Source organism: Streptomyces sp. DT190 (genome assembly GCF_049846985.1).
Lineage (GTDB): Bacteria > Actinomycetota > Actinomycetes > Streptomycetales > Streptomycetaceae > Streptomyces.
In genome coordinates this window covers 1-55,196 of record NZ_JBNCNM010000010.1, presented here as the reverse complement: position 1 = coordinate 55,196, position 55,196 = coordinate 1, and the positions used below count along the sequence as shown (strand labels likewise).

Here is a 55,196-nt window from a genome sequence, read left to right as displayed (position 1 = left end):
CTCGACTGGAAGTCCTTCCAGCCGGAGCGCTCCCTGGACGACGTCCACGCGGCCCTGTCGCGGCTGCTCCAGGGGCGGGTGAGCGGCTGCCGCTGACAGCGCGGCCGGCGACCACGTGAAGGCGCCGGTCCGCTGTGGCCGCGTCCCCCGCGGGCCACCTCGAACCGGCGCCTTCCGTGCTCCCCCGTTTCCCTGCTCCCCCGTGCGTTTCCCCCCGCAGGACCCCCCGTTGCGGTCGTCCCCCGGTTCTCCCCCTGTTCTCCCCCGTGCCTCGCTCCCGCCGACGTCGTCGGCGGAAGGAGCGGATCGCGGGCCGGCCCCGTTCCGGCGCCCCGTGTCGCCGGTGCCGGAGCCGAGCCCCTCTCCGTGTCTCCACTCTCCCCTGCGCGCAGGTCGTCCCCCATCCGCGCGCCTACTCAACTCCGCCACTAGGTACGGGTACTCAGTCCTGCGCGCGCGGGCCCAGAGCCCGGTGCCGCCGCGTGGTCACGACCACGCCCGCGCCCGTACTCGGAGGCGGCCGGGCGGGACTGTCGGCGGGGGCCGATAAAGTCCCTGGCATGGCACGGATTGCGGTGATCGGCGCCGGGATGGGCGCGCTGGCGGCCGCCGCCCGGCTGGCCGTCGCGGGCCACCGGGTGGCGGTGTACGAGCGGACGGACACGTACGGCGGAGCGCTGCGCCGCTTCGAGCGCGACGGCTTCGCCTTCGACACCGGCCCCGGACTGCTGCCGCTGCCCGCCGTCTACCGCGACCTGTTCGTCAAGACCGGCCGGGAGCCCCTGGAGGAGTGCGTCGAGCTGGTGCAGGTCGACCCCTCGTCCCGGCACGTGTTCGCGGACGGCACACAGGTGTCGCTGCCGAACGCCTCACGCGCGGGGGTGGTCGCCGCGCTGGACGAGGCACTCGGCGCGGGCGCCGGGAAGCGCTGGGGCGATTTCCTGGTCCGGGCCCGGGAGGCCTGGGACCGCACCCGCCGCCCGCTCCTCGAGGAGCCCCTGTGGCCGAACTGGCAGGTGCTGGCCGAGCGCGAGCCCTACCCCGCGGTGCCCCACAAGCGCCTGCTGCGCACCCGCCGGGCGGGCACGCTCGCCGAGGTCGCGGCCTGGGAGCTGCGCGACCCCCGGCTCACGGCCCTGCTGGAGGGGTACGCCCTCGCCCAGGGCCTGGACCCGCGGACCACCCCGGCGAGCGCGGCCGTCCTGCCGTACATGGAGCACGCCTTCGGCACCTGGTACGTGCGCGGCGGGCTGCGCGAGCTGGCCCGGGCGGTGTACGAGCGGTGCACGGCCCGGCGGGTCGAGTTCCGCTTCGGCGCCGACGTCACCGCCGTGCGGGAGAAGGACGGCCGGGTCTGCGGCGTCGAGCTCGCCGACGGGACGGTCGCCGAGGCCGATTTCGTGGTGGCCGGTGTCGCGCCCGCCGTCCTGGACCGGCTGACGGCGGGTCATGGTGCGCGCGGGGACGGCGAGGTGCCGCCGCAGCCGGCGACGGCCAGCCGGCTGACCGTCCTGCTCGCCCTGCGCGGAGCCCGCCCCGAGGGCACGGCGCATCGCACGGTGGTGCACGCCCCGGACCGCCAGGCCGAGTTGGAGGCCCTGTTCGGTACGGCGGCGCAGGACGCGCGGCCGACCGTGACGGTCCTGCGCCCCGACGACCCGGCATCGGCCCCTCAGGGGCACGAGGCGGTCTCGCTCACGACGGTGGTGCCCGCGCGGCCCGACGGCTCCCACGGCGCTCTCGCCGAGCGGATGATCGACGTTGCCGCGCGGGCCCTGCCCGAGCTGCGTGACCGTCTGCTGTGGCAGGAGGTGATCACCCCGGCCGGCATCGCCGAGACCACGGGCGCGGAGGGCGGGGCGGTGCCCGTGCCCGCGCTGGCGGCGGCCGGGGGGCGGCTGCTGCACCCGTCCAACGGCACGCGCGTGCCCGGCCTGTTCACCGTGGGCGGCTGGGCGCACCCGGGCGGCGGACTGCCGCACGCGGGCATGTCGGGCGCGCTGGTCGCGGGACTGATCGTGGAGGGGCCGGGGTTCCGGGGCTCTCAGTGAGCCGCCGGGCCCCCGGGTCCGGGAGCTTCAGAAACGGTACTGCTCGTCGAAGCCGTTGCCCTGCGGCTGCTGCCCGCCGCCCTGGTAGGGGTAGGCCTGCTCGGGGGGCAGCTCCTGCCCGTACTCGTCGGTGTTGCGCTGCTGCGGCACCCACACGCCGCCGGGCGGGGTCTCGCCGCCGTGGGTCCCGGCGTAGGGGTCCTGGCCGTAGCCCTGCTGCTGGCCGTGGTACTGCTGGTCGCCGTAGCCGCCGTCGTACGGGGCCCCGTAGTTCGACGAGCCGATGTACGGGTCCGAGTAGGCGGCGTACTGCTGCTGGCCGCTCGCGTCGTAGCCCTGCTGCTGGGCGTAGCCCGAGTAGTCGTAGGCGTAGGACTGGTCGGTGTTCTGGGCGGCGTACTGGTCGTGCTGCGCACCGGCGGGCTGGGGGTAGCCGTAGACACCGTAGGAGCCGGTGTCCTCGGGCATGGGCTGCGGCTCGTAGACGGCCGTGGACTCGGCGTCGTGCTCCCGGCCGGGGCGGGCCGGGGTGAAGACGTCGTCGCGGTCGTAGTCGTCGTCGTGGCCGTAGGCGGCGGTGTCGCGGCGGCCGCCGGTCCCGTCGCCGTAGCCGGCGTCGGCCGCCTCCAGGCCGGAGACCTCCAGGGTCGGCTCCTGGCGGCCGCGCTCACCGCGCCGGCGCTTGCTGCCGCCGAGCATCGGGGCGTTCACCGCCCAGCCGGACGAGAAGCCGCTGCGGAAGGAGAGGGTGACGTAGGTCTGCCCGACCGCGAAGGCCGCCGCGCCCAGGCCGATCACGACGACGGACGGGATGAGCACCCCGACCACGACGCCGAGGAAGCCGGCGAAGGCCAGCAGCCGCCAGCGCAGCCGCGCCTTGTACTGCAGCAGCACCTCGCCCAGCAGCCACAGCGCGACGATGCCGAACGCGATGTAGAGGACCGCCCAGCCCATGTACGCCCCTCTCCCAGTGGCCGCTACGCAGTGTGTCGTATACCGGTGCGAACGGTCTAGGCCTGCGGTGGGTGGTGCAGGCCCAGGTTCTCGTAGATTTCCAGTGTCGCGGTGGAGTTGTTGAGCGTGATGAAGTGCAAGCCGGGCACGCCCTCGGCGAGCAGCCGCGCACAGAACTCCGTGGCGAATTCGATACCAATGGAGCGTACAGCGGCCGGATCGTCTTTCGCTGTGAGGATCCGCTCTTTCAGGGCGGCCGGGAACGCGGCGTTGGTGAGCGAGCCGATCCGCTCCAGCGAGCGGACGCTGGCGATCGGCATGACCTCGGGGATGATCGGGGTGTCGCAGCCGGCCGCCGCGACGCGGTCGCGCAGCCGCAGGTAGTCCTCCGGGTGGAAGAACATCTGCGTGATGGCGTAGTCGGCGCCCGCGCGGCACTTGTCGACGAAGTGGCGGACGTCGGTGTCCCAGTCGGTGGAGCGCGGGTGCATCGCCGGGAAGGCGGCGACTCCGACGCAGAAGTCGCCGGACGCCTTGATCAGTTCGACGAGTTCGGCGGCGTAGGCGAGGCCGCGGGGGTGCGGCACCCACTCGCCCATCGGGTCGCCGGGCGGGTCGCCGCGCAGGGCCAGCATGTTGCGGATCCCGGCGTCGGCGTACTGGCCGATGATGTTGCGCAGGTCGGCCACCGAGTGGTCGACCGCGGTGAGGTGGGCGATCGGGGTGAGGGTGGTGTCGGAGGCGATCGCCTCGGTCGCCTTGACGGTGCCCGCGCGCGTGGAGCCGCCGGCGCCGTAGGTCACCGAGACGAAGTCGGGCGCCACGGCCTCGACCCGCCGCAGCGCGTTCCACAGCATCCGCTCGCCCTTCGGGGTCTTCGGGGCGTAGAACTCGAACGAGTACGTCGTCTTGCCGGTCGCGAGCATGTCGCGGACGGTGCGCGCGTGGTCCGACCTGATGGATGCGGTGCCGAGGGCCATACGGGCAGGTTAGCCAGGGCCGGTCGGTCCCCCAACCGGACGCTGCGATTTGCCCTGTTTGTCCACTTGCTGTCCACCCCTTGGACAATCCGTCCCGAGCCGGGTGCTCCCGGGACCGCCGGCCGGGCTACCGCGCGCGCAGCCGCTCGGCGAACTCGGCCGCCGCCGCACCGGGGTCGTCGGCCTCGGTGATCGCCCGTACGACGACCACGCGCCGGGCGCCCGCCTCCAGGACCTGGTCGAGCGTGCCCAGGTCGATGCCGCCGATGGCGAACCAGGGGCGGTCGGTGCCGAGGCCGGCGGTGTACCGCACCAGGTCCAGGCCGGGGGCGTGGCGGCCGGGCTTGGTGGGGGTGGGCCAGCACGGGCCGGTGCAGAAGTAGTCCACGCCGTCCTGGACGGCGGCCGCGGCGGCCTCGGACTCGGCGTGCGTGGAGCGGCCGATCAGGACGTCGTCGCCGAGGATCGCGCGGGCCGCGGGGACCGGGAGGTCGCCCTGGCCGAGGTGCAGCACGTCCGAGCCGGCGGCGTGGGCGACGTCCGCGCGGTCGTTCACCGCGAGCAGTTTGCCGTGCCGGGCGCAGGCGTCGGCGAAGACGGCCAGGTGCTCCAGCTCCTCGGCGGCCTCCATGCCCTTGTCGCGCAGCTGCACGATGTCGACGCCGCCCGCCAGCACGGCGTCCAGGAACTCCGCGAGATCGCCCTGCCGCCTGCGCGCGTCGGTGCACAGGTAGACCCGGGCGTCGGCGAGCCGGGCGCGTGCGGTGGTGGCGGCGGTGCCGGGCATGGATGTCCCCCTGGAGGTCGGTGCCGCGGATGCGCCCGCGGTACGTCGGTGCCGTACGGGTGCGTGTGCGGTGCGGGAAGGCCCCCGGTCCGCCACGACGCCCCGGGCACCCTACGCCTGTCCTCCGGCCGGGACGTCCCGTGGCCCATCACGGGCGCGGGCGTCCCCCGGGCCGTGACCCCGCGGGGCCACGGCCCTCCACGGGCGGTTGTTCGGGCCCGGCTCCGCTCACGCGGTGCCGGACGTATGTTCGGTCGAGGTCGGGTCAGACCGCGAGCGCCTGGGCGCGGCGCTTCACCTCCGTACCGCGGTTCTCACGGAGCGCCTGCGCCGGGGTGCCGGGCAGGGACGGGTCGGGGGTGAACAGCCACTCCAGCATCTCTTCGACCGTGAAGCCGTCGTCCCGCAGGAGCGTCAGGGTCCCGGACAGGCCCTTGACGACCTTGTCCCCGTCGACGAAGTCCGCGGGGACGTGCAGCGCGCGGTTCTCACCGCGGCGTACGGCGATGAGCTGGCCCTCCTTGACCAGCTGCCGCACCCGCGTCACCTCGACGCCGAACTGTTCGGCGATGTCGGGCAGGGTGAGCCAGGCAGGGACGAGAGCATCGATCTTTGCGTCAATCTCGGTCACGGAAACCAGCCTGCCATCCGCCACCGACAGTCGGAAGTCGGCCCGGTCCACCCGGGCGGACGCGCCGGGCCCCGCACCCGCCGGCGGGCCCTACGCGGCGGCCGCCTTCAGGGGCCTGGCCGGGTCCGTCAGCAGCACCGGGTTCAGCGGCGTACCCGACTCGATCAGGCGGCGGCCCTGCGCCAGGTCCCGGGGGCGGCCGACCGCCAGCAGGGCGACCAGCCGCTCGCCGCGCAGCCAGCACACCGTCCAGGCCGGACCGGACGGGTCGCCGCGCCACAGGGTCGTGTCGGCGTCCGCGTGGTGCCCGGCGTACTGCACGAACCTGCCGAACTGCTCGGACCAGAAGTACGGGACCGGGTCGTAGACCGCGGGTGTCTCGCCCGTGGCCCGGCCGACGATGTTCGCGGCGACCGTGCGCGGGCCCTGCAGGGCGTTGTCCCAGTGGTGCACCAGCAGGCGCTCGCCGTAGCGCCCCGAGGGGAAGGAGGCGCAGTCGCCGACCGCGTACACGTCCGGCACCGAGGTGCGCAGGTGCTCGTCGGCCCGGATCTCGCCGTGGCCGCCCAGCTCGATCCCGGAGCCGGCCAGCCAGGCCGTCGCCGGGCGGGCGCCGATGCCGACCACGACCGCGCCCGCGGGCAGCCGCGAGCCGTCGTCGAGGACGACCGCGCCGGGCTCGACGCGCTCCACGCGCGCGTGCGTGCGCAGCACCGCTCCCGCGTCGGCGTACCAGCCGGCCATCGGGGCGGCGACCTCGGCGGGCAGCGCCCCGGCGAGCGGCCGTTCGGCCGCCTCCACGACGGTCACCGCGCAGCCCGCCTCGCGCGCGGCGGTGGCGAACTCCGCGCCGATCCAGCCCGCGCCGACGACCACGATGTCGTGCTGGCGGGCGAGCACCGGCCGCAGCCGCTCGGCGTCGTCCAGGGTGCGCAGCAGATGCACACCGGGCACGCCCTCCGCGCCGGGCAGCCGGACCGGTTCGGCTCCCGTGGCCACGACCAGGACGTCGTAGGGCACGGGCCCGTCCTCGGTGTCCAGTTCGTGGTCACCGGGGCGCACGCCCAGCACCTCGCAGCCGAGCCGCAGCTCGATGCCGAGGGCCTCGAAGTCGACGTCGAAGGCGGAACCCTCGGACTTGCCGAGCAGGACGGCCTTGGACAACGGCGGCCGGTCGTAGGGCTGGTGGGGTTCGGCGCCGATCAGCAGCACCGGGCCGGCGAAGCCCCGCTCCCGCAGTGCGACAGCGGTCTGCACCCCGGCCATGCCCGCGCCCGCCACGACCACGCGCCCGGGCCCGGACGCCCCTGGTTCCTGCGTCTGCTCGCTCACCTGATCACCATAGTCAGCTGACGTCGCGTCAGTCAGTGCCCCTGCGCCGTGACCTGCTCCACAGCGCCCGTCCCGCCACCCGGGCCCGCCTTTCCGGGTACCCCCGAACCGCCGGCGTACGACGCCGGGGTGGCCGGTTCCGTGCGGAGGCTGCCTACTGCGCGCCGCGGCGTCCGGTTAGGCTGGCCCCCGCAGAGACTCGCGGGAGCCCGGACGCACCGGGCTGAGAGGGAGGCTGGCGGCCTCCGACCGTACGAACCTGATCCGGGTCATGCCGGCGAAGGGAGGGGCTGGACGCCCATGTCGCGTACGCGAACCTCAGACGTCCTCGTCATCGGGGGCGGGATCATCGGGCTGGTCACGGCCTGGCGGGCCGCGCAGCGCGGACTCGCCACGGCGGTGGTGGACCCCGAGCCGGGCGGCGGAGCCGCGCAGGTGGCGGCCGGGATGCTGGCCGCCGTCACGGAACTGCACTACGGCGAGCAGACCCTGCTCGGCCTGAACCTCGCCTCCGCCCGGCGCTACCCGGACTTCACGGCCGAACTCACCGAGCTGACCGGCCACGACCTGGGCTACCGCCGCTGCGGCACGCTCGCCGTGGCCCTGGACGCCGACGACCGCGCCCACCTGCGCGAGCTGCACGCCCTGCAGCAGCAGTCGGGGCTGGACTCCCAGTGGCTGTCGGGGCGGGAGTGCCGGCGCCTGGAGCCGATGCTCGCGCCGGGCGTGCGCGGGGGCCTGCGGGTGGACGGCGATCACCAGATCGACCCGCGGCGGCTGGCCGGAGCGCTGGTCGCCGCGTGCGAGCGGGCCGGTGTGGTCTTCCACCGGGAGTGGGCCGAGCGGCTCACCGTCTCCCGGGACCGGGCCGCCGGTGCCGTCACGGCCGACGGGACCGGGCTGGCCGCCGGGCAGGTCGTGCTGGCCGGGGGCAGCCTGAGCGGGCGTCTCGCGGGGGTGCCCGAGGAGGTGCTGCCGCCGGTGCGGCCCGTGAAGGGCCAGGTCGTGCGGCTGACCATGCCGGGGCGGCACGGGCCGTTCCTGAGCCGGACCGTGCGCGCGGTCGTCCGCGGCAGCCACGTCTACCTGGTGCCGCGCGAGAGCGGGGAGCTGGTCGTCGGGGCGACCAGCGAGGAACTCGGCTGGGACACCGTCGTCACCGCGGGCGGCGTGTACGAGCTGCTGCGCGACGCGCACGAGCTGGTCCCGGGCATCACCGAGCTGCCGCTCGTCGAGACCCGCGCCGGGCTGCGCCCCGGTTCCCCCGACAACGCGCCCCTGCTCGGCCCGACCGCGCTGGAGGGCCTGCTGCTGGCCACCGGGCACTACCGCAACGGCGTCCTGCTCACGCCGGTGACCGGCGACGCCCTCGCGCACGCCCTGACGACGGGCGAACTCCCCGAGGAGGCCCGCCCCTTCACCCCCCGGCGCTTCAGCACCACCACCGCACTCACGGAGCAGCCCGCATGAACATCTCCGTCAACGGCGAGCCCCGGGACGTCCGGCCCGGCACGGCCCTCGACACCGTCGTGCAGTCGCTCACCGCGTCCCCCTCGGGAGTGGCCGCCGCCCTCAACGAAACCGTCGTCCCGCGCACCCAGTGGCCGTCCACGCCCCTCTCCGAGGGAGACCGCGTGGAGGTCCTCACCGCCGTCCAAGGAGGCTGACCATGGCCGACGATCCGTTCGTCCTCGGGGGAACGACCTTCACCTCCCGCCTGATCATGGGCACCGGCGGGGCGCCCAGTCTCGACGTGCTGGAGCGGTCGCTGGTGGCGTCCGGGACGGAGCTGACGACGGTCGCGATGCGCCGCGTGAACCCCTCGGTGCACGGCTCGGTGCTGTCCGTCCTCGACCGGCTCGGCATCCGGGTGCTGCCCAACACGGCGGGCTGTTTCACCGCCGGGGAGGCCGTCCTGACCGCCCGTCTCGCGCGCGAGGCCCTCGGCACCGACCTGATCAAGCTGGAGGTCATCGCCGACGAGCGCACACTGCTGCCGGACCCGGTCGGGCTGCTGGAGGCGGCCGAGACGCTCGTCGACGACGGCTTCACGGTGCTGCCGTACACCAACGACGACCCCGTGCTGGCGCGCAGGCTGGAGGAGGTGGGCTGCGCGGCGGTCATGCCGCTGGGCTCGCCCATCGGCTCCGGGCTCGGCATCCGCAACCCGCACAACTTCCAGCTGATCGTCGAGCAGGCGCGCGTGCCGGTGATCCTGGACGCGGGCGCCGGGACGGCGTCGGACGCGGCACTGGCGATGGAACTGGGATGCGCGGGTGTGATGCTCGCCTCGGCGGTGACGCGGGCGCAGGAGCCGGTGCTGATGGCCGACGCCATGCGGCACGCCGTGGAGGCGGGGCGGCTGGCCCGGCGGGCGGGACGGATCCCCCGGCGGCATTTCGCCCAGGCGTCGTCGCCCTCCGAGGGCCTGGCCGCCCTGGATCCGGAGCGTCCCGCCTTCCAGTAGGGACGGCGCCGGGGCATCCGGAGGGAGGCCTCGGGACGGACGTCACAGGACGGCTGCAGTACCGCCCCGAATCCACCGGGGGGAAGGGGGCTGTCGGTCATGACTCGTACACTCGCCTGCGTGGACACGACCCTTCAGGACCCCTTGGTCGGGCAGGTGCTCGACGGCCGGTACCGCGTCGACGCGCGGATCGCGGTCGGCGGGATGGCCACGGTCTACCGGGCCGTGGACACCCGCCTCGACCGCGTCCTCGCGCTCAAGGTGATGCACCCCTCCCTGGCGGTCGACGTCTCGTTCGTCGAGCGGTTCATCCGCGAGGCGAAGTCGGTCGCCCGGCTGGCCCACCCGAACGTGGTGCAGGTCTTCGACCAGGGCACCGACGGCTCGTACGTCTACCTGGCCATGGAGTACGTCGCGGGCTGCACACTGCGGGACGTGCTGCGCGAGCGCGGGGCGCTGCAGCCGCGGGCCGCCCTGGACATCCTGGAGCCGGTCCTGGCCGCCCTGGGCGCCGCGCACCGCGCCGGGTTCGTGCACCGCGACATGAAGCCCGAGAACGTCCTGATCGGGGACGACGGCCGGGTCAAGGTCGCCGACTTCGGACTCGTCCGGGCGGTGGACACGGTGACCAACACCACCGGCACCGTCCTCGGCACGGTCTCGTACCTCGCCCCGGAGCAGATAGAGAACGGCACGGCGGACCCCCGGGTCGACGTCTACGCGTGCGGCGTGATGCTCTTCGAGATGCTGACCGGCGACAAGCCGCACGACGGCGACTCCCCCGCCGTGATCCTCTACAAGCACCTGCACGAGGACGTCCCGCCGCCCTCGGCCCGCGTCCCCGGTCTCGCCTACGAGCTGGACGAGATGGTGGCCTCGGCGACCGCCCGCACCCCGGAGATCCGCCCCTACGACGCCGTGGCCCTGCTCGCGCAGGTCCGGGACGGGCGCGGCCGGCTGAGCGAGGACCAGCTGGACGCGATGCCGCCCCAGGCGCTCGCGGCCGGCCACGACAACGCCGACGACCGCACGAGCGTGATCCCGCGCGCGCTGACCACACCGCGCCCGCTGCCGGTGAACGAGGACGAGGCGCCCGAGGCGGAGCTCCACCGCACGAGCCGCTTCGCCTCCCCGCCGCCCCCGCCCCGGCGCCGCACGGGCACCCGGCGCGGCCCGATGGCCGTGGTCGTGGCCGTCCTGCTGGTGCTCGGCGTCGGCACCGGCATCTGGTACATCAACTCGGGCCAGTTCACCGAGGTGCCCCCGCTGCTGGCGAAGACCCAGGCGCAGGCCGAGGACCGGCTGACGGACGCCGGCCTGGAGCTCGGCAAGGTCGAGCACGCCTACAGCGACACCGTCGAGCGCGGCCACGTCATCAGCAGTGATCCCGAGGCCGGGACGCGCATCCGCGGCAACGACGCGGTGGGCATCACGGTCTCGGACGGCCCCGAGACCGTGCGCGTGCCCGCCCTGGCGGGCCGGAAGCTGGACCAGGCGCGGTCCCTGCTGAAGCAGGACGGGCTGGAGCCGGGCATGGTCACGCGCGAGTTCAGCGAGGACGTGCCGCGCGGCTCGGTCGTCTCGGCGCGGCCGGCGGACGGCACGAAGGTGCGCGCGGGCACGGCCGTCGCGCTCGTCGTCAGCAAGGGCAGCCCCGTCGACGTCCCCGACGTCACCGGCGACGACGAGGCCGACGCCCGGGCCGAGCTGGAGGACGCCGGTCTCGAGGTGCGGATCGCCACCGAGCGGGTCAACTCCTCGGAGTTCGACAAGGGGCAGGTCGTGCGGCAGAGCCCCGGCCCCGGAGGCCGCGCGGCCGAGGGCGACACGGTCACGCTGACCCTGTCCAAGGGCCCCGAGATGGTCGAGGTGCCGGACGTGGTCGGCGACGGCGTCGAGGAGGCCCGGCAGACGCTGGAGAGCGCCGGGTTCCGGGTCGACGAGGACCGCGGGCTGCTCGGCCTGTTCGGCGACACCGTCAAGGGCCAGTCGGTCGAGGGCGGCGAGACGGCGCCCAAGGGCTCGACGATCACGATCAAGATCAGGTGACGGCGGCCCGCGGACGGGGCACGGCCGGGCGCATGACACCCTGAACGGGTGAACGATCAGATGTCCGGCCCCGTGCGCAACCCCGTGGGCGGCCACGTCCCCGTGGCCGGTGGGCTCCACCGCGTCGGCCTGTCCTACGCCCGTGACCTGCGGGCGGAGACCGTGCAGGTCTTCGTCGCCAACCCGCGCGGCTGGGCGACACCGGCCGGGAACCCGAAAGAGGACGAGGCGTTCCGCGCGGCGTGCGAGGCCGGGTCGCTTCCCGCGTACGTGCACGCCCCCTACCTGATCAACTTCGGCTCGCACACCGAGGCGACCGTGGAGCGGTCGGTGGAGTCGCTGCGGCACTCGCTGCGGCGGGGGCGGCAGATCGGGGCGCGGGGCGTCGTGGTGCACACGGGCAGCGCGACCGGCGGCCGGGAGCGCTCGGTGGCGCTGAAGCAGGTCCGGGAGCACCTGCTGCCGCTGCTCGACGAGCTGACCCACGACGACGACCCGTACCTGCTGCTGGAGTCGACCGCAGGCCAGGGCGCCTCCCTGTGCTCACGGACGTGGGACTTCGGCCCGTACTTCGAGGCGCTCGACGCCCATCCGATGCTCGGCGTGTGCCTGGACACCTGCCACATCTTCGCCGCCGGGCACGACCTGACCGGCCCGAGCGGCATGCACCGGACGCTGGATTCGCTGGTGGACACGGTCGGCGAGGGACGGCTGAAGCTGATCCACGCCAACGACTCCAAGGACGTGGCGGGCGCCCACAAGGACCGGCACGAGAACGTCGGCGCCGGCCACATCGGCGAGGACCCGTTCCGGGCGCTGATGACGCACCCCGCGACCGCGGGCGTGCCGCTGATCATCGAGACGCCGGGCGGCAAGGAGGGACACGCCGCGGACGTGGAGCGGCTGAAGAAGCTGCGCGACTGCTGACGGCCTCCGGGCGCGCCCGGGGCGTCAGATCCCGGGGCCGTCCCCGGGCCCCTCCTGGTACGAGTAGCGCTGCTCCCGCCAGGGGTCGCCGATGTTGTGGTAGCCGCGCTCCTCCCAGAAGCCGCGCCGGTCGGCGGTCATGTACTCCACGCCGCGCACCCACTTGGGGCCCTTCCAGGCGTACAGGTGGGGCACGATCAGGCGGAGCGGGAAGCCGTGCTCGGCGGTGAGGAGTTCGCCGTCCTTGTGCGTGGCGAACAGCACCCGCTCGTCGGCGAAGTCGGACAGCCGCAGGTTGGAGCTGAATCCGTACTCGGCCCACACCATCACATGGGTGACGTCGTCGGCCGGCGGGGCGAGGTCGAGGATGGTGCGGGCGGGGACGCCGCCCCACTCGGCGCCCAGCATGCTGAACTTCGTGACGCAGTGCAGATCGGCCACGACGCTGGTGTGGGGCAGGGCCGTGAACTCCTCGTGGGTCCAGCAGTGCTTGCCGCCGCCCGCGGTGGCGCCGAACACGCGGAACTCCCAGCGCTCGGGCCGGAACTTGGGGACGGGCCCGTAGTGCGTGACCGGCCAGCCGCGCTGCACGCGCTGCCCCGGAGGGAGCCCGGACTGTGTCTCTCCTGCCGCATCGCGCCCTTCTCCCGATGCGTGTCCCAGCGGCTGACCCATGACTCCATCCTGACAGACCTCGGGTGATGCCCCCGACCGGGGTCACCCCAAAGCGGGCAAAAAGAACTAAGCATGCCCTTACTTACTAAGTGAAGACTTACTGGACGATCTTCCCCGCCGGTGGAATCATGCGGCGCAACCTGCCAGTTCCCCCCGCGTTGGAAGGAGCCTCTGCGATGCAGGGCGACCCCGAGGTCCTCGAATTCCTGAACGAGCAGTTGACCGGCGAGCTGACGGCGATCAACCAGTACTGGCTGCATTACCGGATCCAGGACAACAAGGGCTGGACCAAGCTCGCCAAGTACACGCGTGAAGAATCCATCGACGAGATGAAGCACGCGGACAAGATCACCGAGCGCATCCTGATGCTGGACGGGCTGCCCAACTACCAGCGGCTCTTCCACGTCCGGGTCGGTCAGACGGTCACCGAGATGTTCCAGGCCGACCGGCAAGTCGAGGTCGAGGCCATCGACCGCCTCAAGCGCGGGATCGAGGTGATGCGCAGCAAGGGCGACATCACGTCCGCGAACATCTTCGAGGAGATCCTCGCCGACGAGGAGCACCACATCGACTACCTGGACACGCAGCTGGAGCTGATCGAGAAGCTGGGTGAGGCGCTGTACATCGCGCAGCAGATCGAGCAGCCGAGCTAGGGCCCGCCGTCAGGCGGCGTCCTCCAGCTCGGCGAGCACCGGCTCGCCCCGGTCGGCCAGATCACGGCGAGGGCAGGCACCCCTGCCGAGGATCGCCTGGATCCGGCGTACGCACGACCCGCAGTCCGTACCCGCCTTGCAGGCGGAGGCTATCTGGCGGGGGGTGCAGGCGCCGCTGTCCGCGTGCTGCTTGACCTGCTGCTCGGTGATCCCGAAGCAACTGCACACGTACACGCGGTCCACCTCCCGACGGGGTTCGTTCTCTGGTGCCGTCCCCGTTGATCGGTTAGGCAAACCTAACCTTACCCGCCGGGTGGGAAGCGCAAAAGTCGACAGGGGCGCGGATCGGATGTGATCCGCGCCCCAGTCCATGCCCGGTGCCGGGCGTGACCGCTACTGGTCCCGGTACATCTCCGCCACGAGGAACGCCAGGTCCAGCGACTGGCTGCGGTTGAGCCGCGGGTCGCAGGCCGTCTCGTAGCGCTGGTGCAGGTCGTCGACGAAGATCTCGTCGCCGCCGCCCACGCACTCGGTGACGTCGTCGCCGGTGAGCTCCACGTGGATGCCGCCCGGGTGCGTGCCGAGCGCCTTGTGGACCTCGAAGAAGCCCTTGACCTCGTCGAGCACGTCGTCGAAGCGGCGGGTCTTGTGCCCGGAGGCCGCCTCGAAGGTGTTGCCGTGCATCGGGTCGGTCACCCAGGCCACGGTCGCGCCGGAGGCGGTGACCTTCTCGACCAGCTCGGGGAGCTTGTCGCGGACCTTGTCGGCGCCCATGCGGACGATGAACGTCAGCCGGCCCGGCTCGCGCTCGGGGTCGAGGCGCTCGATGTACTGCATCGCGTCCTCGGCCGTGGTCGTCGGACCCAGCTTGATGCCGATGGGGTTGCGGATCTTCGAGGCGAACTCGATGTGCGCGTGGTCCAGCTGCCGGGTGCGCTCGCCGATCCACACCATGTGCGCGGAGACGTCGTAGAGCTGACCCGTGCGCGAGTCGACCCGGGTGAGGGCGGACTCGTAGTCGAGCAGCAGCGCCTCGTGCGAGGAGAAGAACTCGACGGTCTTGAACTCCTCCGGGTCGGCCCCGCAGGCGTGCATGAAGTTCAGCGCGTTGTCGATCTCACGGGCGAGCTGCTCGTAGCGCTGCCCCGACGGGGACGACTTCACGAAGTCCTGGTTCCAGGCGTGGACCTGGCGCAGGTCGGCGTAGCCGCCGGTGGTGAAGGCGCGCACCAGGTTCAGCGTGGAGGCGGAGGCGTGGTACATCCGCTTCAGCCGCTCGGGGTCCGGGACGCGGGCCTCTTCGGTGAAGTCGAAGCCGTTGACGGAGTCGCCGCGGTACGTCGGCAGCGTCACGCCGTCGCGGGTCTCGGTCGGCTTGGAGCGCGGCTTGGAGTACTGGCCGGCGATCCGGCCGACCTTCACGACCGGCACGGACGCGGCGTACGTGAGCACGGCGCCCATCTGGAGCAGGGTCTTGAGCTTGTTGCGGATCTGGTCCGCGGACACCGCGTCGAAGGCCTCGGCGCAGTCGCCGCCCTGGAGGAGGAACGCCTCTCCCTTGGCGACGGACGCCATCCGGGCGCGCAGCTGGTCGCACTCGCCCGCGAAGACGAGCGGCGGATACGACTCGAGGTCCGCGATCACTGCGCGCAGAGCCTCGGTGTCGGGGTACTCGGGCTGCTGCGCCGCGGGCAGGTCTCGCCAGGTGTTGCCAGCACTCGTGCTGGTCTTAGCGTTCACGGTCACGGCCTCAACACTACGGGGTCGCATCGGGCGCCCAGGACCCGTGCCCAGGAAGTGAGACACCGGGTACACCCCTCGGACATGGGGTAGGGTGCCTCGCATGTTCGCGCACTCGACCCAGACCTGGTGGTGGACCGCTCATCCGGCGGCCCGCTGACTGCGCGTACTGAAGACTTCGCGAAGGCCGCCCGAGGGGCGGCCTTCGGCGTTCTCCGGGGTCCGTTCCTCCCTCCCTGACAAGGAGCACGGACCATGAACCTGCTCGGCTTGCCGGACGACCCCCGTCCGTTCGCCCTGCTCCGCCGCCGTACCCCGGGCCACGACCACGAGCTGGTCGAGGTGCTGATCGGCCCGGTCGCCGCCCACGAGCGGCTCGCCGACCTCCCCGACGAGAGCCTCGCACTCGTGCCCTTCCGGCAGATCCGCGAGCGCGGTTTCGACGTCCGCGACGACGGCACGCCCCTGCTGGCCCTCACGCCCGAGGAGTCCTACACCGTCCCGCTGGCCGAGGCGCTGGAGCAGCTCCCGGCGCACGACGTGCGCGTCGACGGCGGGGGCTTCGACGTCCCCGACGAGGAGTACGCGCGGATCGTCGGCCGCGTGCTGGAGGAGGAGATCGGCCGGGGCGAGGGCGCCAACTTCGTGATCCGGCGGACGTACGAGGGCAAGATCCCCGGCTTCGGGCGGTCCGACGCCCTCGCGCTGTTCCGGCGCCTGCTGGAGGGCGAGCGGGGCGCCTACTGGACGTTCGTCGTGCACACGGGAGAGCGGACCCTGGTCGGGGCCAGCCCGGAGGTGCACGTGCGGATGTCCGGCGGCACGGTCGTCATGAACCCGATCAGCGGCACCTACCGCTACCCGGCCGAGGGGCCGACGCCCGAGCACCTGCTGGACTTCCTCGCCGACGGCAAGGAGGTCGAGGAGCTGTCGATGGTGGTCGACGAGGAGCTCAAGATGATGTGCACCGTCGGCGACATGGGCGGGGTCGTCGTCGGGCCGCGGCTGAAGGAGATGGCCCACCTCGCGCACACCGAGTACGAGCTGCGCGGCCGGTCCTCGCTGGACGTGCGGGAGGTGCTGAAGGAGACCATGTTCGCCGCGACCGTCACCGGCTCGCCGGTGCAGAACGCCTGCCGGGTGATCGAGCGGCACGAGAGCGGGGGGCGCGGGTACTACGCGGGGGCGCTGGCCCTGATCGGCCGGGACGCGGGCGGGGCGCAGACCCTCGACTCCCCCATCCTGATCCGCACCGCCGACATCGACGCGGACGGAGGGCTGCGGGTGCCGGTCGGCGCGACGCTGGTGCGCGGCTCGGACCCGGCGAGCGAGGTCGCGGAGACCCACGCCAAGGCGGCCGGTGTGCTGGCGGCCCTGGGCGTGCGGCCGCCGCGGCCGCGTGCGGAGCACACGCGCGTGCGGCTCGCCGACGATCCACGCGTGCGTGCGGCGCTGGACGGGCGCCGGGCCTTCCTCGCGCCGTTCTGGCTGCGGATGCAGGAGCGGTCCGGGCAGCTCGCGGGGCACGCCCTGGTCGTCGACGGGGAGGACACCTTCACGGCGATGCTCGCGCACGTGCTGCGCGCCGCGGGCCTGCGGGTGAGTGTGCGGCGGTACGACGAGCCGGGGCTGCGGGAGGCGGTGCTCGGGCACGAGGGCCCGGTGGTGCTGGGGCCCGGGCCGGGCGATCCCTCCGACCCGGCCGATCCGAAGATGCGGTTCCTGCGCTCGCTGACCGCCGAGGTCCTGCGGGCGGAGCGGCAGGGGGTGCTGGGCGTCTGCCTGGGGCACGAGCTGATCGCGGCAGAGCTGGGGCTGGACATCGTGCGCAAGGAGGTGCCGTACCAGGGGGCGCAGACGGAGATCGAGCTGTTCGGCCGGCGGGAGACCGTCGGGTTCTACAACAGTTACGTGGCCCGCTGCGACGACGAGGCGGCGGCCGGGCTGGCGGCCCGTGGCGTCGAGGTCTCGCGCGCCGCGAACGGCGAGGTGCACGCGCTGCGCGGGCCCGGGTTCGCCGGCGTGCAGTTCCATCCCGAGTCGGTGCTGACGCTGGACGGGGCGCGGGTGGTGCGGGAGCTGGTGGGGCAACTGCGGGGCACCGGGGCGCCCTCAATCTGACGCGGACCGGCCGGGGCCGTGCGGTCCCGGCCGGCACCGCGGCCCCGTGGTCAGCCGAAGAAGACTCCGACCTCGTCGTACAGCGCGGGGTCCACCGTCTTCAGGCGGGCCGTGGCGTCCGCGAGGGGCACGCGGACGATGTCCGTGCCGCGCAGGGCGACCATCGTGCCGAAGGCACCGTCGCGGACGCAGTCGATGGCGTGCAGCCCGAAGCGGGTGGCGAGCCAGCGGTCGAAGGCGCTGGGGGTGCCGCCCCGCTGGACGTGGCCCAGGACGGTCGTTCGGGCCTCCTTGCCGGTGCGCTTCTCGATCTCCTTGGCGAGCCACTCCCCCACCCCGGACAGCCGGACGTGCCCGTAGGAGTCGAGGGACTGGTCCTTGAGGACCATGTCGCCGTCCTTCGGCATCGCGCCCTCGGCGACGACGACGATCGGCGCGTACGAGGCCCGGAACCGCGACGTCACCCAGTCGCACACCTGCTCGACGTCGAAGCGCTGCTCGGGGATGAGGATGACGTTGGCACCGCCGGCCAGGCCCGAGTGCAGGGCGATCCAGCCGGCGTGCCGGCCCATCACCTCCACGACCAGGACCCGCATGTGGGACTCGGCGGTGGTGTGCAGCCGGTCGATGGCCTCGGTCGCGATGCCGACCGCGGTGTCGAAGCCGAAGGTGTAGTCCGTGGCGGACAGGTCGTTGTCGATGGTCTTCGGCACGCCCACACAGGGCACGCCGTGCTCGTCGGAGAGGCGGGCGGCCACGCCGAGGGTGTCCTCGCCGCCGATCGTGATGAGCGCCTCGACCTCCAGCAGGGCGAGGTTCTCCTTGATCCGGCGGATGCCGTCCTCCTCCTGGAGCGGATTGGTCCGTGAGGAGCCGAGGATCGTGCCGCCGCGGGGCAGGATGCCGCGCACCGCGGGGATGTCGAGCCGGACGGTGGCGTTCTCCAGAGGGCCTCGCCAGCCGTCCCGGAAGCCGGTGAAGTCGTAGCCGTACTCCTGGACGCCCTTGCGGACGACGGCCCGGAGGACGGCGTTGAGGCCGGGGCAGTCGCCGCCTCCGGTCAGTACTCCGACGCGCATGGAAAAGTCCCTTCGCCGCAGGTGCCTGACGAAGGGTCAGTGTGACGTGCCTCTCACTCGTCGTCGAGGCCGCGCTCGATGGCGTACCGGACCAGTTCCACGCGGTTGTGCAACTGGAGCTTGCCGAGGGTGTTCTGGACGTGGTTCTGCACCGTGCGGTGGGAGATGACCAGGCGTTCGGCGATCTGCTTGTAGCTCAGGCCCTTGGCGACCAGGCGCAGTACCTCGGTCTCGCGGTCGGTGAGCTGGGGCGCCTTCGGTTCGTCGGTGTCGGGGGCCGGGGCGGGCTCGGAGGCCAGGCGGCGGTACTCGCCGAGGACCAGTCCGGCGAGGCCGGGCGTGAAGACGGGGTCGCCGACGGCCGTGCGGCGGACCGCGTCCTGGAGCTCCTCGGTGGAGGCCGACTTCAGCAGGTAGCCCGTCGCGCCGGACTTCACCGCCTCCAGGACGTCGGCGTGCTCGCCGCTCGCGGACAGCACCAGGACGCGCAGCGCCGGGTCGGCGGCCACGACCTCCTTGCAGACCTGCACGCCGGGCTTGCCGGGCAGGTTCAGGTCGAGCACCAGGACGTCCGGGGCGGCGGCCTTGGCGCGGCGCACGGCCTGGTCGCCGTCGCCGGCGGTCGCGACCACCTCGAAGCCCGTCTCGGCCAGGTCGCGGGCGACCGCGTCGCGCCACATGGGGTGGTCGTCGACCACCATGACCTTGATCGGTTCCTGTCCGTCCCCGCCGCTCCGCGTCATCGCAGCTCCGCCTTCCCCCGTGCGTCCGTCACGTCCTTCGGTACCTTCAGTTCGACCTCCGTGCCCTGGCCCGGCACCGAGATCAGTTCTGCGCTGCCGCCGAGGTCGCGCAACCGGCCGCGGATCGACAGGGCGACACCGAGCCGGCCCTCGCCCTCGGCCTGGGCGAGCCGTCCCTCCGGGATGCCGGGGCCGTCGTCCCGGACGGTGACGATGACCTCGTCCGGCTCGTCCTCGACCAGGATCCAGGCGCGCGCCCGATCCCCGGCGTGCCTGCAGACGTTGTCCAGGGCGGCCCCGACCGCGGCGGCCACCTCCCGGGCGGCGGCCGGCGACAGCCGCACGGGCGCGCCCGGCTCGGCCAGGCTGACCTTCGCCCCGGCGTACGGCGCGAGCAGGGCGCGCAGGTCGACCGGGCCGGCGTCTGCCGGGTCCGCCTCGTCCGGTCCGTCCTCCACGGCCCGCACGAGCGCGCCCTCGGCGGCGTCCTCCGAGACCCGGGAGACGGGTACCAGCCCGCCGGAGACCAGGGTGCGCAGCGCGACCTCCTGCTCTCCGGCCATCCGCCCGAGCTCCGCCGCCTCGCCGCCGATGACCGCGCCGCGCCGCTGCACCATCGCCAGCACCTGCAGGACGCTGTCGTGGATGTCCCGGGCCAGCCGCTCCCGCTCCCGTGTCGCGGCCTCGATCTCCAGGGCGCGGGCGAGGGTGCGCTCGGAGGCCCGGGCGACCTCGACGACGTAGCCGATGGCGATGGAGGCGATGCAGACCAGGATGACGTTGTGGACGGTGTCGCGGGCCGGGCTGCCGCGCTCGATCAGGTTGGCCACGGCCACGAGGCCGGAGGCGAGGGCCGCCCAGCGCCAGCCGCCCTTGATGGCGAAGGCCAGGACGGCCCCGGCCGTCCATATCGAGGGCAGGGTCGGGCCGCCCGCCTGGACCCGCTCGTGCGCGTCGGCGACGGGCGTGAGCAGGATGCCCGTGAGGGCGACGGCCAGGTCGGCGGCGAGGAACCCCCTGGTGCAGCGGGCGGCGTTCGCGACCCGGGGCAGGGTGGCCAGGGTCCACGCCGCCAGGACGGCGAAGTAGCCGACGGCGACCCAGGGGCGGGTGAACTCCTCGTAGGCGGTGGCGAACAGCCCGACCGCGTACAGCATCGTGAGCACCCGGTAGCCCGTCAGCGCACGCCACAGCGGCTGCTCGACCGACATCCTCATCACACGCTCGCGCCTGGCCATGTCCCCCACCCCCCGGCCCGCCCCGTCCGGGCTAGGTCCGCCGTTCTCCGGTCCGCCCGTCCCGCTCGGCCTGTTCCCGCTCGGCCTTCTCCTTCTCGGCCTGTTCCCTCTCCGCCCGCGCGAGCGCGGCCCTGGCCGCCTTGTCGGCTTCCTTCTCCGCCTTCGCCGCCTCCGCGAGCTGGCGCTTCATGGCCGTCGCGTACATGTCGACGTACTCCTGGCCGGAGAGCTTCATGATCTCGTACATGACCTCGTCGGTCACCGCGCGCAGCACGAAGCGGTCGTGCTCCATGCCCTGGTAGCGGCTGAAGTCCAGGGGCTTGCCGATCCGGATGCCGGGGCGCATCAGCTTGGGCACGACCTTGCCGGGCGGCTGGATCTTCTCCGTGTCGATCATGGCGACCGGGACCACGGGCGCGCCGGTGGCCAGCGCCACGCGCGCGAGGCCGCCCGGCTTGCCCCGGTAGAGCCGGCCGTCGGGCGAGCGCGTGCCCTCCGGGTAGATCCCGAACAACTCGCCGCGCTCCAGCACCTCGATGCCGCTCCTGATGGCGGCCTCGCCCGCGCCGCGCGCACCGGAGCGGTCCACGGGCAGCTGCCCGACGCCCTTGAAGAAGGCGGCCGTCAGCCGGCCCTTCACGCCGGGCGTGGTGAAGTACTCGGCCTTGGCGATGAACGTGACCTTGCGGTCCAGGACCGCGGGCAGGAAGAACGAGTCCGAGAAGGACAGGTGGTTGCTCGCCAGGATCGCGGGGCCGTCGGCGGGCACGTTCTCCAGGCCCTCCACCCAGGGCCTGAAGGCGACCTTGAGCGGCCCCCCAACAGCGACCTTCATCGCGCCGTACAACAACCGAGTGCCTCCTGTATGTGTAGATCAGACCTTAACCCGGAGTGCCGTCAAAGGCGCCGACGGCCCTGGTCGGTGTCAGTGCGGTCGCGTACGGTGAAGGTCCCGCGAACGACGTGCGACCCCTTCCATGACGTTCCGTGACGATCCGTGATCGTGTCCGTCCCTTCTCACGACCTGGAGGCCGAAGGTGCCGGTCCTTGCCGGAGCCGAGCCGTTTCGCCACGAGGGCGGGGAGGTCGCCGTCCTCCTCTGCCACGGTTTCACCGGTTCACCGCAGTCGCTGCGCCCCTGGGCGGAGTACCTCGCCGAGCACGGCCTGACCGTCTCCCTGCCCCTGCTGCCCGGGCACGGCACCCGCTGGGAGGACCTGCGGATCACGGGCTGGCAGGACTGGTACGCGGAGGTGGACCGGGAGCTGCGCGCGCTGCGCGAGCGCCGCGCGAAGGTCTTCGTGGCCGGGCTGTCCATGGGCGGCGCCCTCGCCCTGCGCCTGGCCGCCAGGCACGGCGACGCCGTCAGCGGCGTGGTGGTCGTCAACCCGGCGAACAAGGTGCACGGCCTGGCCGCGCACGCTCTCCCGGTGGTCCGCCACCTCGTCCCGGCGACGAAGGGCATCGCCAGCGACATCGCCAAGCCCGACAGCAGGGAGCTGGGCTACGACCGGGTGCCGCTGCACGCGGCGCACTCGCTGCGGCAGTTCTTCCGGATCGTCGACGGCGAGCTGCCCCAGGTCACCCAGCCGGTGCTGCTGCTGCGCAGCCCGCAGGACCATGTGGTGCCGCCCGCCGACTCGGCCCGGGTCCTCAGCCGCATCTCGTCCACGGATGTGAAAGAGGTCATCCTGGAACAGAGCTACCACGTGGCCACGTTGGACCATGACGCGGACCGGATCCACGAGGAGAGCCTCGCGTTCATCGACCGGCTCGCGCCCGGCCTCGTCAAGGAGCCCGGTCTCGGCAAGGAAGGGACGACCGCAGGTGGCTGAGCACGACTCCGACCGCGAGGGCCGCGAGCCGGACGAGAAGGGCGTCCCGTTCGACGAGGAGGCCGCTTGGGCGGCGATCGTCGCCGGCTACGGCGAGGAGCCGCCGGACCCGCCGGGCGCCAAGCCGTTCAAGTCGGTCGAGGACCTCGCGCTGCTGGAGTCCCCGACCAACGACGACCGGTTGGACCCGGTCGCCCCGGCTGCGGCGGAAGCCGGGCCTGCCCCGGTGGAGGCCGGCAAGCCCGGGGAGCCGGACGGGCCGGAGCCGAAGACCGCCGACGACAAGCCGGACAAGCCCGCCGAAGCCCTGGGCGGCTCGGTCTCCTTCGCGCCGGGCGTCGGCCCGCGCGACTACACCGCGCCCGAGCCCACCGAGGACGACTTCGACACGGACGACGAGGGCCACTTCGTGCCGCCGGAGCCGCCTCCGCTGCCGGCCGCCGACCCGACGGCGAAGTTCGCCTGGCTCGGGGTGCTCGGCGGGCCGGTGCTGCTGCTGCTGGCCGTGCTGCTCGGCTGGGAGATGACCTGGTGGCTGACCACGCTGGGGATCGGCGGCTTCCTCGGCGGGTTCGCGACGCTGGTGATGCGGATGCGCACGGACGACGAGGAGGACGACGACCCCGGGCGGGGTGCGGTCGTCTAGGGCCCTGTCGTGACAGGGCCACAGGACGCGGGCACGCGGAGGGCGGCCAGGACCGGGAGGTGGTCCGTGGCCGCCCTCAGGTCTGTCTCCGTCACCCCGGGCAGGCCGAGCGGGACGCCGCAGCCCAGCACCTCGACGCCCTCGGTGGCGAAGATCGCGTCGATGCGCTGGTAGGGGTCGGCGGGCGTCCAGGTGTGCTCGCCTCCCCAGGGGGAGGCGGCCCGGCAGTCGGTCAGCGCCTCGGCCAGCCGGCGGAAGGCGGGCCCGTCGGGGCGTTCGTTCAGGTCGCCGCCGGCGACGGCGTGCTCCACGCCCAGGGCCGCGAGCCGGTCCAGCAGCATGCCGGACTGCTCGTGGCGCTCGTCCTTCTGCAGGGACAGGTGGCAGCTCAGCACGCCGAGTCGGGTGCCGGCGATGCGGACGACCGCCGTCGCGAAACCGCGGCGGTGCAGGCCGGGTGTGTGGGGCAGGAGGACGTCCTCGGTGCGTTCGACGCCCACCCGCAGCGAGCTGAGGATCGCCGGGCCCGTGGTGGTGGCGCCGCCGGTGACGACGACCAGGTCGCAGGCGAGGGCGAGGCGGGCGAGCTTCTTGCGCCAGCGGAAGAAGCGGGGGGCTTCCTGGACGAGCACCAGGTCGGGTTCGCAGGCGCGGATGACACGGGCCAGGGCGGCGGTGTCGTCCCGCATCGAGCGGATGTTGTAGCTGAGGACCCTGACGACCGCGGAACCGTCGGGTTCGGTACGGGAGTTGGGGAGCAGCGGCATGTGATCAATCTACGCCCGAAGGGACGGGGCGCGGGGATGGTGCGCGGGTGCCGGGTCGCATGTGGCTGGTCGCGCAGTTCCCCGCGCCCCTTCGGGCGCTCGCCCTGACGCCGTTTACATGATCGGGTCGGGTTCCCTCGCCAGGTCGGCCGCGCCCACCAGGCCGGCCTTGTTGCCCAGTTCCGCGGCGCGGACCTCGGCCACCGGGCGCCAGTTGCCGCCCACCAGCCAGCGCTTGTAGGACTTGCGGATCGGGCCCAGGACCAGCTCGCCCTCGTCCGAGAGGCCGCCGCCGACGATGAACGCCGAGGGGTCGAAGAGGGACGCGAGGTCGGCGAGGCCGGCGCCGACCCAGCGGGCCAGCTCGCGGTAGGAGTCGACGGCCACGCGGTCTCCCTGGCGCGCGGCCATGGAGATGTGCTTGCCCTCGATGCCGTCCGGCGTGCCGTTGCCGAGGCCGAGCAGGATCTCGGCGTTCTCGGGGGTGGCGTTGGCGCGCTGCTTGGCGTACCTCACCAGCGCGCGGCCCGAGGCGTACTGCTCCCAGCAGCCCTGCGAGCCGCAGCCGCACAGCAGGCCGTCCGGCACCATGCGGATGTGGCCGAACTCGGCGGCCACGCCGAAGTGCCCGCGGCGCAGCTTGTTGCCGATGATGATGCCGCCGCCGAGGCCCGTGCCCAGCGTGATGCAGATGACGTTGCGGTGGCCCTTGCCCGCGCCGAACTTGTACTCGCCCCACGCCGCGGCGTTCGCGTCGTTCTCGACGACCACCGGGAGGCCCACACGGGCCTCGACCTTCTCCTTGAGCGGCTCGTTGCGCCAGTGGATGTTGGGCGCGAAGTAGACCTCGGAACGCTGCCGGTTGACGTAACCGGCGGCGCCGATGCCCACGCCGACGATGTCGTGACCGACGCGTGCGCCGTCCACCGCCGAGGCGATGGCGTCCACGATGCCCTCGGGCGTGCCCGGGGTCGGCACCTTGTGGGTCGAGAGGATGTTGCCTTCCTCATCGACCACGCCGGCCGCGATCTTCGTGCCGCCGATGTCGACGCCGATGGTGAGTCCCATGAATCCCTCAGTTTCGGTCGAGCCCCGCTACGGCCAACGGTACCCGAGGCCCTGCCCTCGGTTTCCTGTCGTCCGGTCGGTGGGCACGCCCGGCGGCGGCGCGCCGGGCGCCGCTCGGCCGGGGAACGCGGGCTCAGTCGAGGTCGATGCGCTCGCCCGGGCCCGCGTCGTCGCCCGGGTCCTGGCGTTCGTCCAGGTCACGCGGGTCGGTCCGGTCCTCGCGGCCGGTCCAGCGGCGCTCCTGGGCCTGGACGGCGGAGCGGTAGGCGGCTATCAGCTCGTTCCCGGCGGCCGCCAGGTGGTCGAAGACGTCCGGATTGCGCTCGATGACCGGTTCCACGGCCGCCCTGGCCTGGTCGACGACCTGCCGTACGACCTGCTGGGCGGCGGGCCCGGCGACCGCGCCGAACAGCGGGGACTGCAGGCCGGAGAGCCGGTCCGCGACGGCGTCGACCAGCTTCTTCAGCTCCTCGGCCGCGGAACCGGGGGGTGGGCCGTACTCCGTGCGGCGGCGGGCCTTCTCCGCTTCGAGGTCCTCGGCGCACGCGGTGGACCAGGCGTCGGGGTCGGTCGCCCGCATCTCGTCCACGGCCTCTTCGGGGGCGTCGCCGGGCGGGGGGAGCTCTTCGCTCATGACGGACTCCTGCCTACGGTTCGTCTCTACGACGTTACCCGAACGGGTCTGCCGGACCCCAGTCACCGGGATCGCGGCCACAGGCCGGGGTCGGGGGCGAAGCGGACGCGCAGCTCGCCCTCGCGCAGGGCGGCCCCGTCGACGGTGCAGCGGCGCAGCGCGGAGGGCAGCGGGACGACCCGGCGGAACCGGCCCACCGTGACGACGAGTTCGTCGCCGCGCCGCACGAGGTCGAGTTCGTCGCGCAGGGCGCCGGGCAGCGGGATGTGCCAGACGAGGACGCCGTCCTCGGCGAGCCGGTCGGTCACGGGCCAGGTGACGGCGGGGCCGTCGGCACCGGGGCCGGGCACGGCCAGGGCGGTGAGGTCGTCGGCGCCGCGCGGGTCGCGGCCCAGGTGGGCGACGGTGCGGACGTCGTGGGACTCGCGCCACTCGTCCAGGGTCTTGCGCTGCTGGGCGACCGGGCCGGCCAGCCAGGTGTCCGCCGAGGCCTCGGGCAGGACGCGGTTGGCGACGACGAGGTCGGTGCGCAGGCCGCGCAGAGCGAGGCCGAGGCCGGTGGCGCGCAGGGCGTCCGCGCCGGCCGGACCGGGTTCGGCGACCAGCCGTACGGCGGTGCCGCGGTCGGCGACGACGGCCTCCACGGCGGCCAGCTCCCGGTCCCACCGGGCCGCCGTCTCGTACAGCCACTCCGCGGGCATCGGGACGCCGGCGAGGCGGCCGAGGACGGGGCGCAGCGCGCGGGCCGCCTGCCGCTGGGGCGGGAGCAGGCGGCGCAGGTAGCGGCGGAGCTCCTCGGGCAGGGCGAGCAGGGCGAGGGCCTGCGGGGCCGGGGGCAGGTCGACGACGAGCAGGCCGTACCGCTCCGACAGGGCGGCGTCGCGCAGGGCGCGCAGCCAGGCGAGTTCCTCCGCGCCGGGCAGGGGGGTGAGTTCCTCGGGGTCGAGGCGGGCGGCGCCCAGCAGGTCGAGGGCGGAGGCGGCGCGGTCCTGGAGGGCGGTGAGGTCCCGGCGGAAGTCCCGCGCGGGGTCGGGGCGCCAGGCGGTGAGGTGCGGGGCGGCTTCGACGGGGGCCGGGCCGGTCGGGACGCCGAGGGCGGCACCGAGCGTGTCCGTGCGGTCGGTGCCGAGGACCAGGGTGTCGGTGCCCCGCGCCGCCGCGGCCAGGGCGGTCGCGGCCGCGAGGGTGGTACGGCCGCTGCCGCCGGGGCCGGTGATCAGGAGGGTGCGCATGGGGGTGAACGGTACTGGCGTTGACCAGATGCCTGGTGTGATGCCGCTGGACGGGGCCGTCGCGCAACCCGGCGGCGATACGGTGGCCGCTGCGCCCACCCTCCCCCATCGCCCCCAGGGCGCGACTGCCCGCAGCTCAGCCCACCCAGGGGCGCGGGGAACCGCGCGACCGGCCACGACGCAGCCGCACCCGGCGAAGCACAGGCACCGCGCGGGCGCGGCCCCTACTTGCCCGCCTCGACCCGCTTCTTCAGGCCCGCCAGCGCCCGGTCGATGATGACCTTCTCCGCCTTGCGCTTGATCATGCCGAGCATGGGGATCTTGACGTCGACGGTCAGCGCGTAGGTGACCTCCGTGCCCGACGCCCCGGCCGGCTTCAGGAGGTACGTGCCGTCCAGGGAGCGCAGCATCTGGGACTTCACCAGCGTCCAGGAGACCTCGTCGGGACCGGTCCAGGTGTACGCGAGCACCTGGTCGTCCTTGATCGCGCCGGCGTCCATGACGAGGCGGACCTGCTCGGCCCGGCCCTGGGCGTCGGTCTTGAGGACCTCCGCCTCCTTCACCTCGCCGGTCCAGTCCGGGTAGCGCGCGAAGTCGGCGATGACCGCCATGACATCGGCCGGGGCCGCCTCGATCGTGATGCTCGAGCTGGTGTGTTCCGCCATCGCCGTGGCTCCTCCGGATGCGGGCCGGTATGTCGTCGTGCGCACGTGTGTGCAGCGTGAAGGCTACCGCGCACGGGACCCGGCGATCTCACCCGACCTGGGGCGCCCTCACCACTCCAGCGCCCACGGCGTCCCGGTCCCCGCGAAGTGCCCCACGTTCACACACTCGGTTGCCCCGATGCGCATCCTGCGCACCAGCGGCTGGTGCACGTGCCCGAAGAGGGAGTAGCGGGGCCGGGTGCGGCGGATGGCGTCCAGCAGGGCCCGGCTGCCCCGCTCGAAGCGGCGGGCGACGGTGTCGTAGACGAGCTCGGGGACCTCGGGCGGGATGTGCGTGCACAGCACGTCGACCTCGCCGACGGCCTCGATCTTGGCCGCGTACTCCTCGTCGCTGATCTCGTACGGCGTCCGCATCGGCGTGCGCAGGCCGCCGCCCACGAAGCCGAAGACCCGGCCGCCGATCTCGACGCGCCGGCCGTCGAGGACGGTCGTGCCCGGGCCGGCGTACTCCTGCCACAGGTGCGGCATGTCGACGTTGCCGTAGGTGGCGTACGTAGGAGTGGGGAACGCGGCGAACAGCTCCGCGTACTGCTTGCGCACCGCCTTCTCGATCACCGCGGCCCGGTCGGCGCCGATGCCGGCCCACAGCCGGGCGCCGAACTCCCGGGCCTCCTCGAAACGGCGGGCGGTGCGCAGCGCGACGATGCGGTCGGCGTTCTCGACCCCGAAGAGGTCCGGGAAGATGCCGCGCGAGTGGTCGGCGTAGTCGAGGAAGAGGACGAGATCGCCCAGGCAGATCAGCGCGTCGGCGCCCTCGCCGGCTCTGGCCAGGTCACGGGCGTTGCCGTGCACGTCGCTGACCACGTGCACGCGCGTCCTTCGGTCTGCGGCGGGTGTGGGTGCCATGACGATCAAGCGTAAGCGTGTGCGGCATACGTGAACAGTGGCGGTCCTACCTGCGGTTACTGGTCAGTGATTCAGCCCTTGGACTACTGTGCGCGAAGAAATACCCAACTGTGTGACGCAGCGAACATCTCGACGGGACCCCCTGTCGGAGACGCCATACCGGCGGGTAACGTCCGGGCAGTCCAGTCGTGCTCTGCATTTCAACAAGTGAATGCCCGAGCACCTGCCCGAGCCTTGGACCGCACCGTCGCAGCACACACCGTCGTGGCGCCGGCGCCCTATGAGGAGCAGCAGTCTTGCGCGAGTTCAGCCTTCCGGCCTTGTACGAGGTCCCCGCCGACGGGAACCTGACCGACATCGTCCGCAGAAACGCCGCGCAGCACCCGGACGTCGCCGTGATCGCCCGCAAGGTCGGGGGCGCCTGGCAGGACGTCACGGCCACCGCCTTCCTCGCCGAGGTGCACACGGCCGCGAAGGGCCTGATCGCCGCCGGGGTGCAGCCGGGCGACCGGGTGGGCCTGATGTCGCGCACCCGTTACGAGTGGACGCTGCTCGACTTCGCCATCTGGAGCGCCGGCGCGGTGACCGTGCCGGTGTACGAGACCAGTTCGCCGGAGCAGGTGCGGTGGATCCTCGGCGACTCGGGCGCGACCGCCTGCGTCGTGGAGACGGACGCCCACACGGCCGCCGTCGAGTCGGTGCGCGAGGGGCTCCCGGCGCTCAAGCACGTGTGGCAGATCGAGGGCGGCGGCCTGGAGGAGCTGGGCCGGCTCGGCCAGGACGTCACGGACGAGACGGTCGAGGAGCGCGGCTCCGTCGCCAAGGCCGACGACCCGGCGACCATCGTCTACACCTCCGGCACCACCGGCCGCCCCAAGGGCTGCGTGCTCACCCACCGCAACTTCTTCGCGGACTGCGGGAACGTGGTGGAGCGCCTGCGGCCGCTGTTCCGCACCGGCGAGTGTTCGGTGCTGCTGTTCCTGCCGCTCGCGCACGTCTTCGGGCGGCTGGTGCAGATCGCGCCGATGATGGCGCCGATCAAGCTGGGCTGCGTCCCGGACATCAAGAACCTCACCGACGAGCTGGCCGCGTTCCGCCCGACCCTGATCCTCGGTGTGCCGCGGGTCTTCGAGAAGGTCTACAACTCGGCGCGCGCCAAGGCGCAGGCCGACGGCAAGGGCAGGATCTTCGACAAGGCCGCCGACACGGCGATCGCCTACAGCAAGGCGCTGGACGCGCCCTCGGGACCGTCCCTGGGCCTGCGGATCAAGCACAAGGTGTTCGACAAGCTGGTCTACAGCAAGCTCCGTGCGGTCCTCGGCGGCCGGGGCGAGTACGCCATCTCCGGCGGCGCCCCGCTCGGTGAGCGGCTCGGGCACTTCTTCCGCGGCATCGGCTTCACGGTCCTGGAGGGCTACGGCCTGACCGAGTCCTGCGCCCCCACCGCCTTCAACCCCTGGGACCGGCAGAAGATCGGTACGGTCGGCCAGCCGCTGCCCGGCTCGGTGATCCGGATCGCGGACGACGGCGAGGTGCTGCTGCACGGCGAGCACATCTTCAAGGAGTACTGGAACAACCCCGGCGCGACCGCCGAGGCGCTGGCCGACGGCTGGTTCCACACCGGTGACATCGGCACCCTCGACGAGGACGGCTACCTGAGGATCACCGGCCGCAAGAAGGAGATCATCGTCACGGCGGGCGGCAAGAACGTCGCCCCGGCCGTGATCGAGGACCGCATCCGGGCGCACGCGCTGGTCGCGGAGTGCATGGTGGTGGGCGACGGGCGGCCGTTCGTGGGCGCGCTGATCACCCTCGACGAGGAGTTCCTGGGCCGCTGGTGCGCGGACCACGGCAAGCCGGCGGGTTCCACCGCGGCGTCGCTGATCGAGGACCCGGACCTGCTGGCTGCCGTCCAGGCGGCGGTCGACGACGGCAACGCCGCGGTGTCGAAGGCGGAATCGGTGCGCAAGTTCCGCATTCTGTCGTCCCAGTTCTCGGAGGAGTCGGGGCACCTGACGCCCTCGCTGAAGCTGAAGCGGAACGTGGTGGCGAAGGACTACGCGCACGAGATCGAGGCGATCTACGCGAAGTGAACCCGCGTCCGGCGGGGGAGGTGCCGACCGCGTCGGGCTGGGCGACCCGGACTTGTCAGGTGACGGTGCGTCACAGTGGTCGTCCTGGGCGCAGTATCGGCGGTACGTGGGGGTTCCGCCTAGTGGGGTGCCGCGTGATCGTTGTGGGCGGGTGCGGGTTGTGCGTGGTTGATCGCGCAGTTCCCCGCGCCCCTACGGCACCTACAGCAGGTCCTCGAGGTGCTCCGCCAGCAGATCCCAGCGCCACTTCTCCTCGACCCACGCGCGGCCCCGCTCCCCCATCCTGCGGCGCAGCTCCGCGTCGCCGAGGAGGGTGGTGATGCGGTCGGCCGCCTCCTCCGGGGAGCCGCCGCGCACCACCCAGCCGGTCTCGCCGTCCAGGACCGCGTCGGGGGCGCCGCCGGAGTCGCCGGCGACCACCGGGAGACCGGTCGCGGAGGCCTCCAGGTAGACGATGCCCAGGCCCTCGACGTCCAGGCCGCCGCGGCGGGTGCGGCAGGGCATCGCGAAGACGTCGCCGGCGCCGTAGTGCGCGGGCAGCTCGGACCAGGGGACGGAGCCGGTGAAGCGGACGGCGGGGGCGACGCCGGTCTCGTGCGCGAGGCGGCGCAGGTCCTTCTCGTAGGGGCCGCCCCCGACGACGAGCAGCACCGTGTCCGGCTCGGCCGCGAGGATCCGGGGCATGGCCCTGATCAGGGTGTCCTGGCCCTTGCGCCGGACCAGACGGGAGACGCAGACCACGACCGGGCGGTCCGTGAGGCCGAGGCGGGCCCGGATCTCGTCGCCGCCCGAGCCGGGGTGGAAGGTCTTCTCGTCGACGCCCGGCGGCAGCTGGACCATGCGTGCGGCCGCCTCGGGCGTGAGCGCGGAGGCGATCCGCGAGCGCGTGTACTCGCCGAGGTAGGTGATCGTGTCCGTGGCGTCCCCGATGCGGCGCAGCAACTGCCGGGCGGCGGGCAGCTGCGCCCAGCCGGCCTCGTGGCCGTGCGTGGTGGCCACCAGGCGTTCGGCGCCCGCGGCGCGCAGGGCCGGTGCCATCAGGCCGAGCGGGGCCGCCGCCCCGAACCACACCGAGGTGCAGCCGTGCTCGCGGAGCAGCCCGGCGGCCCGCCGGGTGGCACCCGGCGTCGGCAGCAGCATGGTGGTGCGGTCGCGTACGACGGTGAAGGGCTGCTCGGCGTCGAAGGCGCGGGTCGCCTCGATCCCCTCCCGGCTCCGCTTCCAGGTCGAGGCGTAGACGACCAGCTCCCGCGGGTCCAGCCGCAGCGCCATGTTGTGCAGGAACGCCTGGATGCCGCCGGGCCGGGGCGGGAAGTCGTTGGTCACGATCAGGGTCTTGCGCACGCCGCCGACCCTATCGAACGGCCCCTCGCGGCCCCGCCCCGCGGCACGTGTGGCACGCTCACAGCCGACGGGCCCATCATGGTCCCTCCGACACGGCAGGCGAACGGGCAGGGATCACGTGAAGACGACCGGCACGAGGCGGTCCCCGGCATGGCTGCCGGTGGTCTGGTGTCTCACGAGGCTGATGCTGCTGCTGTTCGTGCTGAAGGTGTACGTCTTCCCCGGCCCGGACGTCACCAGCGACGTGCACGTCATCTACCAGGGCTGGTACGGCGTCCTGCGCAGCGGAACGTTCCCTCTGGAGGACGTCACCTGGCAGTACCCGCCCGCCGCCGCCCTGGCGATCCTCTCCCCCGGCCTGCTGCCCTTCCTGGACTACGCGACGGCGTTCTTCGTCCTGGTCTGCGTCACCGACCTGGCCGTGCTGGCGCTCCTGGCGTACACGGGACGCCGCCCGGGCCGGTCGCCGCGCGGCGCCTGGGTGTGGGTGGCCGGCGTGCCGCTGCTCGGGCCGACGGTGTACGCCCGCTACGACGTGATGGTCACGGCGGTGGCGGTGGCGGCGCTGCTCGCCGGGGTCCGGCATCCGAGAGCGATGGGGGCCCTGGCGGCGTTCGGCGCGCTGCTGAAGGTCTGGCCCGCGATGCTGCTGCTGGCCGCCCGCCGCCGCAGCGCCTGGGTGTCGGCCCTGGTGACCGGGGTCGCGGTGGCGGGCGTGTCCGCCCTGGCCATGCCGGGGGCCTTCGCCTTCCTGACCTTCCAGCGCGACCGGGGCACCGAGGTGGAGTCGCTGGGCGCGCTGGTCTTCCACGTGGCGCGGCACTTCGGCTGGCGGGGCGAGGTGCGGCTGAACTACGGCTCGATCGAGTTCCTCGGGCCGTACGTGAGCGAGGTGAGCACCGGCGCGCTGTTCCTGACGGGGGCGGCGTTCGGCTGGCTGGTGCTGTGGCGGCTGCTGGCCCGGCAGTTCGAGGAGCACACGCTCGCGGACGCGGCCTTCGTGGCCGTGCTGATGTTCACGATCACCAGCCGGGTGATCAGCCCGCAGTACATGGTGTGGCTGGTCGGGCTGGCCGCGGTGTGCCTGTGCTTCCCGGGCAGCCGGATGCGGGTGCCGGTCGCCCTGGTGCTGGTGGCGTGCTTCGTGACGGTGCTGGAGTTCCCGCTGTACTTCGCCAGCGTGGTGGCCAGCGACGGGCTCGGGCTGACCCTGCTGTTCCTGCGCAACGGCCTGCTGGTGGCCGCCGCGCTGATCGCGGCCCGGTCCCTGTGGCGGGCGACGGTCCCGCGCACCGTCCCCGCCGCCCGGCCCTCACAGCCCGCCGTCACCGGCGAGACGCCCGTCTCCTCCTGAGCCGAGGCCCGCCGGAACAGCGGCCCCGCCGCCACGCACTGCGCCGCCGTGGCGACGGCCGGTGCGAGGCACACTCCCGGCAGTCCCAGCCCCGTCAGCGCGTGGGCCGGCCCCAGCTGGACGGCCGTCCCGCACACGGTCACCCACAGCAGTGCCGACCCCTCCCCGGCACCCTCGAAGACCCGGCCCAGCGCGACGAGGCACGCCATCAGCCCCAGGTAGGCGCCGGCACGGCGCCCGTCCGGGCCGCAGCCCTGAGCGCCCGTCCGCCGGGCGGCGGCCCTCAGCCCAGCTGTGTGCGCAGGTAGCCCCGCCACTCCTTCGTGAAGGCTTCCGGCGTGGTCCCCAGCACCTCGCGCATCGCCTCCTCCACCGCCCCGGCCCGCTTGCCGTGCTCTCCGACGGCCCGGTAGAAGGCGCGCAGCCGTGACTCGCCCCAGCGGTCGGCGATCATCCGGCACGCCGTCCAGCCGCTCTCGTAGGCCCGGGCCAGACGGCTCGCGTCGCCGGTGAAGCCGAAGTCCTCGTCGTCCGGAAGGGCGGCCGGGAGCCGGTCCTGGTCCACGGCCCGGGTCAGTTCGGGGGCGGCCTCGGAGGGCGTGCGGCCGACGGAGCGGTAGCCGACCCAGTCGGCGAAGCCCTCGGACAGCCACAGCGGCGTGGCGGCGGTGGTCCGGGCCCGGGTGGCGACATGGGTGGTCTCGTGGGTGACGACGACCTGCTCGCCGAGGCTGCCGAGGAGGGCGAACGCGTCCGGGTTCACGATGATCCGGTCCGCCGGCGCCCGGGCCGGGGCGCCCGTCTCACCGGTCGTGACGGCCGCGATGCCGCGGTAGGAGGAGGCCGGCGAGCCGAGCAGCCCCGCCATCCCCTCCAGGGACTTCGGCACGAGCACGACCACGCGCCCGCTCCACCGCGCTCCCCACGCGTCCGACACGGCCGGCACCGCCCGGTCCGCCAGGTCCGCGAAGCCGCGCAGCGACCGGTCGGACTGCCCGACCCCGAGGACGAGGCTGTGCGTGCCCCGGATGATCCGCACCGTCCCCTGGTCCCACAGCTGCTGCGCGGACTTCTTCGCGGGCCGGTCGTCGACGACGGACCACCGCCCGCCGGCGTCCCGGCTCAGCCGCAGGGTGCGCCCGGCGGTCACCGGCGCCCGGTCGTACCCCGCCACGCTGTAGCGCAGTTCGGCGTCGGCGGTGGCCGTGTCGCCGCTGCGGCGCAGTCCGGTCACGCGGTAGGACCAGCCGGCCACGGGCACGGCCCGCAGCCGGCCGAACGCGGTCCCGGCGCCCGTCCGTTCGTAGGCCCGCTGGTCGCGGTCGACGACCGCGGCGGCCCGCCGGTCCAGGAGCCGCTGGACCTCGGCCGTGGCGCTGTCGGTGGCGGACGGCCCGCCGCACCCCACGAGGGCGGCGAGCAGCAGCACCAGCGCCACCACCCCGGACCCCCACCGTCGACCAGCCACGTTCCCGAGAATACGGGCGCGGGGCCGTACCGGTCAGACCCTGGTGACCGACGACACGGGCATCATCCCGACCGGGTCGTAGCGCACGGGCGCGCCGGGATAGGGCGCGTGGATGACCTGGCCGTTGCCCATGTACATCCCGACGTGGCTGGCGTCGGCCCGGTAGACGACCAGGTCGCCGGGGCGCGCCTCGGACAGCGGGACCTGCCGGCCGGCGAACCGCTGGGCCTGCGAGGTGCGCGGCAGGGACACCCCGGCCTGCGCGTACGACCACTGCATGAGGCCCGAGCAGTCGAAGCCGGTGGGCCCGCTGGCGCCCCACACGTAGGGCTTGCCGAGCGCGCTGCGGGCGGCGGCGACGGCGGCGGCCCCGCGTCCCGAGGCGGCGGTGTCCCCGCCGAGGTCGGGCAGGTCGCCGCGGCCGGAGCGGGAGGCCCGGCCGTAGGCGTCGCGTTCGCCGTCGGGCAGGGAGTTGAGCAGCCGCCGCGCCGAGGCGAGTTTCCGCTCGACGGCCTTCTTGTGGGCCGCGACGGCCTTGCGGCTCCGCTCCAGTTCGCGGAGCTTGTCCGCGGTCTCCTCGCGGTCCTGGGCGAGTTCGCGCATGGCGTCCTGCAGTTCCTTCAGTTCGCCGGCCTGGTGGGCGGTGACGCGGTCGAGCCGGGACGCCTTGTCGAGGTAGTCGTCCGGGTCGTCGGAGAAGAGCAGGGCCACGGCCGGGTCGATGCCGCCCGAGCGGTACTGGGCGCCGGCGAGCGAACCGAGCGAATCGCGCAGGGAGTTGATGCGCTGCTGCTGCCGGGCGATCCGGTCGCGGGCGGTGCCGACCTGTTCGCGCAGCTCGTCGGCGCGCTCGTCGGCCGCGTTGTAGGCCTCGGTCGCCTTCTCGGCCTGCTCGTAGAGCCGGTCCACCGTGGCCCGGGTGTCGTCGTGCGGTGCGGCCGCGGCGGGTACCGCGCACAGGGCGGCGGCCGCGACGGACAGGACGCCGATCGCGACGGTGGCGCCCCGGTCGGACCCGGACGTGGCAAGGCGGCGATGGGACCCCACGGGAAGCCGCTCTCCTTCCGCTGACGGACGAGGAACGCGGCAGACAGTAGCCCCGTGACGGGGGGCCGCCAACGACCATCCGTGGGCGTGCGGCAGGACGCCCCACCGCTGACGCAGGTCACCGGCGGGGCGGGGGCTCACCCGGGGTTGTCGCGATTCGCCCGAACGGCGGACACGACGGTCCGGCCGGACGGGCGCCCGAGGACCGGGGTCAGACCCGGACGCCGAACATGAAGGGGCCGCCGATGGTGTTCATCGACTCGTAGCGGACGACCGTGCCGGTGCGCGGGGCGTGGATGATCTGCCCGTTGCCGGCGTAGAGGCCCACGTGGTGCAGGTCGTTGAAGAAGAAGACCAGGTCGCCGACCTTGAGCTGGCTGACCGAGTAGATCTTGGTGCCGGCCCCGGTCTGGGCCTCGGAGGTGCGCGGGATCTGCACGCCGGCGGCGGCGTAGGCCCGGGAGGTGAGGCCGGAGCAGTCGTAGGAGCTCATGCCGGTGGCGCCGTAGACGTAGGGCTTGCCGAGCTGGCTCTGGGCGAAGGCGAAGGCGGCGGCGGCACGGCCGGAGCCGGGCGGCACGTCGGCGGTGAGGGCGTCGCGCTCGGCGGTCCGGCTGGCGCGGTTCTGCTCCTCGGCGAGCTTGGCCTTCTCGGCGGCGGAGAGGCTGTTGAGCAGCTTCTGCGCGGAGGCGAGCTTGGCCTGGACTTCCTTCTTCTTCTTGCCGAGTTCGGCGCGGGTGGAGGCGAGGTCCTTGAGCTTCTCGGAGGCCTCGGCGCGCTCCTGGGCGAGTTCGCGCTGCTTCTCCTGGACCTTCTTCAGCGCCTCGACCTGCTGACCGCTCAACTGGTCGAGCGTGGAGGCCTTGTCGAGGTAGTCGTCCGGGTCCGAGGAGAGGAAGAGCTGGACGGACGGGTCGATGCTGCCGGTGCGGTACTGGGAGGCGGCGGCGAGACCGAGGCTGTCGCGCAGCTCGTTGAGCTCCTCCTGGCCGCGGGCGACGTTGTCCTGGATGGTGGAGATCTCCTTCTGGAGCTTCTCCTGCTTCTCCTTGGCCCCGTTGTACTTCTCGGTGGCCTGCTCGGCCTCCTGGTAGAGCTTGTCGACCTTGGTCTTGACCTCGTCCTTGCTCGGCTTCTCGCTGGGGGCCGCGTTGGCGGCCTGCGAGCTGAAGGCGACGGCAGCGGCGGCGGCGGTGGTCAGCACGGTCACACGTGCGCGGCTCGGCTGCTTGGGACGACGGTGGGACGCCACGGGTGAAAAGCTCCTTCTCGGCCCCTCCGCCGTCTCTCCCGATGAGTGATCACCCGAGCGGAGGTCTGGGGCCTGACCCTAGTGACCTTCCTGTGATCAGTTCAAATCCTCAGATGAAAAATCGCGTCACGGAAGGCCAACTTTTCCCCTGGACTCACAGGCGGTGAGACCCACTTGACGCACCGTGGCCCACAGGTCCCACCAATCCGGGCATGACGCCCGGAGGTTACGCATGGGTGCGTACGCCCCCTAGGCCCGCGAAAGGCGCTTGAGGAGCATCGCCGAGGCGACGGGCCGGGCCCCGGCGCGGGCCACGCCGTCGGCGACCTCGCGGTCGGTGGAGGCCACGATGACCGGGCGGCCGGGCGGTTCGGCGCGCACCAGCTGGCGGATGAGCTCGTCCGCGGTGACGCCGGGCTTCGAGAACAGCACGCGCACCCCGCGCGGGGGCGCGAGCAGCACCGGCGCGGCTAGTTCGGCGCCGTCGAAGACGCAGGTCACCTCGGCGCCGCTCTGCGCGGCCAGCTGGGAGAGCTGCCCGAGCAGCCGCAGGCGCTGCTTCTCCAGCGGCATCTGCGGATAGCCGGTCTTGGTGACGTTGTAGCCGTCGACGACCAGATGGGCCTGCGGCAGCGCGAGCAGCTGGTCGAGGACCTGCGGGTCGTTCTCCGACAGGGCGCGGGCGGCGATGTCCTTGGGGGTCATCCGGCCCGGCTCGACGGCGTCCACGGTCTCGGCGGGCCGCACCGACACCGGCGGCAGGGCGAGTTCGCGGCGGAGCCCCTGGGTGGCGTCCAGCAGGGTGTCCAGCAGCAGCCTCACCCGCATGTCCTCGACGCTGCGGCCCTCGCGGGCGGCGCGCCGGGTGGCCTCCAGGGCGGCCTCGGTCTCCCCGAGCCGGGCCTTGAGCCGCCGGGTCTCGCTCTCGGCGGCCGAGACCTGGGCGTGCGCGTCGGCGCGGACGGCCTCGATCTCGCCCTGCACCTTGCGCAGGGCGGCCTCACCGCGCTTGACGTCGCTGAGGGCGGCGCGGAGCTTGCGGTGCAGCGACTCGGTCTCCTTCTTGGCCGAATCCAGCTCCGTGCGCAGCCGCTCGGTCTCGGCCCGGGTGTGGTCGCGGGCCCGGTCGAGCTCGGCGCGCAGCCGCTCCAGCTCCGCCCGGTTCTCCTCGTCGGCGCGCTCGGCGTCGGCGCGCTGGGCCTCCTCGCCCGCGGCGGTCACGAGCTTCACCCAGCCGGGGGGCCGCAGTACGTAGGCCGCGGCCGCCACGTCGAGCGGGTCCGCGGCCGGGGGCGGGGAGCCTGAGTCGAGGGCGCCGGTCAGTTCCGGCTGGGCCTCTCTGAGCTTCTCCCCGATGCGCTGCCGGAACAGCGGGTCGGTCTCCAGCGCAGCGGCCATGGCGTTGCCGGCGAACTTGGCCCGGCGGTTCGGGGCGAAGCGGGCGTACTGCCGCAGCTGCGCGGGCAGCTCGCCCACCGTCAGGGAGCCGAAGCCGTCCGAGACGATCGCCACGACCCTGCGGCGCACGCCGTCGGGCAGCGGACGGTCGAGCACCTCGGCGGCGCCGTCGCCCGGCCCCCCGCCCGTGGTCTCCACCATCCGTCACACCCCAATGCTGTGCGGGGCCGGCTCCCTCAGGAGCCGGCGCCCGGCCTGTCCACGAGTTCCACCTGGTCGACCGCGTTGCACCAGCGGCAGCGCACCGACTCGATGGTCTCACTGAGCACCTCGCGCTCCTCGACCTTCGGCTCTCCGGCCAGGTCCAGGTGGACGTACTCGACGACCTTGGACGAGCGGGTCACGTCGAACCTCGTGAGGTTGCCGCAGAGGGTGCAGCGCCACCGCGTGGACGCGGTCGGCAGGGGAACCGTCATCGTGACCTGTTCTCTTTCCTTCTAGTGTCCGTGACGCGACCGGCATCCCCGGTGCGTGTGGTCCGTAACCCTACGGCCTGGCGGGTGGTCGCCGCCCGCGCGTCCACGGCGGCGAGGCGCTCTGGGCGGTTGCGTCCGGTTACGTCATGATCTGTATTCATGATCAGCAAGTGGAGCACGTCGATCGTCCGGGGCGGCGCAGCGATCAGGGGGTCGTCGGCGCCGGTGACGTACGCGCTGATCGTCCTGTGCTGCGGCGTCTTCCTGGCCGGACCGGGTTCGGGCCTGAATCCGGCGTACGGCTCGGGGGACGAACTGCTCGCCGCGCAGCGGGCCTACTTCCGGCGCTGGGGCGTGATCCCCGCAGAACTGTTCGACGGGTCCGGCGGCTCGCCGCTGACCCCGGCGACGGCCCTGTTCGTCCACGGCAGCTGGGTGCACCTGCTCGGCAACATGCTCTTCCTCTACGTCTTCGGGGCGATGACCGAGGAACGGATGGGCCGCGTGCAGTTCACCCTGTTCTACGTCGGCTGCGGCTACCTGGCCCTGCTGGGCTATGCCGTCGCCAACGCGGACTCCGAGCAGTCCCTGGTCGGTGCCTCGGGAGCGATCTCGGCGGTCCTCGGCGCGTTCCTGTACCTGTTCCCCCGGGCCCGGGTGACCAGTCTCCTGCCGTTCCTGTTCTTCCTGCCGGTGCGCTTCCCGGCGTGGATCGTGCTGCCGTTCTGGGCGGCGCTGCAGTGGCTCGCGGCGGGGCGGGCCCCGGCCGGGCCGGGCGTGGCCTACCTGGCCCACCTCATCGGATTCGGTCTGGGTTTCGGCTGGGCGTCCGTCCGCTACGGCCGCCCGACCGGCCCTACTAGAGTGAAGGCCGCCCCTGCTCCGGCCCCCGAGGGAGAGAACCAGCCGTGATCACCGCGATCGTCCTGATCAAGACCAGCGTGGACCGGATCCCCGAGATCGCCGAGTCGATCGCGGCGCTGGAGAACGTCAGCGAGGTCTTCTCCGTCACCGGCACCTACGACCTGATCGCGATGGTCCGGGTCAAGGAGCACGAGGACCTCGCCGAGGTCATCCCGGGCCGGATCAGCAAGATCCCCGGGGTGGAGGGCACGGACACGCACGTGGCGTTCCGCACCTACTCGCAGCACGACCTGGAGGCGGCGTTCGCCCTCGGGCTGGACAGCTGAGGCCCGTCCCCGGACGAGGTCGATGAAGAGTTCTTCATCCGGGCTTCATCCCGCGCCCCGGCCCGCCCGCGCAGGATCGGGCGCATGGCTTTCTCCCGTCGTATGGCGGCCCTGTCCGCCGTCGTGCTGATCCCGCTGGGCATCGCCGCGACCAGCTACGCCCTCGCGGACCGCCCCGAGGCGCCCAGGGTGCCGTCCCAGCAGGTGGAGCTGGACCGCGGCACGCCCACTCCCACCTCCACGCTCCAGCCCTCCTCGTCGCCCTCGCCGGGCGGGTCCGCCCCGGGCGACGAGGTGGTCTCGCGGCCTCCGGTGACCGACAGCTCAGCGAGTGACGATGACGACGACGACCTCGGCCCGGGCGGTTCGGACGACGGACCGGGCGACGACGACGGCCCCGGCTCCGACGGCTGACCCCGGCCGCCGCCGGCTCTCCGCCCGGGTCCGGATCCTGCTGTGGCTGCTGCTGGTGATGGCGGTCGCGCTCGCCTCGGTGGCCATGACCACCCGCTCCTACCTGCTGCGGGACGTCGACAACCGGATCAACCGGCTGCTGACGCAGGAGACCGGCGAGTTCGCGAACTTCGAGGAGCGCGGCGGCGACCCGCAGACCGGCCGGCCGTTCACGGACGCCGACCGGCTGCTGACGGTCTTCCTGGAGCGGCAGTACCCGGACGCGGACGAGGAGCTGATCGGCCTGGTCGGCCGGGCGGTCGGCGGCCCGCGGCAGATCCGCCAGCCGCACGACCTGCCGGTCGCCCTGCCCCTGCACCGGGACCCCGAGGCCCGGCGCCGCATCTACGACTCGCCCGAGTCCTCCGGGGTGCTGCGCCGGCCGCAGGGCGAGATCCGCTGGGCCAAGGTCACCGTGGGCCGGCCGGGGCGGGAGCCGGACGCCGCGTTCGTCGTCGCCTTTCACCCGGAGCGCGAGCAGGCGCGCGTGAACACCGTGTTCCGCACGCTGCTCGTCATCTCCGGCGTCGCCCTGCTGCTGACCACCGGGATCGCCTGGGCGGTCGCCGGGCGGATCCTGCGGCCGGTACGGGTGGTGCGCACGGCCGCGGCCCAGCTCACCGAGCAGGACCTCACGCGCCGCATCCCGGTGCACGGCCACGACGACATAGCGGCCCTGGCGGAGACCTTCAACGGCATGCTCGACCGGCTGGAGCGGGCCTTCGCGGCGCAGCGCGAGTTCGTCGACGACGCCGGGCACGAGCTGCGCACGCCCATCACCATCGTGCGGGGCCATCTGGAGGTCATGGGCGACGACCCGGCCGAGCGCGAGGAGACGGTCCGGCTGGTCACCGACGAGCTGGACCGGATGAGCCGCATCGTCGAGGACCTGCTGCTGCTCGCCAAGGCCGAACGCCCCGACTTCGTCACGCCCGAGCCGGTCCAGGTCGCCGAACTGACCGCCGACGTCTTCGTCAAGGCCCGCACCCTGGGCGCACGCGACTGGCGGCTCGACGCGGTCGCCGACCTGGAGGCCGAGCTGGACCCGCAGCGCATCACCCAGGCCATGGTGCAGCTCGCGCAGAACGCCGTGCAGCACACCACCACCGGCCAGACCATCCGTATCGGCTCCCGCGCCGACGGCCCCCGCCTGGAGCTGTACGTCGCCGACTCCGGGCCGGGGGTGCAGCCCCAGGACACCGAGGTGATCTTCGAGCGGTTCCGGCGCGGCACGGCCCGGCGCGGTGCCCGGGGCTCCGGGGCCGGACTCGGGCTGTCCATCGTCAAGGCGATCGCCGAGGGGCACCGGGGCCGGGTGCGGCTCCACGGGACGCCCGGCGGCGGCGCCACGTTCGTCCTCGTCCTGCAGGCACCCCGGACACCGGAAGGGGACCCCACGTGAACCGCATCCTCATCGTCGAGGACGAGGAGCGCATCGCCTCCTTCGTGCAGAAGGGGCTGCGCTCCAACGGCTTCACCACGACCGTCGTCAGCGACGGCGACGCGGGCTACGAGTACGCCCTGACCGGCGGCTTCGACCTGGTCGTCCTGGACATCGGGCTGCCCGGCCGGGACGGTTTCACGATCCTGCGCGAGCTGCGCGAGGCGCGGGTGTCGGTGCCGGTGATCGTGCTGACCGCGCGGGACTCCGTGCGGGACACGGTGGCCGGCCTGGAGGGCGGCGCCGACGACTGGATGACCAAGCCGTTCCGGTTCGAGGAGCTGCTGGCGCGGGTGCGGCTGCGGCTCCGTACGGCGGCGCGGGCGCCGGAGGTGACGGTGCTCAGGTCGGGCTCCCTGAGCCTGGATCTGCGGACCCGGCGGGCCCGGTCCGGGGAGCGGACGGTGGACCTGACGGCGCGTGAGTTCGTGCTGCTGGAGCTGTTCCTGCGGCACCCGGGGCAGGTGCTGTCGCGCGAGCAGATCCTGTCGCACGTGTGGGGGTACGACTTCGACCCGGGGTCCAACATCGTGGACGTGTACGTGCGGACGCTGCGCAGGAAGCTCGGGGCGGAACGGGTGGAGACGGTGCGGGGGATGGGGTACCGGCTGCCGTAGCGCCCCGCGCCCCTGACGGCGGGTGAAAACTCCTTCATGTGGGGCTCATGGACGGCTCACCGCCCGGGCGGATGCTCGGTGGTGTGACGCTGAACCTCCGCACCACCACCGCCCTGTGCGTCGCCCTGTCCGTGTGCGCGCTCCTGGCCGTGCCCACCAACGCGCCGGGGCTCGGCGCCGACGCACGGCTCACCCTCGTCGTGTTCGTCCTCGCCACCTGCGCCTGGATCGGGACGCCGGTCGACGACACCTACATCGCCCTGGGGGCCGGGCTCGCGCTCACCGTGACCGGCGTGATCAGCAGCGACACCCTGTTCGGGACGCTCGGGGACGCCACGGTCTGGCTGCTGATCTGCGCGTTCGTGCTGGCGGCCGCGGTCGGCCGGACCGGGCTCGCCGGGCGGGCGGCGGTGTTCCTGGTCAGCGGGGCGCGGACCGTACGGCAGCTGGTGCACCTCACGACCGCCGCCCTGGTCGTCACGGCGTTCGCGGTGCCCGCCACCTCCGGCCGGGCCGCGCTCGCGCTGCCCGTCTTCCTGGCGCTGGCGAAGGTCTTCGCCGACCGGAAACGACTGGTCGTGATGCTGGCTCTGCTGTTTCCGACCGTGATCCTTCTGTCCGCGGTGGCCACCCTGATCGGCGCGGGTGCGCATCTGATCACCGTGTCCGTGCTGTGGGAGGCCACCGGGCAGCAGATCGGCTTCACGCAGTGGCTGCTGCTGGGCCTGCCGCTGGCCGTGGCCTCCTCGCACCTGGCCGCCGAGCTCGTCCTGCTGACGACGACCCGGCGCGCGGACCGCCGCGGCCCGGTCCGCATCGAACCCGAGCAGATCCAGGCGCACAGCGAGCAGCCGGTCACCGGCCCCTGGAGCCAGGCCGAGAAACGCTGCGCCCTGCTGCTGGCCACGGTGGTCCTGCTGTGGTGCAGCGAGCCGCTGCACCGGGTGCCGCCGGCCCTGGTCGCGCTGATCGGCGCCGTCGTCGCCGCCTCGCCGGCCCTGGGCACCGTGCGCCTGAAGGACGCGCTGAAGACCGTCCCCTGGGCGCTGCTGCTGTTCATGGCGGCCACGATGGCCATGGGCGTGGCGCTCGCGGACTCGGGTGCGGCCGCCTGGCTGGTGTCGGGGCTGCCCTCGGACGCGGCCCCCGTGGTGTTCCTGGCGGTCGTCATCGCCGTGAGCACGGCGGCCCACCTGGTCCTGCAGTCCCGTTCGGCCCGCTCCTCGGTGCTGGTGCCGCTGGTGGTGGCCGCCTCCGTCGGCGTCGGCGTCAACCCGGTCGCCGCCGCCCTCGCCTCCACCGCCGCCGCGGGCTTCTGCCACACGCTGCCCGCCTCGGCCAAGCCGGTCGCGCTCTTCGCGGGCCTGCCCGGCACCCCCACCTACACCCCGCGCGACCTGCTGCGGCTGTCCGCCGTGCTGGCCCCGCTGACCGCCCTGCTCGTCCTGCTGTTCGCCGTCGCGGTGTGGCCGCTGCTCGGCGTGTCCGTCACCCGTTGAGGAGCCCTCCATGCTGAACCGTGTCGTCGTAGCCCCCAGCGGCTTCAAGGAGTCCCTGTCCGCCGAGGCCGCCGCCGACGCCATCGCGGCCGGGGTGCGCCGCGTGCTGCCCGGCGTTGAGCTCGACCTCGTCCCGCTGGTGGACGGCGGCGAGGGCACGGCCCTGGCCCTGGCCGCCGCGACCGGGGGCCGGATCGTCACCGTGCCCGCGACCGGCCCCGTCGGGGACACCGTCGCCGCGCACTTCGCCCTGCTGGGCACCGGGGACACGGCCGTGGTGGAGATGGCGGCGGTCGCGGGCCTCTCCCTGGTCCCGCGCGAGCTGCGCGACCCGGGCGCCACGACCACGTACGGCGTCGGCGAACTGCTCCGCGCCGCCCTGGACACGGGCGTCCGGCGGATCCTCGTCGGCTGCGGCGACTCGGGCACCTCCGACGGCGGGGCGGGCGCGCTCCAGGCCCTCGGCGCACGGCTGCTGGACGAGGACGGCCGGGAACTGCCCCGGGGCGGCCGGGAGCTGACGCGCCTGCACCGCGTCGACCCGGCCGGCCTCGACGCCCGCCTCGCGGACGTGGAGCTCCTCGTCGCCTGCAATCCCTACAACGTGCTGTGCGGCGAGCGGGGCGTGGCCCGGGTCTTCGGACCGCAGAAGGGCGCCACGCCCGCGCAGGTGGAGGAGCTGTCGGCGGCCCTGGAGAACTGGGCGTTCGTCCTCACCCGGGACGCCGCCGTGCCGGGCACCGAGCTGCGCACCGGCCCGGGGACGGGAGCCTCCGGCGGTCTGGGCGCCGGGCTGGCCGCCCTGGGCGCCCGGCTCCTGCCCCGCTTCGACGTGCTGCTGGACCACCTCGACCTGGACGCCCGGCTGGCCCGTGCCGACCTGGTCGTCACCGCCGAGGGCGCCCTGGACCACCAGACGCCGCGCGGCAAGGTCCCCGCCGAGGTGGCCCGCCGGGCCAAGCGGTACGGCCGCCCGGTCCTGGCCCTGGCCGGCACCCTCGGCGAGGGCGCGCACCAGGTACCCGGCGTGGACGCCTGCCACGGCATCCTGCCCGGCCCGATGGAACTGGCGGAGGCGCTGCTGCGCGCGAGCGAGCTGCTCACCGACGCCACCGAGCGGGCCCTGCGGATGATCGTCCTGGGCGCCCGGCTACCGCTGCTGCCCGGCCCGGCCGCTCACGCGGAGGTGTCCGGCACGCAACGGCCGTCCTCCGTGCGGTAGTTCCACCGCGCCCCGTCCGTCACGAGCTCCCGCACGGCCCGCACGAACCGCTCCACGTGCTCGTCCGGCGTGCCCGCGCCGAAGCTCACCCGGATGGCGTTGAGCGACCGCTCCCCCGGCTCGGCCTCCGGCGCCCCGCACTCGCCCTGCGTCTGCGGGGCGCTGCCGAGCAGCGTGCGCACCAGCGGGTGGGCGCAGAACAGCCCGTCCCGCACGCCGATGCCGTACTCGGCGGACAGCGCGGCGGCGAAGTGGGAGCTGTTCCAGCCGTCGACGACGAAGGAGAGCACACCCACACGCGGGGCGTCGTCGCCGAAGAGGGACAGGAAGCGCACCTGCGGCACCCCGGCGAGACCCGCGCGCACCTTCTCGATCAGGTACCGCTCCCGGGCGACGAGGGTGTCGAACCCGGCCTCGGTGAGGGCCTTGCAGGCGGAGGCGATGGAGTAGGCGCCGATGACGTTCGGCGAGCCGGCCTCGTGCCGGGCGGCGCTGTCGTGCCACTGCACGTCCACGCCCCCGTCCGCACGCCGCGCGACCTTCCGGCTGGCGCCGCCGCCCGCGAGGTACGGCTCCGCCCGGCGCAGCCAGTCGGCCCGCCCGGCCAGGACACCGGAGCCGAAGGGCGCGTACAGCTTGTGCCCGGAGAAGGCCACCCAGTCGACGTCGAGGTCCGCGACGGACACCGGGTGGTGCGGGGCCAACTGGGCGGCGTCCAGCACGATCCGCGCCCCGTGGGCGTGCGCGGCCGCGGCCAGCTCCCGTACGGGCCACAGCTCGCCGGTGACGTTCGACGCGCCGGTGACGCAGACCAGGGCCGGGCCGTGCGGGTCGCGGGCGGCGAGGGCGCCCTCCAGGGTCTCGACGGCCTCGCGGTGGCTCCGCGGGGCGTCGAGGTAGGTGACGCGGGCGTCGCGCCAGGGCAGCAGGGAGGCGTGGTGCTCGGTCTCGAACACGAAGACCTGGCAGTCCCCGGGCAGGGCGGCGGCGAGGAGGTTGAGGGAGTCCGTGGTGGACCGGGTGAACACGACCTGGTCGTCGGCGCGGCAGCCGAGGAACTCCGCGACGGTCCGGCGGGCGTTCTCGAACAGGTCGGTCGACAGCTGGGACAGGTACCCGGCGCCGCGGTGGACACTGCCGTAGTACGGCGCGTAGGCGGCGACGTCGTCCCAGACCCGCTGCAGCGCCGGGGCGCTGGCGGCGTAGTCGAGCGCGGCGTAGGTGACCTCACCGCCCGTCACCAGCGGCACGGTGACATCCCGCCCCAGAACGGGCAGCGGGGCACAAACGGACTGGTCGGCGGCAGCAGTGAAGACGGACATGACGAACTCCCGTGAGAAACAGGGGTGAAGGAGGAAGGGTGTGCGGAGGCGGGGCTCTGCGGCCCTATCGCATTCGCTGACTCACGGAAGACTCCTCGTCGACCAGGACCCCTGGTGTCGCGAGGGGTCCGCGCTTGCCGTAGACCTCGCTGCCTACGGCCTGGTCTTCACCCGGGGCACCCCGCCACGGACGGAGGGTTGCCGGACAGTCGGCCGGGGCCTCATGACTGTCACTCATGACCTGGTACGGGAACGTACGTGAAGTGATCGGCGTCCCGCAACCCGGGTCCGGATCGCGGGACGCACCTCACAGCCGGCCCGTCACGCGTTGCTGGCGGCCACCCACCGCTCCAGCGTCCGCTTGGCGGCCCCCGAGTCGATCGCCTCGGCCGCCTTCGCCATGCCCGCGCGGATCTGCTCGGCCAGCGTGCCCGTGCCCGGCTCCAGGGCCACCAGCGCCGCCGCCGCGTTCAGCAGCACCGCGTCCCGCACCGGGCCCCGCTCACCGTCCAGCAGACGGCGGGCGACCTCGGCGTTGTACGAGGCGTCCGCGCCGCGCAGGGCCTCCACCGGGACCAGTTCGAGGCCCACCTCCCGCGGGTCGAAGGCCTCCTCGGTCACCTTGCCGTCGCGGACGATCCAGACCCGGGACGTGGCGGTGGTGGTCAGTTCGTCGAGACCGTCGTCGCCGCGGAAGACCAGGGAGGAGTGGCCGCGCTCGGCGAAGACGCCGGCGACGATCGGCGCCATGCGCGGATCGGCCACGCCGACCGCCTGGGCGCGGACCTTGGCCGGGTTGGTCAGCGGGCCGAGGACGTTGAAGATCGTCCGGATGCCCAGCTGCCCGCGGGCCGCGCCCGCGTACCGCATCGACGGGTGGAACTTCGCCGCGAAGCAGAAGGTGATCCCGGCCTCCTCGGCCACCCCCGCCACCCGGTGCGTGGGCAGCTCCAGGTTGACGCCGAGCTTCTCCAGGACGTCCGAGGCGCCGGAGGCCGAGGACGCGGCGCGGTTGCCGTGCTTGACGACCTTCGCGCCCGTGCCGGCGATGACGATCGCCGACATGGTCGAGATGTTGACGGTCTTGGCACCGTCGCCGCCCGTGCCGACGATGTCGACGGCCGGGCCCGGCACCTCGATGACGTTCGCGTGCGCGTACATCGCCCGGACGAACCCGGCGATCTCCTCGACGGTCTCCCCCTTGGCGCGCAGCGCCACCACGAACCCGGCGATCTGCGCGTCCGTCGCCTCGCCGCGCATGATGAGGTCCATCGCCCAGGCGGTGTCGTCGGCGGTCAGATCACGACCCTGCAGCAGGCCGTTCAACAGCAGGGGCCAGGAGCGGCCCGCCGCGGTGTCGCCTCCAGCGGGGGTCACAGCGCTCATAAGCCGCTCCAGGATCAGGCGTCCCGCACTGCGGGACGAGAGTCTCGACGAGGTCCACCCTATCCAGCCCCGGCCACCACGAAGGGCCCCGTCCGAACACCGGACGGGGCCCTTGTGTGGCGTGGCGAAGCAGTGATCAGTGGTGGCCGTGGCCGCTCGTGATCTCCCGGTACTCCTCGACGGTGGGCTTCGGGATCTGGGCGCCCTCGCCGTAGTAGGCGTCGCTGAGCTTGGCGCGCAGCTTCTCGGAGCCCTTCACCTTGCGCTCGACACCGTTCTCGTCGACCGTCGGGCCGAGCTCGACCGGCTCGTACTGCTCGTGCGCCGTGAGCGTGTACATCTGCTCCTGGCTGAGCGGCTCGTGCACCTCGATGAACTCACCGTGCGGCAGGCGCTTGATGATGCCCGACTCGCGGCCGTGCAGCACCTTGTCCTTGTCCCGGCGCTGCAGGCCGAGGCAGATCCGCTTGGTGACGATGAAGGCGATGACCGGCCCGGCGAAGAACCCGATCCGGACGAACCAGGTGACCGCGTTGATCGACAGGTGGAAGTGCGTGGCGACGATGTCGTTGCCACCGCCGATCAGCATGATCATGTAGCCGGTGACCCAGGCGACACCGAACGCGGTGCGCGTCGGGGCGTTGCGCGGCCGGTCCAGGATGTGGTGCTCGCGCTTGTCCCCGGTCACCCACGACTCGATGAACGGGTACAGGGCGATGATCGCGAGGAACAGGCCGAAGAGCACCAGCGGGATGAACACGCCCAGGACGAGCGTGTGACCCCAGAAGTTGATCTCCCAGCCGGGCATGGCGCGGACCAGGCCCTCGGCGAAGCCCATGTACCAGTCGGGCTGGGCGCCGGTCGACACCTGGTCGGGCCGGTACGGGCCGAGGACCCAGATCGGGTTGACGGTCGCGATGCCGGCGAGGGCCGCGATGACACCGAAGACCAGGAAGAAAAAGCCTCCGGCCTTGGCCATGTAGACCGGCAGCAGCGGCATGCCGACGACGTTCTTGTTGGTCCGTCCGGGACCCGCGAACTGCGTGTGCTTGTGGTAGAAGACCAGGATCAGGTGGCCGACCACGAGCCCGAGCATGATGCCCGGCAGCAGCAGGATGTGGATCGAGTAAAACCGGGCGACGAAGTCGGTGCCCGGGAACTCCCCGCCGAACAGGAACATCGAGATGTACGTGCCGACGATCGGCACGGACAGGATCGCGCCCTGCGTGAAGCGGACACCGGTGCCGGAGAGCAGGTCGTCCGGGAGCGAGTAGCCGGTGAAACCGGTGAACATGCCGAGGACGAACAGCAGGAAGCCGAACAGCCAGTTGATCTCGCGCGGCTTGCGGAACGCGCCGGTGAAGAAGACGCGCATCATGTGCACGAACATGCCGGCGAGGAAGATGATCGCCGCCCAGTGGTGGATCTGCCGGATGAGCAGACCGCCGCGGACGTCGAAGCTGATGTCCAGCGTGGAGGCGAACGCCTCCGACATCAGCTGCCCCTGGAGCGGGACGTAACTGCCGTGGTACTCCACCTCGTTCATCGACGGGTGGAAGAACAGCGTCAGGTACACACCCGTCAGGATGATGATGATGAAGCTGTAGAGGCAGATCTCACCCAGCATGAAGGACCAGTGGTCCGGGAAGATCTTGCGCATGTTGGCCTTGGCCAGGGAGTAGATCCCCAGGCGGCCGTCGGCCCAGTCGGCGACCCGCTCTCCGGCGGGCGCCTTGCGGCGGTCGTCCTTGTTACTCATCCGCGCTCCCAGAAGGCAGGACCGACGGGCTCTTCGAAGTCGCCGAGCGCCTCGAGGTAGCCCTCGTCGTTCACGCCGATGCGCAGCTGCGGCAGGGCGTGACCGGCGGGACCGAAGATCACTCGGGCACCGTCGGACAGGTCGAAGGTGGACTGGTGGCAGGGGCAGAGCACGTGGTGCGTCTGCTGCTCGTACAGGGAGATCGGGCAACCGACGTGGGTGCAGATCTTCGAGTACGCGACGATGCCCTCGTGCGACCACTCGAGCTCGCGCTTGTCCTTGATGTTCTCCGGCTGGATCCGGACGATCATCAGGGCGGCCTTGGCGATCTCGTTCTGGAACTCGTGGTCGTGCTCCTCCAGGCCCTCGGGCTTGGCGAAGGTCAGCGAACCGACCGCGACGTCCGAGGGGCGCAGCGGCTGGTTCGTGTTCATGTTCACGAGCAGCTTGCCCTTGGACCACAGCGTGTGGCGGAGCTTGGTGCCGGGCAGCGGGCCGAGGTCGCGCAGCAGCACGACACCGGAGAGCGGCACCAGCGTGAGCGCGCCGAGCATGGTGTTGCGGATCAGCTTGCGGCGGCCGAGCGCGGACTCCTTGGCGCCCTGCTTGAAGTCCGCGAAGACCTTCTCGCGCACCTCGGGCTCCGCCTCGATCGGGTGCCGCTCGTCGGCGATCTCCACGTCCGACATCAGGGTGCGCGCCCAGTGGACGGCGCCGGCGCCGATGCAGAACAGCGCGATGCCGAGCGTCATGCCCAGCGCGAAGTTCAGGGCGCTGATGTGGCCGAGCGGGAAGATGTAGACCGACTTGTCGACCGGGATCGCCACGAACGCGGCGATGAAGGCGATGGTGGCCAGCATCGACACCGTGAACATCAGGGCGACCGAACGCTCGGACCGCTTGGCGGCCCGCTCGTCGATGTCCTGGATCCGGTGCTCGTGAGGCGGCAGGCCCGGGTCGGCGAACGGGTGCTTCTCGTCCGCGACGCTGACCACGCCGTGCTCGTCATGTCCCGCGGACTGCGCGGCAGGCAGGTTCTCTTCTGGAATGTCTTGGCTACTCATGACTTCTTGGCCTTTGCGGTCCGGGCGGCGACCCACACGGCGACGGCGATCAGTCCGCCGAGACCGAAGATCCAGCCGAAGAGGCCCTCGCTGACCGGTCCCAGACCGCCCAGTTCGAGGCCACCGGGGCTCTCGGTCTTCTCGCTGTTGACCGCGTCGAGGTACGCGATGATGTCCTTCTTGTTCTTCTCCGACAGCGTGGTGTCGGGGAAGGACGGCATGTTCTGCGGGCCGGTCTGCATGGCCTCGTAAATGTGCTTCTCGGAGACGCCCTCCAGGCTCGGCGCGTACTTGCCGTGCGTCAGGGCGCCACCCTTGCCCGTGAAGTTGTGGCACTGCGCGCAGTTCGTCCGGAAGAGCTCACCGCCCTTGGCGATGTCGGCGCCCTCGGGACTGTACTGGTCCTCCGTCGGGACGGCGGGACCGGCGCCGAGCGAGGCGATGTACGCCGCGAGCTGGTCGATCTCGGCCTGGGTGTAGATGTTCTTCTTCTTCGGGACCTGCGGGCCCTGGGAGGTGGCGGCCGGCATACGGCCCGTGCCCACCTGGAAGTCGACGGACGCGGCGCCCACACCCACCAGGCTCGGGCCGTCGGAGGTGCCCTGACCGCCGGTGCCGTGGCAGCTGGCGCAGCCGACCGAGTAGAGCTTCTTGCCCTCCTCGATGGTGAGGGACTGGGCGGATTCGTCGGCCTGCGCCTTGCTCGCGGGTGCGAACGCGGCGTACAGCCCCCCGGTGCATGCCAGCGCGAGGAGTAGGACGACGAGCGCCGCCATCGGGTGGCGTCGTCGTGCGGAGAGCTTTTTCACGGATTACCCCGGTGTCAGGATCTTCTGCGTCGATGCTTCTGGGATGCGCGCCCGGTCGGGCGCGGCGGATGCGGGCCCTGCTACTTGATCATGTAGATCGTGGCGAAGAGGCCGATCCAGACGACATCGACGAAGTGCCAGTAGTAGGACACGACGATCGCGGCGGTCGCCTGCTCGTGGGTGAACCTCCGGGCCGCGTAGGTCCGGCCCAGGACCAGCAGGAAGGCGATGAGACCGCCCGTCACGTGCAGGCCGTGGAAGCCGGTGGTCAGGTAGAAGACCGAGCCGTACGGGTCGGAGGACAGGGACAGGCCCGCGTCCTTGACCAGCTCCGTGTACTCGAAGACCTGACCGCCGATGAAGATCGCACCCATGATGAAGGTGACGATGAACCACATCCGGAGCTTCTTCACGTCACCGCGCTCGGCGGCGAAGACGCCGAGCTGGCAGGTGAGGGAGGAGAGCACCAGGATGGTGGTGTTCGTCGCCGAGAACGGGAAGTTGAGATGGCTCGCCATCTCCTTCCAGTGATCGGGACCCGTCACCGATCGCAGGGTGAAGTACATCGCGAAGAGGGCCGCGAAGAACATCAGCTCGGAACTCAACCAGATGATGGTTCCGACGCTGGTGAGGTTCGGCCGGTTGACCGACGGGTGCGCGTGCCCGGTTTCTACTGTCGTTGCTGTCGCCACGACCGACATTATGTCGGTCGCTTATCCCGCCCTCACTCCGGGGGGTGCCGTTCGGAGTGTCTGAGCCGGTCGTACCGGTGTTGACGTGGTGTTCAAGGGAGTAGCATCCGGCCCAACGGGCCTGTCCTTACGACGCTGACGTCACGGAGGAACAATGCAGCCGACCGCCACGGTGCTGGTCTACAGCGACGACTCCAACACCCGCGAACAGGTGCGGCTCGCGACCGGCCGGCGGCCGGCCCCGGACGTCCCTGTGGTGGAGTTCGTGGAGTGCGCGACCCCGGCGGCAGTGATCAAGGAGCTGGACCGGGGCGGGATCGACGTCTGCGTGCTGGACGGGGAGGCCGTGCCCATGGGCGGCATGGGCCTCTGCCGGCAGATCAAGGACGAGATCTTCGCGTGCCCGCCGGTGCTGCTGCTGATCGGGCGCCCGCAGGACGCGTGGCTGGCGACCTGGAGCCGCGCCGAGGCGGCCGTGACGCTGCCGGTGGAGCCGGTGGAGTTCGCCTCCGCCCTGGCCTCCCTGCTGCGGGAGAGGGCGGCTCTGAACGCCTAGGAGCCCGGGACGCCCGGTGCCGCGGCGGCCTGCGGGTGCGTGGGGGCTGTTCGCGCAGTTCCCCGCGCCCCTTCGGGTCAGACGCTCTGCGGGCGCAGCCGGGCCCGGTCCGCCTCGGTCGGGCCCTCCGGGGTGCCGCCGACCAGGGCGCTGCCGGTGCGCCATCTCGCCCAGTCGAGGTTCCAGTCGCCGTAGCCGTTGCCGAAGGGGGCCATGGTGTCGCCGGCGGAGTTGACGACCTTGACGATGTCGCCCTCGCGGACGTTCTCGTAGAACCAGGCGGCGTTCTCGGTGCTCATGCCGGTGCAGCCGTGGCTGACGTTGGCGTACCCCTGGGAGCCGACCGACCAGGGGGCGGCGTGGACGTACTCGCCGCTGTTGGTGACCCGGACCGAGTGGTGGACGATCAGGTCGTAGAAGTCCGAGGCGCCGATGCTGGCGCTGGTCATCCGGACGGTGCCCTCCTTGGCGAGGACGACCTTGACGCCGTTGCGCGTGTCGTAGCCGGGCATGCCCGTGGTGACCGGGATCTCGCGGACGACCTCGTCGTTCCGGTAGACGGTCATCCGGTGGGCCGCGGCGTCCGTGACGGCGACGACCTTGTCGGCCGTGGTGATGGTCAGCGGCTTGGCCTTGCCGCCCCGCATGCGGTCGCCGACCCTGATGCCCTCCAGGTTGCTGCGGACCTGGACGGTGGCCTGGGCGGGCCAGTAGTCCTTCGGGCGGTAGTGGAGCTTCCTGTCGTCCACCCAGTGCCAGGCGCCGTCCGTCGCGGGCGTGGAGGAGACCCTGAGCGCGCGTTCGACGACGGCCCGCTGCGCCTTGTCCTTGACGGGCTGGCTGAGCTCGGCCGTGATGGGCTGGCCGACGCCGTAGGTGCCCGCCTTGGGCCCGAAGGTGACGTCCAGGCGCTTGTGGCTGGTCGGCTTGCCGGTGTCGAAGGTGAGGACCTTGCGGCCGGGTGCGCCGTCCTCGTCCTCGGTGCTCACGCGGACCGTGTAACTGGCGTTGGCGGCGAGCGGCGAGGTGCTGTGCCAGCGTCTCCCGTCGGCGGCGAGTTCGCCCGCCACGTGGCGTCCTGAGGCGTCGTGGGCCGTGACGTCCGTGATGCGTCCGTCGGAGTCCTCCGCGACGACTTCCAGGGGCTTGTCCGGGTCGGCCTTCCGGCCGCCGTCCGGGGCGTTGAAGGAGATCTGGTCCGCCGCGTCGTAGGGGCGGGCGGCCAGGGGGTTGCCGTCGGAGCCGCAGGCGGTGACGCCCGCGCAGAGGGCTATGACCAGCAACGCGCACCCGACGGCGGTGCGAGGGCGGGAGATCGCTGTGTGGCTCATGGCCTCACGCTAGGAACCCACGTCAACAGCGGCACGCCGAAAGACTCGTACGAGTGACACGTATTGCGGCGAACGCAGGAGCCCACGCGCAGGGGCCCGGACCCTCCCTGCGGAGTGTCCGGGCCCCTGCGGCGCTCAGCGCGGTGTCACTGGGTGCGGTTCTCACCGCGGTAGTACTCGAAGACCCAGCCCCAGATGCCGATCAGGATGATCGGCAGCGAGAAGTACATCAGCCACCAGCCGATGGCGACGGCCAGGAAGGCCAGGGCGCCACCGATGGCCAGGGAGAGCGGCTGCCAGCTGTGCGGGCTGAAGAACCCGACCTCGCCGGCGTCGTCGGCGACGTCCGCCTCCTTGTCGTCCTGTGCGCCGACGTCCACCCGCTTGGCCGTGAAGCCGAGGTAGAAGCCGATCATGATGCACAGGCCGAAGGCCAGGAAGAGGGCCGTGGTGCCGGCCGGCTCCTTCGACCACCAGCCATAGACGACCGCCATGACGAGCACGAAGGCGCTCAGCCACATGAACATCTTGCCCTGGATCTTCACTTGCCGGCCTCCTTGCCGCCAGCCAGAGCCTTGTCGCCGTGGCCCACGTTCTCGAGCTGGTCGAGGGCGGCGATCTCCGGGTGGTGCAGGTCGAACGCCGGGGATTCACTGCGGATCCGCGGCATGGTGATGAAGTTGTGCCGCGGCGGCGGGCAGGAGGTGGCCCACTCCAGGGAGCGGCCGTAGCCCCACGGGTCGTCGACGCCGACCGGCTTGCCGTACTTGGCCGTCTTCCACACGTTGTAGAAGAACGGCAGGATCGACATGCCGAGCAGGAACGAGCTGATCGTCGAGATCGTGTTCAGCGCGGTGAAGCCGTCGGCCGCCAGGTAGTCGGCGTAACGGCGCGGCATGCCCTCGGCACCCAGCCAGTGCTGGACCAGGAACGTGCCGTGGAAGCCGATGAACAGCGTCCAGAAGGTGATCTTGCCCAGGCGCTCGTCCAGCATCTTGCCGGTCCACTTCGGCCACCAGAAGTGGAAACCGGAGAACATCGCGAACACCACGGTGCCGAAGACGACGTAGTGGAAGTGCGCCACCACGAAGTACGAGTCGGAGACGTGGAAGTCCATGGGCGGCGAGGCCAGGATGACACCGGTCAGACCACCGAAGGTGAAGGTGATCAGGAAGCCGGTGGCCCAGAGCATCGGGGTCTCGAAGGACAGCGAGCCCTTCCACATGGTGCCGATCCAGTTGAA

55 protein-coding genes and 2 riboswitches (1 of these 57 running past the window's edge) are annotated in these 55,196 nt (G+C 72.7%); of the genes, 22 read left to right on the top strand and 33 right to left on the bottom strand.

Translation table 11 applies throughout. The annotated features are described in order from the left end of the window. On the top strand, positions 1-96 hold the final stretch of the coding sequence (locus ACPXCS_RS19180; protein ID WP_311687616.1) for a TetR/AcrR family transcriptional regulator. The gene continues 534 nt to the left of window position 1, outside the view; only the last 96 of its 630 coding nucleotides appear in the window; the start codon falls outside the window, past its left edge; it ends in the stop codon at positions 94-96. Between the two features lie 464 nt (positions 97-560). Then, positions 561-2,051 (top strand): phytoene desaturase family protein, encoded by a 1,491-nt coding sequence (locus tag ACPXCS_RS19175; protein WP_425945444.1) that lies wholly within the window; start codon positions 561-563, stop codon positions 2,049-2,051. A 27-nt stretch (positions 2,052-2,078) separates the two neighbouring features. Here ACPXCS_RS19175 and ACPXCS_RS19170 read toward each other — a convergent pair whose 3' ends face one another. The 5 genes from ACPXCS_RS19170 to ACPXCS_RS19150 all read right to left on the bottom strand — a co-directional run bounded on the left by ACPXCS_RS19170 (position 2,079) and on the right by ACPXCS_RS19150 (position 6,735). Continuing rightward, a complete protein-coding gene (locus ACPXCS_RS19170; protein ID WP_425945443.1) occupies positions 2,079-3,005 on the bottom strand; it encodes a hypothetical protein in 927 nt (308 codons plus the stop codon). Positions 3,006-3,061: 56 nt separating this feature from the next. Then, a complete protein-coding gene (metF, locus tag ACPXCS_RS19165) occupies positions 3,062-3,985 on the bottom strand; it encodes a methylenetetrahydrofolate reductase [NAD(P)H] (RefSeq protein WP_425945442.1) in 924 nt (307 codons plus the stop codon). A 127-nt stretch (positions 3,986-4,112) separates the two neighbouring features. Then, complete coding sequence (thiE, locus tag ACPXCS_RS19160; RefSeq protein ID WP_425945441.1) at positions 4,113-4,772, bottom strand: thiamine phosphate synthase; 660 nt, start codon at positions 4,770-4,772, stop codon at positions 4,113-4,115. Positions 4,773-5,037: 265 nt separating this feature from the next. Beyond that, the gene (locus ACPXCS_RS19155; RefSeq protein ID WP_383333136.1) at positions 5,038-5,403 is read right to left on the bottom strand and encodes an Rv2175c family DNA-binding protein; all 366 of its coding nucleotides are present in this window, start codon (positions 5,401-5,403) and stop codon (positions 5,038-5,040) included. A gap of 90 nt (positions 5,404-5,493) precedes the next feature. Continuing rightward, entirely contained in the window at positions 5,494-6,735 is a 1,242-nt protein-coding gene (locus ACPXCS_RS19150; RefSeq protein ID WP_425945440.1) for an NAD(P)/FAD-dependent oxidoreductase, read from the bottom strand. Between the two features lie 191 nt (positions 6,736-6,926). Continuing rightward, positions 6,927-7,038: riboswitch (TPP riboswitch) on the top strand. On the opposite strand from ACPXCS_RS19150, the gene thiO reads away from it, so the two are divergent. The 5 genes from thiO to ACPXCS_RS19125 all read left to right on the top strand — a co-directional run bounded on the left by thiO (position 7,036) and on the right by ACPXCS_RS19125 (position 12,178). Next, the gene (gene thiO / locus ACPXCS_RS19145) at positions 7,036-8,205 is read left to right on the top strand and encodes a glycine oxidase ThiO (protein ID WP_425945439.1); all 1,170 of its coding nucleotides are present in this window, start codon (positions 7,036-7,038) and stop codon (positions 8,203-8,205) included. Its footprint overlaps the riboswitch before it by 3 nt. Continuing rightward, positions 8,202-8,402: a sulfur carrier protein ThiS gene (thiS, locus tag ACPXCS_RS19140; RefSeq protein ID WP_425945438.1), complete on the top strand. Its 201-nt coding sequence runs from the start codon at positions 8,202-8,204 to the stop codon at positions 8,400-8,402. Before thiO ends, thiS begins: the two co-directional genes overlap by 4 nt. Before the next feature lie 2 nt (positions 8,403-8,404). After that, positions 8,405-9,202, top strand: a complete 798-nt coding sequence (locus ACPXCS_RS19135) for a thiazole synthase (protein WP_425945437.1) — start codon at positions 8,405-8,407, stop codon at positions 9,200-9,202. 120 nt (positions 9,203-9,322) lie between these two features. After that, positions 9,323-11,251, top strand: a complete 1,929-nt coding sequence (gene pknB / locus ACPXCS_RS19130; RefSeq protein ID WP_425945436.1) for a Stk1 family PASTA domain-containing Ser/Thr kinase — start codon at positions 9,323-9,325, stop codon at positions 11,249-11,251. Between the two features lie 60 nt (positions 11,252-11,311). Continuing rightward, the gene (locus ACPXCS_RS19125; RefSeq protein ID WP_425945760.1) at positions 11,312-12,178 is read left to right on the top strand and encodes a deoxyribonuclease IV; all 867 of its coding nucleotides are present in this window, start codon (positions 11,312-11,314) and stop codon (positions 12,176-12,178) included. Positions 12,179-12,202: 24 nt separating this feature from the next. Here the strand turns inward: ACPXCS_RS19125 and ACPXCS_RS19120 are convergent, their stop codons facing one another. Then, positions 12,203-12,853: a sulfite oxidase-like oxidoreductase gene (locus ACPXCS_RS19120; protein ID WP_425945435.1), complete on the bottom strand. Its 651-nt coding sequence runs from the start codon at positions 12,851-12,853 to the stop codon at positions 12,203-12,205. A gap of 176 nt (positions 12,854-13,029) precedes the next feature. Between ACPXCS_RS19120 and bfr the strand changes: the two genes are divergently transcribed. Next, positions 13,030-13,506, top strand: a complete 477-nt coding sequence (gene bfr / locus ACPXCS_RS19115) for a bacterioferritin (RefSeq protein ID WP_425945434.1) — start codon at positions 13,030-13,032, stop codon at positions 13,504-13,506. A gap of 9 nt (positions 13,507-13,515) precedes the next feature. Here bfr and ACPXCS_RS19110 read toward each other — a convergent pair whose 3' ends face one another. Continuing rightward, positions 13,516-13,740 (bottom strand): (2Fe-2S)-binding protein, encoded by a 225-nt coding sequence (locus ACPXCS_RS19110; protein WP_365092915.1) that lies wholly within the window; start codon positions 13,738-13,740, stop codon positions 13,516-13,518. Between the two features lie 159 nt (positions 13,741-13,899). Then, positions 13,900-15,252 (bottom strand): class II 3-deoxy-7-phosphoheptulonate synthase, encoded by a 1,353-nt coding sequence (locus ACPXCS_RS19105; protein ID WP_425945433.1) that lies wholly within the window; start codon positions 15,250-15,252, stop codon positions 13,900-13,902. A gap of 97 nt (positions 15,253-15,349) precedes the next feature. On the opposite strand from ACPXCS_RS19105, the gene ACPXCS_RS19100 reads away from it, so the two are divergent. Continuing rightward, the gene (locus ACPXCS_RS19100; protein ID WP_078625594.1) at positions 15,350-15,406 is read left to right on the top strand and encodes a trp operon leader peptide; all 57 of its coding nucleotides are present in this window, start codon (positions 15,350-15,352) and stop codon (positions 15,404-15,406) included. Between the two features lie 95 nt (positions 15,407-15,501). After that, entirely contained in the window at positions 15,502-17,367 is a 1,866-nt protein-coding gene (locus ACPXCS_RS19095) for an anthranilate synthase family protein (protein WP_425945432.1), read from the top strand. A 50-nt stretch (positions 17,368-17,417) separates the two neighbouring features. Here the strand turns inward: ACPXCS_RS19095 and ACPXCS_RS19090 are convergent, their stop codons facing one another. Genes ACPXCS_RS19090 through ACPXCS_RS19075 form a run of 4 tightly spaced genes read right to left on the bottom strand, consistent with a single transcriptional unit; the run spans position 17,418 to position 21,262 of the window. Continuing rightward, positions 17,418-18,446, bottom strand: a complete 1,029-nt coding sequence (locus ACPXCS_RS19090) for a 6-phosphofructokinase (protein ID WP_425945431.1) — start codon at positions 18,444-18,446, stop codon at positions 17,418-17,420. Between the two features lie 53 nt (positions 18,447-18,499). Further along, the gene (locus ACPXCS_RS19085; RefSeq protein WP_425945430.1) at positions 18,500-19,189 is read right to left on the bottom strand and encodes a response regulator; all 690 of its coding nucleotides are present in this window, start codon (positions 19,187-19,189) and stop codon (positions 18,500-18,502) included. Beyond that, positions 19,186-20,427 carry a MacS family sensor histidine kinase gene (macS, locus tag ACPXCS_RS19080; protein ID WP_425945429.1) on the bottom strand — a complete coding sequence of 414 codons (1,242 nt, stop codon included), beginning with the start codon at positions 20,425-20,427 and terminating at the stop codon, positions 19,186-19,188. The genes ACPXCS_RS19085 and macS overlap by 4 nt, the downstream gene beginning before the upstream one ends. A 31-nt stretch (positions 20,428-20,458) precedes the next feature. Continuing rightward, the gene (locus ACPXCS_RS19075) at positions 20,459-21,262 is read right to left on the bottom strand and encodes a lysophospholipid acyltransferase family protein (protein WP_425945428.1); all 804 of its coding nucleotides are present in this window, start codon (positions 21,260-21,262) and stop codon (positions 20,459-20,461) included. Positions 21,263-21,464: 202 nt separating this feature from the next. Between ACPXCS_RS19075 and ACPXCS_RS19070 the strand changes: the two genes are divergently transcribed. After that, the gene (locus ACPXCS_RS19070) at positions 21,465-22,262 is read left to right on the top strand and encodes an alpha/beta hydrolase (protein ID WP_425945427.1); all 798 of its coding nucleotides are present in this window, start codon (positions 21,465-21,467) and stop codon (positions 22,260-22,262) included. Beyond that, a complete protein-coding gene (locus tag ACPXCS_RS19065) occupies positions 22,255-22,908 on the top strand; it encodes a hypothetical protein (RefSeq protein ID WP_425945426.1) in 654 nt (217 codons plus the stop codon). The genes ACPXCS_RS19070 and ACPXCS_RS19065 overlap by 8 nt, the downstream gene beginning before the upstream one ends. On the opposite strand, the gene ACPXCS_RS19060 is transcribed toward ACPXCS_RS19065, so the two are convergent. From ACPXCS_RS19060 to ACPXCS_RS19035, 6 genes are all read right to left on the bottom strand, one after another. Beyond that, the gene (locus ACPXCS_RS19060) at positions 22,905-23,675 is read right to left on the bottom strand and encodes an endonuclease/exonuclease/phosphatase family protein (protein WP_425945425.1); all 771 of its coding nucleotides are present in this window, start codon (positions 23,673-23,675) and stop codon (positions 22,905-22,907) included. The genes ACPXCS_RS19065 and ACPXCS_RS19060 overlap by 4 nt on opposite strands. Positions 23,676-23,789: 114 nt before the next feature. After that, positions 23,790-24,743 (bottom strand): ROK family glucokinase, encoded by a 954-nt coding sequence (locus tag ACPXCS_RS19055; RefSeq protein ID WP_094052469.1) that lies wholly within the window; start codon positions 24,741-24,743, stop codon positions 23,790-23,792. A gap of 133 nt (positions 24,744-24,876) precedes the next feature. After that, complete coding sequence (locus ACPXCS_RS19050) at positions 24,877-25,377, bottom strand: DUF5304 domain-containing protein (RefSeq protein WP_425945424.1); 501 nt, start codon at positions 25,375-25,377, stop codon at positions 24,877-24,879. Positions 25,378-25,439: 62 nt separating this feature from the next. Next, entirely contained in the window at positions 25,440-26,609 is a 1,170-nt protein-coding gene (locus ACPXCS_RS19045; protein WP_425945423.1) for an ArsA family ATPase, read from the bottom strand. 224 nt (positions 26,610-26,833) lie between these two features. Then, entirely contained in the window at positions 26,834-27,274 is a 441-nt protein-coding gene (locus ACPXCS_RS19040; RefSeq protein ID WP_425945422.1) for an SRPBCC family protein, read from the bottom strand. A gap of 108 nt (positions 27,275-27,382) precedes the next feature. Next, positions 27,383-28,138, bottom strand: coding sequence for a metallophosphoesterase family protein (locus ACPXCS_RS19035; RefSeq protein WP_425945759.1), 756 nt, complete (start codon positions 28,136-28,138; stop codon positions 27,383-27,385). A gap of 338 nt (positions 28,139-28,476) precedes the next feature. Here ACPXCS_RS19035 and ACPXCS_RS19030 point away from each other — a divergent pair, with 338 nt between their 5' ends. After that, on the top strand, positions 28,477-30,273 hold the full coding sequence (locus ACPXCS_RS19030; RefSeq protein ID WP_425945421.1) for an AMP-dependent synthetase/ligase: 1,797 nt from the start codon (positions 28,477-28,479) through the stop codon (positions 30,271-30,273). A 201-nt stretch (positions 30,274-30,474) separates the two neighbouring features. Here ACPXCS_RS19030 and ACPXCS_RS19025 read toward each other — a convergent pair whose 3' ends face one another. After that, positions 30,475-31,617 carry a glycosyltransferase family 4 protein gene (locus ACPXCS_RS19025; RefSeq protein ID WP_425945420.1) on the bottom strand — a complete coding sequence of 381 codons (1,143 nt, stop codon included), beginning with the start codon at positions 31,615-31,617 and terminating at the stop codon, positions 30,475-30,477. A gap of 118 nt (positions 31,618-31,735) precedes the next feature. Between ACPXCS_RS19025 and ACPXCS_RS19020 the strand changes: the two genes are divergently transcribed. Further along, the gene (locus tag ACPXCS_RS19020) at positions 31,736-32,971 is read left to right on the top strand and encodes a glycosyltransferase 87 family protein (protein ID WP_425945419.1); all 1,236 of its coding nucleotides are present in this window, start codon (positions 31,736-31,738) and stop codon (positions 32,969-32,971) included. A gap of 283 nt (positions 32,972-33,254) precedes the next feature. Here ACPXCS_RS19020 and ACPXCS_RS19015 read toward each other — a convergent pair whose 3' ends face one another. The 5 genes from ACPXCS_RS19015 to ACPXCS_RS18995 all read right to left on the bottom strand — a co-directional run bounded on the left by ACPXCS_RS19015 (position 33,255) and on the right by ACPXCS_RS18995 (position 38,612). Next, entirely contained in the window at positions 33,255-34,439 is a 1,185-nt protein-coding gene (locus ACPXCS_RS19015) for a hypothetical protein (RefSeq protein WP_425945418.1), read from the bottom strand. Positions 34,440-34,472: 33 nt separating this feature from the next. Continuing rightward, the gene (locus ACPXCS_RS19010; protein WP_425945417.1) at positions 34,473-35,486 is read right to left on the bottom strand and encodes an NlpC/P60 family protein; all 1,014 of its coding nucleotides are present in this window, start codon (positions 35,484-35,486) and stop codon (positions 34,473-34,475) included. Positions 35,487-35,697: 211 nt separating this feature from the next. Then, entirely contained in the window at positions 35,698-36,738 is a 1,041-nt protein-coding gene (locus ACPXCS_RS19005; RefSeq protein WP_425945416.1) for an NlpC/P60 family protein, read from the bottom strand. Between the two features lie 249 nt (positions 36,739-36,987). Continuing rightward, positions 36,988-38,337 (bottom strand): NYN domain-containing protein, encoded by a 1,350-nt coding sequence (locus ACPXCS_RS19000; protein ID WP_425945415.1) that lies wholly within the window; start codon positions 38,335-38,337, stop codon positions 36,988-36,990. A 35-nt stretch (positions 38,338-38,372) separates the two neighbouring features. Further along, a complete protein-coding gene (locus ACPXCS_RS18995; RefSeq protein ID WP_010048941.1) occupies positions 38,373-38,612 on the bottom strand; it encodes a hypothetical protein in 240 nt (79 codons plus the stop codon). Between the two features lie 159 nt (positions 38,613-38,771). On the opposite strand from ACPXCS_RS18995, the gene ACPXCS_RS18990 reads away from it, so the two are divergent. The 7 genes from ACPXCS_RS18990 (at position 38,772) to ACPXCS_RS18960 (ending at position 45,034) form a co-directional block, all read left to right on the top strand. Beyond that, positions 38,772-39,524, top strand: a complete 753-nt coding sequence (locus ACPXCS_RS18990) for a rhomboid family intramembrane serine protease (protein ID WP_425945413.1) — start codon at positions 38,772-38,774, stop codon at positions 39,522-39,524. Further along, complete coding sequence (locus ACPXCS_RS18985; protein WP_425945412.1) at positions 39,521-39,802, top strand: Lrp/AsnC family transcriptional regulator; 282 nt, start codon at positions 39,521-39,523, stop codon at positions 39,800-39,802. The genes ACPXCS_RS18990 and ACPXCS_RS18985 overlap by 4 nt, the downstream gene beginning before the upstream one ends. Before the next feature lie 84 nt (positions 39,803-39,886). After that, positions 39,887-40,216, top strand: a complete 330-nt coding sequence (locus ACPXCS_RS18980) for a small secreted hydrophilic protein (protein ID WP_425945411.1) — start codon at positions 39,887-39,889, stop codon at positions 40,214-40,216. Then, positions 40,140-41,657 (top strand): ATP-binding protein, encoded by a 1,518-nt coding sequence (locus ACPXCS_RS18975; RefSeq protein ID WP_425945410.1) that lies wholly within the window; start codon positions 40,140-40,142, stop codon positions 41,655-41,657. Before ACPXCS_RS18980 ends, ACPXCS_RS18975 begins: the two co-directional genes overlap by 77 nt. Further along, positions 41,654-42,313 (top strand): response regulator transcription factor, encoded by a 660-nt coding sequence (locus ACPXCS_RS18970; protein ID WP_425945409.1) that lies wholly within the window; start codon positions 41,654-41,656, stop codon positions 42,311-42,313. Before ACPXCS_RS18975 ends, ACPXCS_RS18970 begins: the two co-directional genes overlap by 4 nt. 83 nt (positions 42,314-42,396) lie before the next feature. Next, positions 42,397-43,812 carry an SLC13 family permease gene (locus tag ACPXCS_RS18965; protein WP_425945408.1) on the top strand — a complete coding sequence of 472 codons (1,416 nt, stop codon included), beginning with the start codon at positions 42,397-42,399 and terminating at the stop codon, positions 43,810-43,812. Between the two features lie 10 nt (positions 43,813-43,822). Beyond that, complete coding sequence (locus ACPXCS_RS18960) at positions 43,823-45,034, top strand: glycerate kinase (RefSeq protein ID WP_425945407.1); 1,212 nt, start codon at positions 43,823-43,825, stop codon at positions 45,032-45,034. On the opposite strand, the gene ACPXCS_RS18955 is transcribed toward ACPXCS_RS18960, so the two are convergent. The 6 genes from ACPXCS_RS18955 to ACPXCS_RS18930 form a co-directional block, all read right to left on the bottom strand. After that, positions 44,989-46,356, bottom strand: coding sequence for an aminotransferase class V-fold PLP-dependent enzyme (locus ACPXCS_RS18955; RefSeq protein ID WP_425945406.1), 1,368 nt, complete (start codon positions 46,354-46,356; stop codon positions 44,989-44,991). The two genes, ACPXCS_RS18960 and ACPXCS_RS18955, sit on opposite strands and share 46 nt — an antisense overlap. A gap of 125 nt (positions 46,357-46,481) precedes the next feature. Further along, positions 46,482-46,598, bottom strand: a riboswitch (SAM riboswitch). Positions 46,599-46,677: 79 nt separating this feature from the next. Continuing rightward, complete coding sequence (gene trpD, locus ACPXCS_RS18950; RefSeq protein ID WP_425945405.1) at positions 46,678-47,742, bottom strand: anthranilate phosphoribosyltransferase; 1,065 nt, start codon at positions 47,740-47,742, stop codon at positions 46,678-46,680. A gap of 136 nt (positions 47,743-47,878) precedes the next feature. Next, positions 47,879-49,501 carry a cytochrome b gene (locus ACPXCS_RS18945; protein ID WP_425945404.1) on the bottom strand — a complete coding sequence of 541 codons (1,623 nt, stop codon included), beginning with the start codon at positions 49,499-49,501 and terminating at the stop codon, positions 47,879-47,881. Continuing rightward, positions 49,498-50,565 (bottom strand): Rieske 2Fe-2S domain-containing protein, encoded by a 1,068-nt coding sequence (locus ACPXCS_RS18940; RefSeq protein ID WP_425945403.1) that lies wholly within the window; start codon positions 50,563-50,565, stop codon positions 49,498-49,500. The genes ACPXCS_RS18945 and ACPXCS_RS18940 overlap by 4 nt, the downstream gene beginning before the upstream one ends. Next, complete coding sequence (locus tag ACPXCS_RS18935) at positions 50,562-51,374, bottom strand: cytochrome bc1 complex diheme cytochrome c subunit (RefSeq protein WP_309095173.1); 813 nt, start codon at positions 51,372-51,374, stop codon at positions 50,562-50,564. The genes ACPXCS_RS18940 and ACPXCS_RS18935 overlap by 4 nt, the downstream gene beginning before the upstream one ends. 80 nt (positions 51,375-51,454) lie before the next feature. Beyond that, complete coding sequence (locus tag ACPXCS_RS18930; RefSeq protein WP_365092823.1) at positions 51,455-52,075, bottom strand: aa3-type cytochrome oxidase subunit III; 621 nt, start codon at positions 52,073-52,075, stop codon at positions 51,455-51,457. Positions 52,076-52,220: 145 nt separating this feature from the next. Between ACPXCS_RS18930 and ACPXCS_RS18925 the strand changes: the two genes are divergently transcribed. After that, on the top strand, positions 52,221-52,622 hold the full coding sequence (locus ACPXCS_RS18925) for a hypothetical protein (RefSeq protein WP_425945402.1): 402 nt from the start codon (positions 52,221-52,223) through the stop codon (positions 52,620-52,622). 77 nt (positions 52,623-52,699) lie between these two features. Here the strand turns inward: ACPXCS_RS18925 and ACPXCS_RS18920 are convergent, their stop codons facing one another. From ACPXCS_RS18920 to ACPXCS_RS18910, 3 genes are all read right to left on the bottom strand, one after another. Further along, positions 52,700-53,953 (bottom strand): Ig-like domain-containing protein, encoded by a 1,254-nt coding sequence (locus ACPXCS_RS18920; protein WP_425945401.1) that lies wholly within the window; start codon positions 53,951-53,953, stop codon positions 52,700-52,702. Between the two features lie 146 nt (positions 53,954-54,099). Beyond that, positions 54,100-54,498 carry a cytochrome c oxidase subunit 4 gene (locus ACPXCS_RS18915; protein ID WP_425945400.1) on the bottom strand — a complete coding sequence of 133 codons (399 nt, stop codon included), beginning with the start codon at positions 54,496-54,498 and terminating at the stop codon, positions 54,100-54,102. Then, positions 54,495-55,196, bottom strand: a 702-nt coding sequence (locus ACPXCS_RS18910; protein ID WP_425945399.1) for a cytochrome c oxidase subunit I, incomplete at its 5' end; no start/stop codon positions are given. The genes ACPXCS_RS18915 and ACPXCS_RS18910, both read right to left, overlap by 4 nt.

Excerpts from the sequence above, each read along its gene's own strand:
- ACPXCS_RS19175 (WP_425945444.1), top strand. The coding sequence starts at position 561 with ATGGCACGGATTGCGGTGATCGGCGCCGGGATGGGCGCGCTGGCGGCC.
- ACPXCS_RS19170 (WP_425945443.1), bottom strand. The coding sequence starts at position 3,005 with ATGGGCTGGGCGGTCCTCTACATCGCGTTCGGCATCGTCGCGCTGTGG.
- metF (WP_425945442.1), bottom strand. The coding sequence starts at position 3,985 with ATGGCCCTCGGCACCGCATCCATCAGGTCGGACCACGCGCGCACCGTC.
- thiE (WP_425945441.1), bottom strand. The coding sequence starts at position 4,772 with ATGCCCGGCACCGCCGCCACCACCGCACGCGCCCGGCTCGCCGACGCC.
- thiO (WP_425945439.1), top strand. The coding sequence starts at position 7,036 with ATGTCGCGTACGCGAACCTCAGACGTCCTCGTCATCGGGGGCGGGATC.
- thiS (WP_425945438.1), top strand. The coding sequence starts at position 8,202 with ATGAACATCTCCGTCAACGGCGAGCCCCGGGACGTCCGGCCCGGCACG.
- ACPXCS_RS19135 (WP_425945437.1), top strand. The coding sequence starts at position 8,405 with ATGGCCGACGATCCGTTCGTCCTCGGGGGAACGACCTTCACCTCCCGC.
- ACPXCS_RS19125 (WP_425945760.1), top strand. The coding sequence starts at position 11,312 with ATGTCCGGCCCCGTGCGCAACCCCGTGGGCGGCCACGTCCCCGTGGCC.
- ACPXCS_RS19120 (WP_425945435.1), bottom strand. The coding sequence starts at position 12,853 with ATGGGTCAGCCGCTGGGACACGCATCGGGAGAAGGGCGCGATGCGGCA.
- bfr (WP_425945434.1), top strand. The coding sequence starts at position 13,030 with ATGCAGGGCGACCCCGAGGTCCTCGAATTCCTGAACGAGCAGTTGACC.
- ACPXCS_RS19095 (WP_425945432.1), top strand. The coding sequence starts at position 15,502 with ATGAACCTGCTCGGCTTGCCGGACGACCCCCGTCCGTTCGCCCTGCTC.
- ACPXCS_RS19090 (WP_425945431.1), bottom strand. The coding sequence starts at position 18,446 with ATGCGCGTCGGAGTACTGACCGGAGGCGGCGACTGCCCCGGCCTCAAC.
- ACPXCS_RS19085 (WP_425945430.1), bottom strand. The coding sequence starts at position 19,189 with ATGACGCGGAGCGGCGGGGACGGACAGGAACCGATCAAGGTCATGGTG.
- macS (WP_425945429.1), bottom strand. The coding sequence starts at position 20,427 with ATGGCCAGGCGCGAGCGTGTGATGAGGATGTCGGTCGAGCAGCCGCTG.
- ACPXCS_RS19075 (WP_425945428.1), bottom strand. The coding sequence starts at position 21,262 with ATGAAGGTCGCTGTTGGGGGGCCGCTCAAGGTCGCCTTCAGGCCCTGG.
- ACPXCS_RS19060 (WP_425945425.1), bottom strand. The coding sequence starts at position 23,675 with ATGCCGCTGCTCCCCAACTCCCGTACCGAACCCGACGGTTCCGCGGTC.
- ACPXCS_RS19055 (WP_094052469.1), bottom strand. The coding sequence starts at position 24,743 with ATGGGACTCACCATCGGCGTCGACATCGGCGGCACGAAGATCGCGGCC.
- ACPXCS_RS19050 (WP_425945424.1), bottom strand. The coding sequence starts at position 25,377 with ATGAGCGAAGAGCTCCCCCCGCCCGGCGACGCCCCCGAAGAGGCCGTG.
- ACPXCS_RS19045 (WP_425945423.1), bottom strand. The coding sequence starts at position 26,609 with ATGCGCACCCTCCTGATCACCGGCCCCGGCGGCAGCGGCCGTACCACC.
- ACPXCS_RS19040 (WP_425945422.1), bottom strand. The coding sequence starts at position 27,274 with ATGGCGGAACACACCAGCTCGAGCATCACGATCGAGGCGGCCCCGGCC.
- ACPXCS_RS19000 (WP_425945415.1), bottom strand. The coding sequence starts at position 38,337 with ATGGTGGAGACCACGGGCGGGGGGCCGGGCGACGGCGCCGCCGAGGTG.
- ACPXCS_RS18995 (WP_010048941.1), bottom strand. The coding sequence starts at position 38,612 with ATGACGGTTCCCCTGCCGACCGCGTCCACGCGGTGGCGCTGCACCCTC.
- ACPXCS_RS18990 (WP_425945413.1), top strand. The coding sequence starts at position 38,772 with ATGATCAGCAAGTGGAGCACGTCGATCGTCCGGGGCGGCGCAGCGATC.
- ACPXCS_RS18980 (WP_425945411.1), top strand. The coding sequence starts at position 39,887 with ATGGCTTTCTCCCGTCGTATGGCGGCCCTGTCCGCCGTCGTGCTGATC.
- ACPXCS_RS18975 (WP_425945410.1), top strand. The coding sequence starts at position 40,140 with ATGACGACGACGACCTCGGCCCGGGCGGTTCGGACGACGGACCGGGCG.
- ACPXCS_RS18960 (WP_425945407.1), top strand. The coding sequence starts at position 43,823 with ATGCTGAACCGTGTCGTCGTAGCCCCCAGCGGCTTCAAGGAGTCCCTG.
- ACPXCS_RS18955 (WP_425945406.1), bottom strand. The coding sequence starts at position 46,356 with ATGTCCGTCTTCACTGCTGCCGCCGACCAGTCCGTTTGTGCCCCGCTG.
- trpD (WP_425945405.1), bottom strand. The coding sequence starts at position 47,742 with ATGAGCGCTGTGACCCCCGCTGGAGGCGACACCGCGGCGGGCCGCTCC.
- ACPXCS_RS18945 (WP_425945404.1), bottom strand. The coding sequence starts at position 49,501 with ATGAGTAACAAGGACGACCGCCGCAAGGCGCCCGCCGGAGAGCGGGTC.
- ACPXCS_RS18940 (WP_425945403.1), bottom strand. The coding sequence starts at position 50,565 with ATGAGTAGCCAAGACATTCCAGAAGAGAACCTGCCTGCCGCGCAGTCC.
- ACPXCS_RS18930 (WP_365092823.1), bottom strand. The coding sequence starts at position 52,075 with ATGTCGGTCGTGGCGACAGCAACGACAGTAGAAACCGGGCACGCGCAC.
- ACPXCS_RS18925 (WP_425945402.1), top strand. The coding sequence starts at position 52,221 with ATGCAGCCGACCGCCACGGTGCTGGTCTACAGCGACGACTCCAACACC.
- ACPXCS_RS18920 (WP_425945401.1), bottom strand. The coding sequence starts at position 53,953 with ATGAGCCACACAGCGATCTCCCGCCCTCGCACCGCCGTCGGGTGCGCG.